The following is a 57,671-nucleotide window of genomic DNA, read 5'->3' on the forward strand; positions in this document are numbered from 1 at the left end:
TTTTCTTCTGCCTCAGCAGCTAAACGTGCCGCTTGCTCTGCTTGGCGTTTTTCTTCTGCCTCAGCTGCTAAGCGTGCAGCTTGCTCAGCTTGGCGTTTTTCTTCCGCCTCAGCAGCTAAACGTTCTGCTTCTTCCGCTTGGCGTTTTTCTTCAGCCTCAGCTTCTAAACGTGCCTTTTCTTCCGCTTCTAATCGCGCTTGTTCTTCTGCCGCTAGGCGTGCTTCTTCTTGTTGCTGTTGCTCGTCTTTTTTGCCGAAACCAAGCCAAGATAAAAATTTATTTTTTGCCATTTAAGTTAAATACCAATCACAAAATTCTGATAAACTACAATTCCCAATATGGTATCACTTTCACCGGTGAATGAAAAAAATCATATTGGTTTTTTAGTCTAATTCTGTAAGTAAATTTGTAATGCGATCACACAAGCAAAAAAACAAGCCAACAAACAATTCTGGTCAAATTAGAATTATTGGCGGCAAGTTCCGTTCGAGAAAGTTAAAAGTGCATGATGTTGAAGGCTTGAGACCTACAACAGATAGAGTGAAGGAAACCGTATTTAACTGGTTGATGCCATACACCAGCAATGCCAATGTGTTAGATTGTTTTGCAGGTTCAGGTGGTTTAGGATTCGAAGCTCTGTCTCGCTACGCCGACAAAGTAACGTTTATTGAACTGGATGCAACAGCACATCGACAGATCGCTGAAAATATCAATGTACTTAAAGCAGAAAATACCACATTAAAACATGGGAACAGTTTAGAGGTTCTGCCCAAACTAGCTGATAAATTCGACTTAGTATTTATTGATCCCCCCTTTCGCAAAAATTTAGCAGAAAAAACCTGTCACTTATTAGCTGACAATAATTTGCTAAATAACGATGCGGTTGTGTATTTGGAAGTCGAAAAAGAATTAGTAAACTTGAATTTCCCAGACGGCTGGCAAATTTTAAAGGAAAAGAATTTTGGTCAGGTTACGAGCTACTTGTTAGCGACCAAGTAGCCCATAAAAGCGTTAAATTTCAATACCGATATTGCTTTGACCATCAGCAATTGCTAATTGTTTTAACGCTTTCACTGCATCTTTATCGATACGTTCAAATGACTCAACTTTATCAATCAACTCTGCTAGCACTTCCATTTCGTATGCCATTAGAGGGTGAGCACGAAGCGCTGCGTTATCGGCTATTTCACCTTCAGATGTTAATTGGTATTCGATAAACTTCGCCACACTTGCTTGCGATATTTTGCACACATCAACAAAATTAGCTTCTTCTTTTTGCTGCATACCGTTAATTAAGGTAATTAACGCAGTACACGTATCAATTGCAGGGTATACGCCAAACATATCAAAGTCGTTGAGATCAGGCGTATTTTGTTCAACCTTTTCGTTTAATTTTTCTAAGCTAATTTTAGCTTTTGGCAATAATAGTTTTTCCCATAATGAGTTAAGAGCATTACGCAACTCTGTACCATTACCAAACTCTAACGCTTCACTAAATAACAAATAATTAGGCAGCATTCGTTCAATCATTGCCGCTGCTAAAGATGCCTGCTGTACATAGTTAAGTTCGCGAATACGCTGAAAGTTATTAGGTTTTTTCATTATTGTTCAGTCTAAAATTTAATTAGGCGAATTGTAGCAAGATTCAGCTTAAAACACATAAAAAAAGGCGTGCTAATTAGCACGCCTTTTTTCTATTCTAACTATTATTCTTGGTTAAGCTGTTTCTGTGCGTATTCAAACTTAAGCTTAAATTCGGTTACTTTTGCTTCAAGCTCTTCCACGCGGTCCGTTAAACCAATGTTTTCGCTACGTATTGACTCATAAGCACCACGTGCTTGTTGAGTATCTTTTTCAATACGGCTTAACAAGCTTGAGTTACGACCTTGTTCTCGGTTAAGCGCAGTGTCTTGCGCTTCTAACTGACGGCGTAACTGCGAAATCAAATCTTGGTCATCTTGCTTCGCGTTTTCAAGCAGTGTGAGTTTTTCCATTAACTCTTGGTTTTTAGATGTTTCTTCAGAAAGAGCATCTGCTTGCGCTTTCACTTTTTCTTTAAGCGCGCTTGCTTCTTGGCTCAAGTCTTTCTTCAAATCGTTGAAGCGACCTTCACTTTCTTGACTGATTTGCGTTAACTTCTCAGACAGTTCGCTAACTTGCTCTTTGTGCTGTTCAATATCAGATGAAAGCAGTTTGTTTTGCTCTTCAAGTTTACCAACAACCTCTGATTGCTCTTTCACTTGGCTTTCAAGTTCTGCTTTATCTTTCTCGTATTGTTGCAGTGATTTCTCTTTGTCTTCTAACATCGAGCGCAATGTTTCACTGTCTTTATTCGCTTCTTGCGACAGTGATTGGTGCTTCTCATGTACTGAGTCTAGCTCGCCGCTTACATCATCAAGCTGTTGCTTTAATTTCTCGATAACTTCGTCTTTACTGGTTGATTCTTGCTTTAACAGCTCAATTTCATCAGTAAATACTTTTTTCACTTCAACCAGCTTTTGATCTTGGCTTTGATGCTCTGTTCTGCGCTCTTCAATCAACTGTTTAAGCTTGTTCGACTGCGCTTCGTTCTGTTCTTTTTGTTTGTGAAGCTGCGACTCTGCAAGTTCAAGGCTTTCTGTAAGCTCGGCAATTTTGCCACTTAGTTCGCCTTGTTGCTGCTCTGATTGAGAGCTTAATTCGTCACTTACCTTTTCAAGCTCAGCTTCTTTCGCTGCAATCGCCTCTTCTAGCGATTCGTTATCCAGCTCTAATTGATTTGCTTTCTTTTTAAATTCGGCAAGTTGCGCTTCAAGCTGCTGAATGTGCTCATCTTCATCATTTTGATGTTGAACCATTGCCGCTTGATGGCCTTTTTCTAGCGCCTGTTGACTCGCGCTCAGTAAAAGAGTTTGCAATATCGGCGCGATATTCGTCGTAAAGGTTTGACTTAATTCAGAAATATACGGATGTTCGAACTCAATTGCGTCAGCAACCTGTTGCTCGATACTTTCTTGACTTGCATTCACTTTTTCTGCTGCAAGATTAAACACATCACTAGGCGATAAACTGTTTAAAGCACTCAGCACTTCATTTAACTGCTTGCTCTTATTTTCACCCATGTATCCCCCTTTGAGCTTTTTATTATTATTGCTCTAATGTAATCCAATTTACGTATAAAGTTTCTTTGTTATCATTCGTTGTTATGAATAATAAAAATCAAAGATAAGTGTAGACAATAAAATCTGGCACTGCTTACTATAGCGATGAGATTTAATCGTGTTATTTTTGCGCTTTAGTCTAGCCTACAATATAGTCGGATGGAATAACCTAGTTGTAAAATAAAGAAAATAAGTATTTATTACTAAAAAAGAAATTATTAAAACGGTATGACAATTGAACTAAACTTAACCACCCCAGCGCTGCTTTTTCCAGCAATATCATTGCTTTTACTAGCATATACCAACCGTTTTTTGGTACTTGCACAGCTTATTAGGCAACTAAATTCACGTGAAAATGGCAATGAAATTCGCGCTATGGTGAAGGCGCAAATTTCCAACCTTCGCGACCGCCTAAATTTGATTCGCCGCATGCAGTTTTTTGGTGTGCTTTCCTTTTTGCTTTGCACCGCAGCAATGTTCGCAGTATTTCTCACACAAAACTTGCTGGGTACAGGCTTATTTGGTTTAAGCTTAGCGTGCTTGCTGTACTCTTTGGTGTTGTCACTTTACGAAATTCATATCTCTTGTCAGGCTATCGAAATCGAACTCAATAATATCGAAAGTAAACCCGTTATTGATAATGACGACAGCGCCATATAACAGCCCTAGCCTCACAACGCGACGCAATATTTGTGACATTTAATATTTCACTACTCTAGTTTTTTGCTTCTATACTTTTAAACAAGGTTCATAAATTAGAGCAGCGACTGTGACGGACTTTCTATTTGCCGACGAGCAAATTGATGACATTGCAAAAGCGTCAAACGACGAGAGTTGGAATATTTTGGTAGTTGATGATGAAGAAGATATTCATCAGGTCACCAAGCTAGTTCTAAACGGCTTTACGTTTGAAGATAAGCGGCTGATTTTTCACCACGCATACACTGCCGCTGAGGCAATGCAAATGCTTAAAGGGTTGCCCGAGGTTGCCGTAGCATTAGTAGATGTAGTGATGGAAACCAGCCACGCTGGTTTAGATCTCATTCGTTATATTCGCGAAGACGCCGATAATCACGATATTCGTCTGATTTTACGTACCGGACAACCCGGTGAAGCCCCCGAAGAGTCAGTGATTCGTGATTACGATATTAACGATTACAAAAACAAAACCGAACTCACTGCAATAAAACTCAAAACATTGCTGTACTCTGCCCTTCGCTCTTATCGCGATATTTGCATTATTGAGCAGCATAAATTGGGACTTGAAAACATTATTAATGCTTCTGCTAAATTCTTAGAGTGTGAAACGGTTAACGAATTTGCATCTTCAATCCTAGAGCATGTTTCAGGTGTAATTGGCCACAGCAATAAAGAGATTTACTGTGCCGCAGCAATCAACTCGCAGACCGATAATGCAACAGATTTTAAACTACTAGCTTGCTCTGGTGCTGATAACACAAAGCAAGACGTACCAAGCGAAATTGGCAATTTATTCGAGCAAGCACACAATACGAAGTCATCGTTTAAAACACCGCAGGAGTATGTTGGCTATTTCCCAACAAAAGGCGGCTTAGAGACTATGTTGTACGTCAGTAAATCGTCAGACTTAAACGCTTCAGACCATCAACTGTTAGAGTTTTTTGCCCATAACATTGCCCTTGCATACGACAACTTACGGCTGCGTGAACTCATTAGAGAATCACAAAAAGAGCTCTCTTATATTCTTGGGGAAGCCGTTGAAAAACGCAGTAAAGAAACGGGCAGCCACGTAAAACGTGTGGCCCATTATAGTTATTTGCTTGCAATTAAATATGGGTTAACCCCGTATCAGGCGGAAATTATCAAACTGGCTTCACCGCTACACGATATTGGTAAAATCTCCATCCCAGATCATATTCTCAATAAACCCGGAAAGCATGACGCCCAAGAATGGGAAATTATGCAATCACACGCTGAGATTGGCTATGACATACTTAAAAACTCAACTAATGAAATTTTAAAACAAGGTGCGACGATTGCGTACGAACATCATGAACGCTGGGACGGCAAGGGTTACCCGCAGCAACTTGCAGGTGAAGATATTGATATATCAGGGCGTATTACCGCACTTGCAGATGTGTTTGATGCACTTGGCAGCGAGCGCTGCTACAAACCCGCTTGGCCGCTCGATAAAATACTTACACTGTTAAAAGATGAAAAAGGTAAGCAGTTTGATCCCAAACTAATTGAGATTTTTATTGATAACCTCGATGAATTTTTAGCAATAAGAGATCAATTTCCCGACTGAGAAAAACAGTTAGCCGTTTTATTTACTTTTTCGTTCTAACTTTACGGTTGCGACTATTCCTAATGACGCATTAACCAATATTAAAAATACGTCGGTAAACTGAATAAAAAACACAACAAACTAAAGTAGTGTTTTACTAAGTCCAAAGTCTTGCTCTAATGTGTAACTTTTAACTTCGTTATCATTCATTTACGTAGAATGATAACTCTAATAATTAATTACACTTTAGCAATGGTATTTGTACCCTAATTATGTTCTCATTAGCAACAATCACGGATTTTAGTTTACAGGAGTAATCATGCGTATAGAGCAATTTGAACAATTTATTGCACTTGCCCATCATCAACATTTTCGCAAAGCTGCAGAGGTGTGTAACTTAAGCACATCAGCCCTTACCCGCAGCATTCAAACGCTTGAATTAGATCTCGCTTGCAATTTATTAACACGTTCGACGCGCTCGGTTAAGCTAACCGCTGCGGGCGAAGTATTTTTACAGTACTGCCAACAAGCGCTCGATAATCATGCATTACTTAAACAAAAATTAAGTAAATTTACCGAAGCCAAAAACGAAAAAATTGTTATTGGGTATAGCCCAGAAGCCATTGGCCTAGTGCCACAAGCGTGTGGCAAGTTTATGCAACAATTTCCGAACATTTCAATTGAAATGCAACTACAAGATACCGACACGTTATTGCAGAATATTCGAAATGGTCAACTTGATTTAGCAATTAATGCGCCTATCACAACAAGCTCAGGTGAAATGTTTTGCTTGCCAGAACAAGTGGTAATGTTCTGCCATAAAGACCACCCTATTTTACAAAGTTCACCAGTTCAGTTATCACAAATAACCAAACTACCTATGTTAGCGACAGTAAGTACTAATCAAGCACTTGGTAAATTAATTAATCAGGCAGCAACTAATCTTAACAAACAAGATTCATTGCGATTAGGTACGTTTGAGCAAGTGGTTAATAAATTAAGCGACCGTAATCACATAGCACTCACTACGCTCGATTTAATGCAGCAAGTGACCAACAATGAAGAACTTGTAAATTTAAGCGAAATGATTGAGCAATCTGAAAAACTCAACTTAGAGCTGCAAATTGCAAAAGCGAATCTAACGGCACCTAATATTTCTGAGCTTTTAAACTTTATTACTTTAGAAGCAGGTGCTCGCCCTGAAATTGAACTTGCAAAAGCAACTTTCTAACTGACTCGATGTTCTTTAAAATAACGCCAATTTTTACATTTGGCGTTATTTATGAACTGCTCACCCGAGACCTTTTTACACCTCGACAACCTGCTCGATAACATAGCGGAAAACGGCTATTGCATTATCGAAAATGCGATTTCTGCAGAGTTAATAGCTCAATTACAGCAGCAATGTGAAGCGCAAGAAACACAATTTCAACACGCTAAAATTGGACGCCATCAGGATTTACAGCAAGCAAGCGCTATTCGTAGCGATAAAACAAAATGGTTCAATGGTGACACAGCTGCCGAAACGAGTTACCTAACCCTTATGGAGCAAATTAGAGTAGCAATCAATCAAAGCTTCTACCTTGGCCTATTTGATTATGAATGCCATTTTGCGATTTATCAGCAAGGTGATTTTTACAAAAAACATTTAGATGCGTTTAAAGGTAAATCAAATCGTGTATTTACCACAGTTTGCTATTTAAATACCCCAAACCAAGGCGGCGAGTTATTAATTTACCCTGATAAAGGCAAAGAACCACTCGCTAAAGTAGCACCTAAGGCTGGTACGTTAATTTGTTTTGAAAGTGAACGCTTTCCGCACGAAGTATTAGCAGCTGGTAGCACACGCTACTCTATTGCTGGTTGGTTTAGAAAGAATAATTCAAGTGCGAACTTTGTTGACCCTAACCAATAAAGCTTGCAGCTATGCCCACAAAGACAAATAGCCCAACGTAGTTATTGTTTAAGAACGCCCAAAAACAAGCATCGCGGTCGCGGTGCTTAATTTTTACTTGCTGATGCGCCAACAAAAATGCTGATAGCAGCACGCCAACGTCAAATGGCCATGGCAAATTGCGGTTGAAACCAATAAATACTAAGGTCAGTAAAAAAGCGATTTGCAGTATAAATACCGCGGTTTTATCGAAACGACCAAACAAAATAGCGGTAGATTTAACCCCAATTTTCACGTCATCGTCCCTGTCTACCATGCCATACATGGTATCGTATGCTACAGTCCAAACGAGGTTAGCAAAATACAGCCACCACGCTTCTTCAGGTACTTCACCAAGCACAGCCATATACGCCATTGGAATCGACCAACTAAATGCGGCGCCGAGCACGACTTGAGGCAAATGGGTATAGCGTTTCATAAAGGGATAACAAAATGCTAATGCTAACGCCCCAAACGACAGTAACACGGTTTGCCAATTTAAAAATAGCACCAAGATAAATGCTATTAAAATCAGTAGAGTAAAAAGCTGTATCGCCTCTACTGGTGTTGCTTTACCGGATGCCAATGGGCGCATATGAGTGCGTTTAACTAAACCATCCACTTTACGATCAGCAAAGTCATTAATTACACAGCCAGCGCTGCGCATAACAAATACACCAGCGCTAAAAATAAGCAAAATCGTTAAATCTGGCACACCAGAACTCGCTAGCCATAGTGCCAGTATGTTGGCCATAGCAAAAGCAAGGTACCAATTGGTTTATCAGTGCGCATTAGCGCTTTATAGGCATCACGATTTTGCCATGTTAGCTGGTTCATGGTTATTCAAATGCTCCTGGTAAAAAGGCTTCACACACCATCAGTTTCAGGTCTGCTAAATGAAACACACTGCGACGAGCTGAAACATCAGCGATTTCAAGCGACAAATCTTGTAATAACGAGTGAAGTTGTGCACTGCCCGAAAACTGGGTGATCATTAAATCTTCCCGCACTAAATTAGGGTGCTGAAAAATAAACTCACCGAGTGGGCGCTCCCCCAAATTTAAAAACAGACTATTGTCAGTTAATTGCTCTAGCGGGATCCAGCTTTGCGCATACACCCGTGGTTTTTCATCACCATATAAAATAACTTCGCGGCATAGCGCAGTTTGCTGCTCAGTACCTAACACATTAGCTTGCTGCGCGCTGAGCGTAATGTGCTTTTCGCTTAGCACGCGCACACTAAATTGCGAGAACCTTTGCTTCAACTTTGCAGTAAGCGAACCGGTTTCTAACAACCACTCACTCTGCACACTATTTAGCTGGGTAAAATTTTGATGCCACTGCGCCGAAATATCTAAAGGGAAAGTTACCACAATAACCTGCTGCGAAAAAAAATCGCACCATTTTAGCACTGGATAACAGTGAGCTAAATGGTAAATTAAATTTTCAATTAAATTACGTTTAAGTGACTAGTAAAAAGCCCATAATCAAGTATTATTATTGTTAAGTTACTATGGGAAAAACAAGGTGTTAGTCACGCAATGCGTAGCCTATCGATATTTCTAATTACACTTTTTTTATCACTATCAACGCCTAAGGCCGAGGCTGCGTCTAACTTTGGTTATTTTGGCTTTGAGCCAGATATCATTACAAACTACATTGCGACTTCAAATAAAAAATTAGGTTACGTTAGAGTAACGGTTGAACTAATGATTAAAGATATGGGCAATTTAGAAGTAGTTGAACACCACTCACCTTTACTACGTGACGCGATTGTTGAAATTATTAGCAAAGAGCAAGAAGAGCACGTTAAATCGCTAACTGGCCGCGAGGAAATTCGTAAGCGTTGCAGCGAGCGAGTTAAAGAGTTATTGAAAGAGGAAACGGGGCAAGAAATTGTACACGACGTACTATTTACTAAGTACCTGTATTACTAAATAAAAGAAAAGCAAAGTTAATTAACTTTGCTTTTTTTATGGCTATTCGCAACGAAAACACCCAATACAGCACCCGCAACAAGCCCGCCTAAATGTGCCCAATTAGCCATATTGATAAACAACACATCGGCAAAACCAAGTACCAGCCACACCAACATAAAGCCAACAATGGATGGACTAACGGCTAATTTGCTATTGCCTGTAATATGACCATACAACCAACAAAAGCCTAATAAACCATAAACCACACCAGACAGGCCGCCAAAGTTAGCATTCATCAACCCAAACTGAAGCCAGTTACTGGCAAGTGCTGTAACAATAAATACCAATACTAAAAAGCGTTTACCTAATTGTTCAGCTATTTTATCGCCAAGGTACATCCACCACATCAAGTTAAAGATCAAGTGCATTGCTGAAAAATGCATAATAGTAGGCGCAAGCCAAGTATGTGGTGCATTAGGGGCAAACTGAAGATATGGAAACAACCACTCAAATCCGCCTAAAACAAACGCCCCATATACCAAAATCGATAACAATGACACGCTTTGGATAAGTAGTGAAAGCTTTAAAAATCGCGGTATCAAATTAAGCGAACTGCCGCCGTAACTTAGTCCACTATTGGTTGAACCAACTTGCCAAGATGCCTCAAGATACTTTGCTTGATGAGGGTTGGCTTGGAATTGCGCCAATTCTTTTTCAGCAACTTCAAACTGACTTTCTGACACCAGCAATACAACGGTTTCACTGTTAATTGGCTTTAATTGACAGTGAATATTAATGCTATTAAGGTAATCACAAAAACCTTGTGCAGCCCTTACATTACTTAGCGTAGTAAGTTGCTTCACAATGATTACGCACCTGACTCAACATTGTCTGCTTGTTCAGTACCCCACGCGGCAAAGCCACCGTCCATGCTGTAAACATCTTCAAAACCCTGCTCAACCAGATAGTTCGCAGCACTTTGTGAACTAATACCGTGATAACACACAACAACTATTGGTTGCTCATAATCTTTTTCATTTAAAAATTGTGCCAAATTCTCATTCGACAGACGCTCAGATCCAGGAATACGTGCGGAGCTGAAACTATTTGGATCACGAATATCGGCAATAACAACATTGTCATTTGTAAGAAGTTCTGCTGTTTGCGACACTGAAATATGTTTGTATGACATATATACCTCAATAAAAAAGGGAGCAAATGCTCCCTTTATAATATCATCAAGCGATAGCTTAATCCCAATTTAAAATAACTTTGCCTGACTGGCCTGAAATCATGGTATCAAAGCCTTGTTGGAAGTCATCAATGTGGAATTCGTGAGTAATAATTGGTGATAAATCTAAGCCAGATTGAATCAAGCTTGCCATTTTGTACCAAGTTTCAAACATTTCACGGCCATAAATACCTTTAATAATTAACCCTTTAAAAATAACCTGATTCCAGTCAACCGCCATATCTGATGGTGGAATACCTAGCATGGCAATTTTACCGCCATGGTTCATGTTATTTAGCATGCTGTTAAACGCGCTCGGTACACCTGACATTTCAAGGCCAATATCAAAGCCTTCTGTCATGCCAAGCTCATTCATCACATCTTCTAATTTCTCATTCGCCACGTTTACGGCGCGTGTTGCACCCATTTTACGTGCAAGGTCTAAACGGTATTCGTTTACATCCGTAATTACCACATGACGGGCACCAACATGTTTAGCTACCGCTGCAGCCATAATACCAATCGGGCCAGCACCTGTGATCAGTACATCTTCACCGACTAAATCAAAAGACAATGCCGTGTGAACCGCGTTGCCAAATGGGTCAAAAATTGATGCTAATTCATCAGGGATGTTGTCAGGAATTTTAAACGCATTGTATGCAGGAATAACTAAGTACTCTGCAAATGCACCTTCGCGGTTTACACCTACACCAGTCGTGTTACGACATAAATGAACACGGCCTGCACGACAGTTACGACAGTGGCCACAGGTAATATGGCCTTCACCCGATACGCGATCACCCACTTTAAAACCACGTACTTCTTGGCCCATATCCACTACTTCGCCAACGTATTCGTGACCCACAACCATAGGTACAGGAATGGTATTTTGTGACCATTCGTCCCATTTGTAGATATGTACATCGGTACCACAGATCGCTGTTTTACGGATTTTGATTAATAAGTCATTGTGGCCAACTTCCGGTTTAGCCGTTTCTGTCATCCAGATCCCTGGTTCAGCTTTAAGTTTTGATAATGCTTTCATCTTTTTACTCACAAAAAAGGCCTGTTATCTAACAGGCCAATATCAAATTAAATGATACCTAATTCTTTACCAATACGGGTAAATGCAGCAATTGCTTTATCTAGTTGCTCACGGGTATGCGCAGCGGAAATCTGTGTACGAATACGCGCTTGCCCTTTTGGTACTACAGGGAATGAGAAACCTGTTACGTAAATGCCTTCAGCCAGTAACTTATCAGCCATTTCAGCTGCTAATTTAGCATCGCCTAACATTACTGGAATAATTGCGTGGTCTTTACCTGCACAAGTAAAGCCAACCGCTTCCATTTGCTCACGGAAGTACGCCGCATTTTGCCAAAGTGTATCGCGCAGCTCTTTACCATCAGCAAGCATATCAAGTACTTTGATTGATGCTGTAACGATTGAAGGCGCGAGAGAATTTGAGAATAAGTAAGGACGAGAACGCTGACGTAACCATTCTACAATTTCAGCTTTACCTGACGTATAACCACCCGATGCACCACCTAGCGCTTTACCTAATGTACCCGTGATAATATCTACGCGGTCCATTACATTGCAGTATTCAGGCGTACCACGTCCATTTTCGCCGACAAAACCCACAGCGTGAGAATCATCAACCATTACCAGTGCATCGTATTTGTCAGCCAAATCACATAACGCTTCTAAGTTACAAATAACGCCGTCCATTGAGAACACACCATCTGTAGCAATTAGTTTGGTTTTAACTCCCGCTTCATCAGCAGCAATTAATTGCTGCTCTAAATCAGCCATGTCGTTATTGGCATAACGGAAACGTTTTGCTTTACATAAGCGCACACCATCAATAATTGATGCATGGTTTAACGAGTCTGAAATAATCGCATCTTCTGGGCCTAAAATTGTTTCAAAAAGGCCTGCGTTAGCATCGAAGCAAGATGAATAAAGAATGGTATCTTCAGTTTGTAAAAAATTACTGATTTTTGCTTCTAACGTTTTATGAATGTCTTGCGTACCACAAATAAAACGCACTGATGCCACACCAAAACCGTGGTCATCTAATCCAGCTTTTGCTGCATTAATTAACTCTGGGTGATTTGCTAAACCTAAGTAGTTATTTGCACAAAAGTTGATTACCGAGTCGCCAGATGCAACTTCAATTTCAGCTTGTTGTTGTGACGTGATTACACGTTCACTTTTGTATAATCCATCTTCTTTTACTTGTTCAATCTGTTGTTTAAGCTGATCAAAAAATGCAGATGCTCTCATCCAAAGTCTCCAATGCCTAATAGAACGGGTTGCTCGCACGTTTTCCACAAATACGTTAAAAACGGCGAATGCTAAGCCTTAAAATTGTAGCTTATATTTAAAGGGGTAATTGTAAAAGGTTAGGTTGATAAATGCACTTAATACTAGTAAATGCGATTAGAAAAGTAGATAAAACTACAACTAAACAAAAATACAGTTTAATAAACTGCATTTTAAATAGTTCACTAATTAATCCTAGGTGTTTTCACTAAACTTTTCACTGGCGCAATTCAGCGATTGCCATACGTCATCAGCTAACGTGATAGTTTGCTCGTCAAACGATTGTCCTGACTGAACAAGAATCTTCTTACTAAACCCTGCCGCCTTTGCTGCTAACATGTCTGAGCCTTTATCGCCAAACATAATGCATTTTGATGGGTCCAGCCCGAGCTCTTTCACACCTTGCAATAGCATGCCTGGCTTTGGTTTTCTGCAATCACATTGCTGTTTATATTGTGCAACACCTTTAGTTGGGTGATGCGGGCAAAAGTAGACTTTACTGATTTCCACATTATGTTGTTTAAACTGTGCCACCATCCAATCGGTAAGCGTATGAAAATCTTGTTCGGTATAGTAACCGCGCCCAATACCTGACTGATTCGTTACAATCACAATTTTGTAACCCGCGGCCTGAAATAACTGACACGCTTCAAATACACCAGCAATAAATTCAAAATCATCAATTTTATAAACATAGGCGTGATCAACGTTAACAACACCATCTCTATCGAGAAAAACAGCTTTATCACTCATTACAATGCCTTTTCGTTCACAACACGGTCAAACATCTCTTTAACGCTGTCTACGCTAATTTGTTGCATTAGATCTTTGCCTTTTACACGTGTACCCCATGGCAATTGGGTTGCTGTTTTGCCAGTTTGCTTTTTTAAGTTTTGATGATAAACCTCAACCACATAATCTTGGTATAAGTAAGGGCCGGTACGTGCCGGATTCGAATGTGCATATAGCCCAATCACCGGCGTGCCCATAGTCACCGCCATATGTGCAGGGCCAGTATCTGGCGCAATGACAAGAGAGGCGTTTTCTAACACACATAACAATTGTTTTAAGTTTGTTTTGCCAACAAGGTTAAGTGCTGTTGATTTCATCGCATGTTCAATTTTCTTTGCAAGTGTGACCTCGAGCTCTGTAGGGCCACCCGTTATAACAACACTAAATCCTTGCTGCACCGCATAATCCGCTATTTCGGCATAGCGCTCCGGTAACCAATTGCGCTCAGCCTTGCTTGCAGCAGGCGAAAGCACCAATACTTTATCGCCAAGTGGCGATAATGTTTCTTCAGCAAAGTCTCTGTCTTCTTGGGTTACTGGCATCTGCCACGATGGTTCATAATGAGGCACACCAATAGCTTTTGCGAAACCACGAAACCCCTCAAGTACATGGGCTTCTTTTTCAGATGCAATACAGTGGTTAGTAAATAAAAAATGCCCTTCTTTAGCGCGCTGCCAATCAAATCCAACTTTTACTTTTGCAGGAATAACACGCGCCGCTAAATTGGCACGCAGCGCAACTTGCATGTGTAATAACACATCAAACTTACGCCCTTTAAAATGTTCTTTAAGTGAGTGATAAGCCGCTTTGCCTTGTTTTTTATCAAAAACAACCAGCTCAACTCCCGGTAAGTCAGCTAATAACATCGCCTCTATTTTTCCAACAACCCATGTAATTTTAGCGTTTGGATAATGACGCTGAATTGCCTGCACCGTGGAAACGGCATGACATACATCACCGATTGCTGAAAGACGTAAAATACAAATATCGTTGAACGGCCCTTGTAAGCTCACAATTTACCTAAAAACATATAAATAGATGCGTGCAGTTTAACGTAAATTAAAACTTGGTATAATCCCTTTTTGCACGCAATTAGTATTTAGTTTAAATCGCCATGCTGTCATTTCAAAAACACGGTTCAGCCACCATCATTACTCCAAGCAATTTGGAGGGCGCGTTCGATCCTAATTTATTTGATGTTGAATATTTGAGCCGTAATGATTTGATTAGCGCCAAAAAACGTGGCCGTGCAACAACTTACTTTTTTGATTGTGGTAATACAACGGGTGTACTTCGCCATTACTGGCGTGGAGGCTTAATTGGTAAACTATTATCCGATCAATACCTGTATTTAGGCTTTGAAAACACAAGAACATACCAAGAGTTCAAGTTGTTAGTGGAGCTTGAAGGTATTGGCCTCCCCGTACCTAAACCCATTGCGGCTAAGGTTGAAACATCGGGGTTAATCTATCGTGGAGATATCATTACCGAGGCACTACCCCACTCACAAAGTCTACTCGATATCCTAAAAATCCGATCATTAAGTCAAAAAGAACTTACTGACTGTGCCAAAACAATTGCCGATTTTCATAATCACGGCGTTAATCATGCCGACCTTAATATCAATAATATTTTAATTAGTGATGGACGCGTTTTCTTAATTGATTTTGACCGTGGCACTCGCGCCGCATTCAATCAACAAGAAGCGCAAAGTAATATTACACGCCTAAAGCGCTCATTTGATAAAGAAGCTAATCGCAACGCACAATTTTATTGGTTAGAAAAGGATTGGCAGGTATTTATTGAAGTGTATAACAGCGCACTAAAAACTGCTTAGTGCGCCTATAAATAAGTGGTTACTAGCTATCGCTTTGAATTTTATGAATAACGTTCGATGTTGAGCAGCCATTTACAAATTCCAGCACCTCAACTTGACCACCGTTTGCAAGTACAAAATCAGCGCCTGCAATTTCCGACACTTTATAATCGCCGCCTTTCACCAGAACATCTGGCTTTACAAGTTCAATCAGCTTAGCTGGGGTATCATTTTCAGCTTCAGAACCAAACGGGATCACCCAATCAACTGATGCTAACGCACTGATCACAGTGGCACGCTCATCAAGAGGATTAATAGGTCGCGTTGGCCCTTTTAAACGGCTAATCGACTCGTCATTGTTTAAGCCCACTACTAACTTATCACCACGCGCTTTAGCTTGCGCCAAGTAGCGCACATGCCCTGCGTGTAAAATATCAAAGCAGCCATTGGTAAAGACAATTTTTTCGCCGCGCTGACGAGCAAGCTCAATATGATGCAATACCTCTTGTGCTGGCGCTTGGTACTGCTCGCCGGTGTCACGTAAATATTGCGTTAGTTTAGCGCTTAACTCTTCTGGTGACACAGTGGCAGCACCCAATTTTGCAACTACTAAACCAGCTGCAATGTTTGCGATTTCAACAGCTTGCGCTGCTGGCATGCCTGTACTTAACATTACCGCCAATGTTGCGATTACCGTATCACCGGCACCAGTTACATCTGACACTTCTAATACTTGCGCTGCAAAATCGTGTTTATCATTCGGCGTAATTAGCGACATACCTTGCTCTGAACGCGTTAGCAGCATGCTACCTAAACCACACTCAGCAATAATATCGCGCGCACTTTGCGTGATGGTTGCTTCATCACCGACAACACCACCAGCCGCTTTAAACTCTGTAAGATTTGGCGTAATAAAATCCGCGCCGCGGTAATCTGCCAGTTGTTTTGATTTCGGGTCAACTAATACCGTTTTGCCCGCACCTTTTGCAACGGCAATCATATCCGCAATTAAATGTAGTGAGCCTTTGTTGTAGTCAGAAAACACCACCAAATCAAAATCGTTAATCAGGGTTTTAAGCTGCTCAAGCAATAGCTGTGAATGGGTTTCACTAAAACGCTCTTCAAGATCTAAGCGCACGACTTGTTGGTGACGGCTAATCACACGCATTTTTGCGATTGTTGGCGCCTCTGACTGACGAATAAGCTGAGAATCAATGTTCTCTGACTTTAGTAACGCCTCAAGACTTTGTCCGTTATCGTCATCGCCGATAATGCCAAGCAAACTAACCTTGCCATCAAGGTGTGCGATATTTTTTGCAACGTTTGCCGCGCCACCAGCTTTGTCTTCAAGACCACTGACTTTTACCACTGGCACCGGCGCCTCAGGTGAAATACGCCCAGTATCTCCATGCCAGTAACGGTCTAGCATAACGTCGCCAACAACTAAAATTTTGCTGTTTGATAACTGATTAAAATACGATAAATCCATAATCAACACTTAGCTCTTTTGGGCAACTAGCATATCAACTGCTTCACACAACCAATGGCCAATAAACATATGCGCTTCTTGAATACGTGCAGTTTCATCGTTCGCAATAATAATTGGTAAGCGTGCGATGTCTTTTACCTTACCGCCATCACGACCGGTTAATGCCACCGTGTAGGCACCAATTTTGTTTGCTGCTTTTAGTGCGAGATTAATATTGGCACTGGTGCCTGAAGTCGTTAAACCAATCACTAAATCTTCTGGTTTGCAAAGTGCCTGAACTTGGCGTTCAAATACCGTATCAAAGTGATAGTCATTAGCATGCGCGGTTAAAATTGACGTGTCCGTTGTAAGTGCAATGGATGCTAAAGGACCTCGTTCATTCTTATAACGCACTACAAACTCAGCGGCTAAATGTTGCGAGTCAGCTGCACTGCCGCCATTACCAAACCAAATTACTTTGCCGCCTTTATCTAAGGTTTCTTGGCAAGCTTGTAACAGTAATAGTGATTGTTGTTGGTATTGCTCCATAATAGCAAACACTTTACGGTGACGTTCTAAGCTTGCTAAGTATGAGTTTGTAATCGCTTCCATAGGTCTTTGTTTATTGCATCTATAAATAGTTAACTTCATTTTATAACGAATCGTCTTAAAATGGCGAGGCTTGTTAACCAATCTTAACAAATGGCTTTGTTAAACTTTTAAGAATCTTTAAATTTACTACCCTTGCAGCAGGGTTGTTTGTTACAATTCCCGTTCATGCGCAGGGAGATTTAAGTGCATCAAAGCAAGCATTCAACCACAACTCAAATACAAGTTCCTGAACTGACTCTCAAAAAAGGCAGTAAAGTACTGTACATGACTCACCTTGCACTAGGTGATTATGTCTATCAGGGCGCGTTTCTAAAAGCCTTATCAAAGCAGTACCCCGATGTGCAAATTGACGTGTGGATTGATGATTGTCGCAACAAGAAAAAGTCTTGGCATTCAGGCAGAAATTCTACTTTGCAGCAGTGGCTAGCAAAAGAAAACCACCTAAATACCATATATCCCATTGCCAGTAGTAACGAGCACAGAGAGCAATTAATCGCTGAGGCAAAAAGTCAGCAGTATGACTTTATTGTATTTGTTGCCACTACACGCGCACCGGCCTATTTAAAAGTGGCACAGGCAATCAACGCAAACGCCACCATAGTTGGCACTGAGCCTAAAAACCTTTTATCGCGTTTATTTTATCGCAACCAATACAAATCATTAAGTACTACGATTGCGCTGTCTGAATTAGCTACCAGCCAGCACATTAGTGATTTTTATAACCATATTTTTTCTCGCCTATTTGCTGTGTCACTTGATGAACAACAGCGTTCTCGCGAAATTTTGGTCACAAACTCACTGGGTGAACAAGGCAAACAACAAATTAACGCATGGCGTAACGCTAAGAACTTAAGTAATGGGCCGACTATTTTCATTAATCATATTTCGACCAATGAAAAACGTGACTGGCAACTATCGCAATTAGCTGAATTAACAGCAAAATTAACTGAAAAGTCACCTAATACCCTATTTGTGTTAAACGCGCCGCCGCATAAATTTGATGAAGTTTCTAACTGGTGTGCACAGCAAACAAACATTGCTGTGGAAGCATTTTCAGCAACTAAGGATTTCTTTGAGCTACCGAGTGTTATGCAAGCCTGTGACTTAGTGATTTCTGTTGAAACTGCGATTATGCATATCGCAAGCAGCTTATCACTGCCACAAATCGCATTAATTAGAGAGTCGGCATCAAGCTGGCGCCCACTTAAGGCTAATTCAGTGCTTGAGGGGAAAAAGCGAGTTGATAATATTGCCGCTTCGGAAGTCGTTGTCGCTGCTGAGAATATTCTGAAGTTGGCCTAGGGTCTGCCCACCTTTACTGTTCTATTTTTGTTCTCTTTGAGCGTGCTTTTATCGCGGTGCTTGATGTGTGGCCTAGCAATCTAAGCGAATATCGAGCAAAGCTTCCGCGTCCTGCTCACGCCCCTTGCCCACATCCATGTAGGCAACAATAAAAAAAAGAGCGCTCAAAAGAACCGTTCGACAGCGCTTGATTGGGTTTTCTACTGTGTTATCGGCTGACTCACATAGAATGACTATGCCACGCAGCCTCTGCCTTGTATAAAACCCAATCAAACTGCTGCAAAAGCGAACTTGAAAAGTTAACAGACCCTAGGGCCTCTAGGCCATAATCAATGGTTACCAAAACATGGTTACAGATAAATAACCATAACTTTCATCGTAAACGTTTTTTCCACCCATTAAACTAGTTTCAACACGGTATTCACCCACTTTACGACTGTTAAGCACAGATAACGAATAAGCGCGCTGATAATCGTCGCTGTCGTTATTTTGCGTGCTTAGCTTAAACTGCCAAGAGCTCAATACTGATTCAAAATAGTCATAATTAATGGTGTGTACATCAGCCGGTACACCATCGCCTAAATTACGATTATCAGCAGCAAAATGACCAAATGTGAAACCTTCATTAGTATTACCATTTTTATATAAGTGGTGAACGTACCAAAGTGTATTCCACTTGTTATATTCATATCTTAATGAAGAGTTGTTCGTTAATTTTGGTAAGTACGTACCAAATGAAATGGTTTGATTGCCAAATTTAAAATTGCTGCCATGTAAGGTATCTTCAGCACCATATTCTGCGTAAATTTCAATTGGTGTTACCCAGTCAAAATAAACACTCGAGGTAAACGAGATCATTTGGTCACCAAATTCATCGTCTGTGCTCAAGTCATTATCAGCATTATCGTTACCTGATGGGTCAAAAAATGCTTTAAAGATATCACTGATATCCGTCTCACGCGGACCACCACCAAACTGCATCACACGGTTAAAGCCTATTTTCCAGCCGTGTAGCGGTTCAATTGAACCATGCATACCAACAAGTTCAGGGCTACCGTCGTGCCATTCACCTTGATACTGAATACCATTTTTTACTTCATCGAGTTCGGTATAAAACAATTCAAAATCGAGGTTCCACCAGTTATTAAGCGGCTCAACCGAGCCTAGTGAAATACTCATTGGCATTTGTGCGTTATTCGACATAATTTGCGCCGAATTTTTAAATGGTGAATACCAATGATCTCTGTAACCAATATCAAGTTGTAGGTTTGCAGCAGCCATGCTCAGTGTCGAATTATAAGCGACTAAGTCCTGCCCTTTAACGCGGTAATCTACGCCTATTTGTGCCAACATAAAGTCATTAGGGCGCCAAATACCTTCGAAAAAACCTTGCGCATATTCATCGGTTGTTAAACCGCGCTGGTTAGCAATCGGCATCGTATCACCGCTACTTGCTGTAGTTCGTAAACCATAACGGCTGATTTTGTCTTCACCACGATAACGTTTAAGCTCACCCACTAAGTAACGATACAATCTGCTATCTTTTTGTTTTAGTTGTCTTAGTGCAAGGTCGACTTCACTTAACGCATACGGCTTATGCATAGGCGTACCACGGGTAAGTACAAACATGCGATCAAGTTGGCTTTCTAAGTGGGCGTCTATACCCAAAGGCAAATATACAGTAGGTTTTGCAGCACTTTCTGTTGCAACAAATGCCCCTGCAATAATAAGTAAATTACTGAGTTTCATAGGCGAAGTCGTTATAGAATTATCCATTCATGATAACAAAACGCCATCACATAGCGCAGCAAAAATTGTATAAATATGTTATAACTCGCCGCTCTATCTCGTGAGGTCGATATGGCACGCATCATTTACAGTTTTGTTTTATATCTTTTATCGCCGCTGGTGTTTTTGCACTTATGGTTACGCGGAAAAAAAGCGCCTGAATATCGTAAACGTTGGGCTGAACGTCTTGGTTTTTATGATGATAATTTAAAACCAAACAGTCTAGTGATTCACTGCGCGTCTGTCGGTGAGTTAATGGCCGCAAGTAAATTAATTAACACCTTAAAACAAACTCACCTTGTCACTATAACCTGCAATACACCTACGGGCTCTGCGGAAATAAAAAAGCAATTTAAAGACAGCGTGCAACATGTGTATTTGCCACTTGATTTTCCTGGCGCTGTTTCACGTTTTATAAAACAATTAAAACCAAAAGCCGTTGTCATTTTAGAAACTGAGCTTTGGCCAAATTTGATTATTAAAGCAAGTAAACATGGCATACCTGTGTGTGTTATTAATGCGCGTTTATCGGAAAAATCGCAAAAAGGCTATCAGCGCATAAAGCCTTTAAGCAAACAAATCATGCATAACATTGGCTTGCTAGCAGCGCATAATAAAGACGATGCAGCACGTTTTTTAGCACTCGGTTTAAGCCCTCAAAATGCGCATGTGACTGGCTCGATTAAGTTTGATATTACGCTAAATAATGAAATAACAAACAACGTAGCAAAGTTTCAATCTGAGCTTACAACACATGATTTTATTTGGGTTGCAGGTTCAACTCACCCTAACGAACATGAACAGGTTATTGCTGCACATTTATCACTGTTAGAAAAACAACCCAACGCCCTACTGATTATCGCTCCGCGCCATCCTGAGCAATTTGCCAAAGTAGCAGCCTATTTAACACAACAAAATATTAGTTTTAGCCAACGCAGTAAAGCGCCACACAATGGGCAAGCAGTACTACTCGCAGATACCATGGGGGAAATGCTTACACTGTTTGGGGCCGCAAACAGTGCTTTTATTGGCGGTAGTTTAATTGAGCGCGGCGGTCATAATCCGCTTGAGGCTGCGGCATTTGGTATTCCAATTATTACCGGACCAAGCTACACCAACTTTTTACATGTCTACCCGCAATTACTAGACAGTAATGCCTGCTTGTGTGTTGATAGTGCCGATGCGCTTTGTAAAAGCCTGCTTTCAATTGCAAACGACCCTAGCAAGCAAAAAGAATTGGGGGACAATGCGTTAGCTATATTGAATGCTAACAGTGGCGCGGTTAAACGCACAATAACGCTTATCGAAAACGAGATTTCTCATGACATTATCACCGATTGAACAAACTAAAAACTGGGTTAGCCGCGTTATTGTTGGGTATAACTTTTGCCCTTTTGCCAAAAAAGAAGTGGTAAACAATACAATTAACTATGTAGATAGCAAAACAAAGTCGCATGAAGATGCGGTAATTGAAATGCTCTCATTAATACAAGAAATGCGTGAAAACGACGATATTGAAACCTGTTTACATATTTTTAGCGAAGGCTTTCAAAATTTTGACGATTTTTTAGATTTGGTTGATTTAGCCAATGCGATGTTGGTATCGAGCGGTTATGAAGGCTTTATTCAAATCGCCAATTTCCACCCAGACTATGTATTTGCCGATAGTGATGAGCAAGATGCAGCGAACTACACCAACAGGGCACCTTATCCAACATTACATTTAATAAGAGAAGCTTCAATGGCAAGGGTACTTGATATTCACCCTGATCCGGAAGGTATTCCAGAGACGAACATTAATCTCGCGCGAGAAAAAGGTATCGCGTTTTGGCAGCAACTGTTAACGCACTGCCAAAAAGACCGTTAAGCAACCGCCTGCTCAACGTCAAGTTGCTTATTAATGTATTCTTGTTGTAATTCTTTTAGCTGTTCTAAGCCTGCGCCTTTGGCGTAAGGCTTAAACAGTAATATCACTTTAACAATACCACCAAAAATATCCTGTTTTGACAAGCGACCATCTTCACTATGCGCTTTTACATAAGGTGTCCAAAAACTCACGGTTAGTTTTACCATATGTGCAAGTTCAACGATATCGCTGTCATCAATCTCAATAACTTCGGCGTATTTTAGCCCTGCAATAACCGCTGCTACTTGTTCTAACAGTTGTGCTTGCTGCTCTAAATATTGCGCTTTAAGCTCATTATCGCGGCTTAAAATATCGGTTAAGTTGTTATAAAAGAAGTTAAAACGCCACATTAATTCAACCAGTGAATCAAGATAGCCGGCGAGCTGTGCCATCACATCTTGGTTTTTATCCATTGGGATAAAATTATCTTTAAGGTGATTTTTATAAAGGCTAAAGATATTGCGTAAAATGTCTTCTTTATTTTTAAAGTGATAATACAAGTTACCTGGGCTAATGCCCATTTCTGATGCGATATGGTTGGTTGTTATCGCACGCTCTCCATGCTGGTTAAACAATGCAATGCTTGTTTGAATTATCTTATCCTTGGTACTCATAAATATCCTATTATGCCTAACGTTAATACCGCGCAGTATAAACAATCTAGTGTTGAATACCAATTGGCAAAATGTCTCGCTTGGCGATTGGTATTCCAATTAAAGCTTGATAAAATGCCAGCATCATCACTAAGTTACCAATACCATGAAAGTAAAAGCGATTTATCCTGGAACGTTTGATCCAATCACAAATGGCCACACAGATTTAGTAGCGCGTGCCGCTAAAATGTTCGACGAAGTAATTTTAGCCGTTGCACATAACCCAAATAAAAAGCCATTTTTTGAATTAGAACAACGTGTTGAAATCGCAAAATCTATTTTGTCACACCTAGATAACGTAACGGTAATTGGTTTTTCTGGCTTACTTGCTGATTTAGCGAGAGAACAAAATTCACACGTATTAGTGCGCGGTTTACGTGCTGTATCAGATTTTGAATTTGAATTTCAATTAGCCAATATGAACCGCCGACTTAATAAAGAGCTTGAAACAGTGTTTTTAACACCTGCTGAGAAAAACTCATTTATTTCATCAAGCCTAGTAAAAGAAGTGGCAATTCATGGTGGTGATGTTCATGAATTTGTAGACCCTATTGTCGTAAACGCCCTTAAGGAAAAGTTGGCAAAATGAAGTTAAGCCATATTGCTGCATCATGTAGTTTAGTTTTTGCAGCAAATGTTTTTGCTGAGCCTTGGATTGGCACCGATGACCCTTTTTTACGCGCCGCGATTGAGCAATTAGTAAGTGAGGGCGCGATTAAGCGCCCGGTTAATAGCTATCCGCTTATGTGGCAAGGTATTGCGCAAGATTTATCAATGATCAATCGCAATAAGCTATCTGATGATGGTATTTTCGCACTTCGTAAAGTACAACATGCACTTAAAGCCGCAAAATCAGGCTCTTATTCATCAGTTAAAGTAAGTGGTAACAGTGAGCCAAGCAACTTACAAAGTTTTGGCGAACGCAATAAGCATAAAGGCAACATTCAAAGCACCTCTGTACTAATGGGTGACAGAGTGACTGCAAAAGTATCTATTGGCTATAGCAAAGATGCCACCAACCAAAAGGAACTCAACTACGACGGTTCTTATTTGGCGGTTTTATACGGCAATTGGAGCGTCAGTGTTGAGCAAATTAATAAATGGTTTGGCCCAAGTAACGATAACGCGTTGTTACTCTCAAACAACGCCGACCCAATTCCGGGGCTGCGCCTTAGCCGTTTCAATACCGATTACTATGGACCGAGTTTTCTCTCATTTATTGGTCCGTGGAATTTTTCAGCCTTTGTAGGTCAAGATAAGTACCTCAAAAACGATGACAAAGACACCCTATTTTGGGCTATGCGCTTTTCATCAACCCCGATTACGGGTTTAGAGGTAGGCGTAAACCAAACTGCGCAATTTGATAGTCCAGATACAGATCATGGCTTTGGTGCGCTATCAGATGTCATACTGACCAAGAATAAGCTCGATAACAATGGGGTTAATGAATATAACCAATTAACCAGCATTGATGTTAAATACAGTACACGACTGTTTAATCAGTCTATTGCACTTTACGGTGAATATGCTGGTACCAACGAGCTAAGCTTTTTACCTGAAGATACCATGTACACCTTAGGCGCCGAACACTTTTTTGGTGGTCAAGATTTCTTAGTTAAAAGCTATATTGAATACTCAGATACGATTTCAAACTGTCGTTATATTGCGACCTTGAGTCATTGCCAATATCAGCACCCGTATTATGAGCAAGGGTACGCGCACTTAGGTGAAAATATCGCGGCAAGTATCGGTCAGAATGTTAAAGGCGTGAGTTTATCAAGCAGCTACCAAACTACAAATGGCTATGCTGGATTTGTAAAACTACGTCATATGGATTTTGAAAAACTTGATACAAAGCGCTTGCAACTAGAGGTGGGTTTTCAGCAAGGGTTATTTGACGGTTTGCTAAAGCTAAAAGCGACAACTTGGCGCGATAAGTTTGCTAATGATTCGGATACAGAATTCGCACTAAGTGGCAGTTGGGAATATCGTTTTTAATTAAGCGTGTAATACAATATGTGCGCACTGTTCAGTGCGTGCCTCATGTTTAGCTTCTGATTTAAGAGCTCTTGAGTACGCATAACGTGCCAATCTGATTAGGCCTAACCAATCACGTCCTACAATTAACGTAATAATCATTGCATAATCAACCACATTCACCGTAAAGCTATAAATAGACCACAGCATCCAAGGCTCTTTATTATCAAGCACATTGATATCGACATACATAGCTAAGAACAAAATAGCGTTAACTATTAAGCCAATGAATATATATACAGAGGCGGGCTTTATCACTAAACCTAAGCGGCTTCTTAACAACAATGGAATTAAAACAACAGCGAGCGTAAGTAAGTCGTATAAAAACCAAATCAAATAGATCTCGGAACCTGTTCCCAAATCAAATGACAAATCGCTAAAGTAATAGGACAGACCCATCGCACCACTAATCCAGACTAAGTAGTTATCTGTTTTAGCCGAAACGACACGCATAAAAACATTAAACAAAAATGCCATTAGGAACCCCCAAACAACAAGTGTTCCCATAGTTATTGCAAGATTATCTGTCCAAGTCATTTATTCTCAACGTTATATAATACCGCCTTCACGGTCTAAGTCGCGCTAGGCATCTGTTCTGATGATGCCCCCACCACGATTCAAGTCCGCCTGCGAGTCTGTTCTGATGATACCGCCACCACGATTTAAATCTGCATATGAATCAGTTCGAATGATACCACCGCCACGATTTAAATCCGCATATGAATCAGTTCGGATTATACCACCACCACGATTTAAGTCAGCCTGTGAATCAGTTCTAATAATACCGCCACCGCGATTTAAATTTTCTTGCGAGTCAGTTCTGATAATACCGCCGCCACGATTCAAATCTGCCTGTGAATCAGTTCGAATAATACCGCCGCCACGATTTAAATTCGCATAAGAATCAGTACGAATTATACCGCCACCGCGTTGCAAATCAGTAGATAAAGTCACCTTATCATTTTGCAGGGTGTTTTGTGAACCCTCTGATTTAACTGCAGTTGACTGACTGTTTTGCGTTTGAGCATATTGTGTAGCATTTAAGCTATTGGTACCGTTAATTTGCATTTTTCAATTCCTTATAAACTAATTTTTAAAGATACCCCTAAGCATTATTTTTTAATTATTTATACTGCGATATACCTAGGGCCTTTAATTGTCATTTTTCTGACAACTAAACATCAGGTGCACAAATTTAGCAATTAGCGATCCATAAATGCGAATTACTCGCAATATACGAATAAAGGGTTAAGTTTAATTTACTGTTTTATATAACAATAAAATCAAATTGAATAACAACTGCAATTTAAATAGCACCATCTCTATTGAGTAAAGTACAAAAAGTGTTAAACGTAAAAAAGCACAACAGCATAGCTGTTGTGCTTTTAATGGCGATTAAATTTGAAATGGATTTAGGCTACATTGCGACAATCGATACGCAACGAATTTGGCCGTGCAATCAAATAGTCCATAGCAACCTCATCACAATTATCTTTTCTGAGGCACAACTCACAATCTTTCATCACCTTTTCAGGTAATTGAGATTTATGGCTGTCAGCAAAACCTAACTTACTAAAAAAACCAGGCACACGAGTCAGCACGATAATGCGCCCTAGCGCCAACTTACCACCTTTTTCAATTAGGTGATTTACCAACGCTCGTCCCTGCCCTTTCACATTCGATTCAGGGTTAACACCCAACGAACGAATTTCAGCAAGGCCTGTATCGTAAATATATAGTGATGCACAACCTGTCACTTTGCCATTCACTTCTGTAACAGCAAATTCATTGATGCTGTGGATCATATCGCTTTTTGCACGCGGTAAGTTTTCGCCTTCACGCGCCCAATATTGGATCAGCTCAGCAATTGCTTCCACATCGTTTAGCGTGGCATCTCTTACCGTAAATTCAGCGTTTTTTTTTGCGTTGCTAATAGCAAATTGAACTTGCGTTGGCGATGTACCACCAAGCGCTAAACGCGCATCTAAACACGCTTGTAGTTCAAGCACTGGATACACATCTTCTGCGATTACATCACAAACGGCTTTAAACTGCGCTAGTGATAAATCTTCAAGGTTTTTACCCTCTGAAATTGCCACTTGTACCAGTTCACCAACAATGTGATGACCTTCACGGAATGGAATACCTTTGGCAACTAAGTAATCTGCAAGCTCTGTCGCATTAGCATGACCGCCTTGTGCTGCAGCTTTGGTTTTATCCGCATTAACCTTAACACCTTTAATGCAGGCTTCAGCCATATGAATACAAGCAAGCCAAGTTGGCATTGCATCAAAAAGCCCTTCTTTGTCCTCTTGCATATCTTTATTATACGCAAGCGGCAGTGCTTTTAAGGTCATCATCATGGCACTAAAAGCGCCAAATACACGGCCAGTTTTACCGCGAATAAGTTCTAGCGCATCTGGGTTTTTCTTTTGCGGCATCAGACTTGAGCCAGACGTCACACTGTCTGCCAGTTCAATAAAGCCTGCTTCACCCGAATTGTAGAAGATCATATCTTCTGCAAGGCGTGATAAGTGCATCATTGAAATTGACGCACAGCTTAAAAGCTCTACCACAAAATCACGATCCGACACGGCATCAAGGCTATTACGGCTTGCTCTATCAAAACCTAAATTAGCAGCCAGTTGTTCGCGGTCGATGGCATAGGCAGTACCGGCCAGCGCACCGGAACCTAGCGGACATACATTAATGCGGCTAAGCGCACTTTCTAAACGCGCTTCATCGCGCTCTAGCATTTCAAAATATGCCATACACCAATGACTAAACAACACAGGTTGCGCACGTTGTAGATGAGTATATCCAGGTAGCACGGTACCAAATTCTTTTTCCGCAAGGGTGACTAAGGCATTTTTTAATGACGCTATGGCCGCAAGTAATTGCTTCGCAGTTTTTCGGCTCCACAAGCGAAAATCAGTGGCTACTTGGTCATTTCGGCTACGACCTGTGTGCAGCTTTTTACCAAGATCGCCCACTTTTTCAATTAGCTTTGCCTCTACATACGAGTGAATATCCTCATCCCCAGCCGTTGCAATTGCATTTGGGTTTTGCTGAACTTCATGTAAAAGTTCGTTTAAACCTGCTACTAATTTTTGATGTTCGTCCGCTGTTAACACATCAACTTGTTGTAACGCACCAGCCCAAGCCACAGAACCAATAATATCTTCTTCTGCCATTTGATAATCAAATGGCAGTGAGTCATTAAATTGCTTAAATGCGTGATCTGGTCCCGAAGAAAAACGTCCGCCCCACAGTGCCATAACTCTATCCTCTCACTAATTCTCGGCAAGATTACTTGTTATTCATTGCAGAAATTCTACTGCTTAATGAAAATAGACGAATAAAGCCTTCTGCATGTGATTGGTCATACACATCATCTTCACCAAACGTTGCAAAGTCTTCACTATATAATGAGTTTTCAGATTGCTTTTGAACTGCAGTAACTTGACCTTTATAAAGCTTTAATACCACTTCGCCGGTTGCAAGAGTCGAAAACGCTTCTGCTGCAGCTAAAATTGAATCTTTTAGTGGCGTAAACCAACGACCGTCATAAACAAGGTGCGAGAACTCATTCGCTAAAGTGTCTTTCCATTTACGGCTGGTTTTATCAAGCACTAACTCATCAATCGCTTGAAGTGCCGCCATAATTACAGTGCCTCCAGGTGTTTCATAACAACCACGCGATTTCATACCTACCAAACGGTTTTCAACGATATCAACACGCCCAATACCATGAGGTGCTGCAACTTCGTTTAGCGTAGTAAGCACTTGCAGCGGTGACATTTGCTCACCATTGACCGCAACTACTTCACCATTTTTAACACTAAGCTGAACAAGTTGTGACTCATTTGGCGCTTGCTCTGGCGAATTTGTCCATGTCCATACTTGATCGCTCGGTTGGCACCACGGATCTTCAAGCTCACCACCTTCGTGTGAGATGTGCCACGCGTTTGCATCACGACTGTAAATTTTAGTCGCCGACGCCGAACATGGAATATTGCGCTCAGCAAGGTAATCAAGTAATGATTCACGGCTTGATAAATCCCATTCACGCCAAGGCGCTATTACTTTTAAATCAGGGGCAAGGGCTGCGAAACAACTCTCAAAACGCACTTGGTCATTACCTTTACCGGTACAGCCATGAGAAAGTGCATCAGCGCCTACTTTGCGCGCAACTTCAACTTGTGCTTTAGCAATAATAGGACGCGCCATTGACGTACCTAGTAAGTAAGTACCTTCGTAAATTGCGCCAGTTTTAAGCGTTGGATAAATATAATCGGCAACTAACTCGTCTTTTAAATCAACGATATGACACTCAGATGCGCCCGATGCAATTGCTTTTGCTTCTACGCCTTCTAACTCTTCAGCGCCTTGGCCTACATCGGCAACGAATGCCACTACTTCACAGTTATAGTTTTCTTTTAACCATGGCACGATAGCTGATGTATCAAGACCACCTGAGTATGCTAGTACAACTTTTTTAATAGAACTCATGTTACCGATTCCTTACACAAAATTTGGGTTTAATAAACTTACAAGCAGAGCATTTTGCGCATGCATACGATTTTCAGCTTGTTGTATTATGAATGATTTTTCACCGTCCATTACCTCAGAGGTAATCTCAAATTCACGGTGCGCTGGTTGACAATGAAGCACACTTGATGCGCCTGTCGTATCAAGCAGTTTTTGATTAATTTGGTACGGCATGTACTTTTCTTTTACCAGCTCTAATGGTGTGTTATCGCCCATTGATACCCAAGTATCGGCATAGAGTGCATTCGACCCAACTGCCGCTTCAATGCGGTCACTTACCGAGACCGATGCACCATTTTGTGCTGCGATTGCTTCAGCTTGTTTTACAATTTGTGCATCAGGTGATGCGCCTTTAGGGCATACCGCAACAAAGTCAGTACCCAAGCTTGCTGCTAACAGCATCAGTGAGTGCGTAACATTGTTACCTTCACCTAAATAGGCCAATTTTAGTTGGCTTACGTCGCCGTAAATTTCAGTCAATGTCAAAAAGTCAGCGAGTGCTTGGCATGGGTGATATAAATCACACAAACTATTTACAACCGGCACAGACGAAAATTCGCTAAGCGTAGTTAATGTGCTATGCGCCATTACACGCGCCACAATGCCATCCGCCCACGTGGAAATATTCAAGGCAAAATCTTTTACCGATTCACGTTGCCCCATAGCACCGTTTTGCTGGTCAAGATAAACCGCATGACCACCGAGTTTGTTAATGCCGATATCAAACGACAGGCGAGTACGTAAACTTGGTTTTTCAAATAGCGTAACAACCGATTTCCCTTTAAGAGCATCGGCAAAATCCATTGGGTTATTTTTAATTTGTAATGCTAAGTTAAGTAATTTTAAGTTGGCTTCTTTGTTGAGCTCTAAGCCCGTAATAAATTGTTGAGTCATTGTTTTTCCTATGGCGTAATCTTGGTTCCCACATGCTCACCATTGAGCAGTGCGATTAAGTTATCTGGCTTTTGCCAGCTCGAGATATACACGCCACGTCGTAAATGTTGAGCAGCTTGCAAGCTGGTATTTACTTTTACCTGCATGCCGCCTTTAATGACTCCCTCTTCGATTAATGTGCTGATATCAGCACTTGATAACTGATGTAATGGATTAAGCTTGTGATCTAATACTGCTTCTACATCTGTCATAAAAACAAGTTCCGCATCAAGCAATTGAGCGATACTAGCAGCTGCTTCATCGGCGTTGACGTTGTACCAATTGCCTTCTAAGTCAAAACCAATTGAGCTCACGATCGGAAAACATCCCGCATTTAGCAGCGATTTAAGAATACTGGCATCGTTTTCAATGCAGGTACCGACTTGGCCAAGGGCTTTTAGCTTTTGTTCACTAACAAGACCTGCTTCATAAAGACTTAAACCAACAGGCTTAAAACCATTACTAATTGCCGCGCCCATTAATTGCTTATTTGCACAGCCCGCAAGCGCACCAACAATGTAAGGCATTTGTTCACGCGGACTAATACGCAGGCCAAGGTGCTTTGACGTAACAAAGCCCGCATCGCTTAACCAGCTATCTACTAATGAGCCACCGCCATGAACTAGAATAAATTTGTCTTCAGGCTTTTGATGCAGCACATCAATTAACGCTTTTGCAGCGTCAATATTATTTAATACCGCGCCACCTAGCTTAATTACCCAATTAGCCATGATTCACTCCTTGAAAGCCACTATGAGCAGGCAGTCCTAAAGTTAAATTAATACATTGCAATGCTTGGCCTGACGCGCCTTTAAGTAAATTATCAATCGCAGAAATAACTATGAGTTGTTCACCCTGTAACTGCCAACCAATATCAACAAACGGCGTGTTCTCAACACCTTTAATTGATGGAATAACATCGCCAAGTAAGCGAATTAAAGGCTCATCAGCAAGCACCTGATATGACTCAGCTATTTGCTTTGCAGTCGTGCCTGGTTTTACTTTGACATAGATAGTTTCAAGAATACCGCGCTTAAAATTACCTAAATGCGGTGTGAACAACACCTTGTGGTCAAGGTATTTTTCAATTTCAGGGCCATGTCTATGATTAAACAAACCGTAAGGTTTTAGGCTCACTTCGCAAAAATGCGTTGCCACATTGGCTTTACGCCCAGCGCCAGTAACACCAGAAACCGCATTGATAATCACAGTATCATCAGTAAGTAAGCCAGCTTGTTTTAATGGTTTGAGGGCATTTAGCGCAGCGGTTGGGTAACAACCAGGTACTGCTACTAGCTGTGCACTTTTGATTTGATCTTTTTGCCATTCAACAAGACCATAAACGGCTTGTTCTAATAGCTCAGGGCTAGTGTGTTTAAAGCCATAATAGGTTTCATAGTCATCATTTGATGACAGACGAAAGCCTCCAGATAAATCAAATACTCTTTTGCCCATTGCTAAAAACTGAGGTGCAAGTTCGACACTGACTGAATGTTCAGTGCATAGGCAAATGGCATCGGCATTTTGTTCGATTACTGAAAATGCCTCACTATTTAACGGCGCTAATTCACCTACAACAATGCCATTTAGTTCGGGGTAAAGACTAGCAAGCGATTTACCTTTATCTAGGCTATTTTCAGACACATACATACCCACTAACTTTAGCGAGTTATGTAGAGAGATTAATTTGGCAAGCTCAGCACCTGAGTAACCGCTTGCACCAACGATAACGATATTCATATTTTTTCCAAAAAACTATTAAGGGTATAAAGACAAGTTTTCAAAAAGTGTTATCGTCGTAAAATTGAGTTCTGCATGCTGTTAGTCTCGGTACTAATTATTTCAAAATAATGAATTGAAATGCAGAATAAACCAATGTAAATTTATATTCAACTTTTTTGCATAATTATTTATTAAATATTTTGAGGTAATCATGTCGCAATTACACTTTCTTGATATGTATGGTGCACTTATTGCCGCACCGTCGATTAGCGCAACGGTGCCATCACTCGACATGAGTAACCGCGAAGTCATCAATTTATTGGCAAGTTGGTGTGAGTCACTAGGCTTTGCAGTCGAAATTACGGAACTTGATAATAATCCCGGAAAATACAATTTAGCGGCAAAGCTAGGTACAGGTGAAGGCGGTTTAATGCTGGCAGGACATACAGACACAGTGCCATTTGACGATAGTCGTTGGCAGTTCGACCCGTTCAAATTAAGCGAACAAGACAATAAGTTTTATGGCTTAGGCAGTATCGATATGAAAGGCTTTTTTGCTTTTGTTTTAAATGCATTACAAGAAATAGATAACGATACTGGACTCACTAATCTAAAACAGCCTATTACAATTTTAGCGACCGCAGATGAAGAAACTACAATGGCTGGCGCAATTGAAATCGCCAAACAGAATAAACTAAAGCCAGCTCGTTGTATTATAGGTGAACCTACCGACATGGTGCCTGTTTATACTCATAAAGGACATATGTCGACAGCTATTCGTGTAACAGGTAAAGCAGGTCATAGCTCTGATCCTGATGCGGGTTTAAACGCGATAGAAGTCATGCAGCTTGTGATTAGCCAGCTATTAAAACTAAAAGAAGACATAAAGAATAAATATTCATTATCAGATTTTAAAATACCCTACCCAACTTTAAACCTTGGACACATCCATGGTGGTGACAATGCCAACCGCATTTGTGGATGTTGTGAGCTACATATTGATATGCGCCCAATTCCCGGTATTAGTATTCCAGAACTTCAAGCAATGCTGTTGCAGGCGGTAGCACCGATAAATGACCAATATCCAAACGCGGTGGCGGTACATGATTTGCACGAACCTATTCCCGCGTTTTCAGGCAGCACCGATAGCAGTTTAGTAAAACTTGCTGAAAAACTGTCAGGTGAAAAAGCACAAGCAGTAAACTATTGCACCGAAGCGCCTTTTTTACAACAACTCGGTTGTGAAACAATCGTAATGGGCCCAGGCTCAATACAACAAGCCCATCAACCCGATGAATTTTTAGCGATGGAAAAAATAAAACCAAGCCAAGAGATGATTAAGCAGCTTATTGTCGCATCCTGTTTCTAAAGCCCCTCGCCTTGCTCATGTAGCTTAATAAAGGCGTTAAAGATCAGCTCATCAATATCACAAAATGGTGAGCTGTCGATGACACCCGTTATCAACTCAATAGGGCTATCATGGTGCACTTCAAAATCAACGTCATTCATTTGCGTAATCAAACAATCAAGTAGCTCTTGCGTATTATGTTTGTCCGCATTGCTTACTAGCGCAACAAACCCATTTTCATCGTAATGCGCAATTATATCAGTCGCTCTAAATGTGGTTTTATAAAGTTCAGCTGTCGTATTTAAAATAGTTCTATACTTCTGGCGATCATGACGATAACTAAGCAGCCCTTTCATAAACAAATACACTACCGAAACTTTAAGATTTAACTTTTGGCACACCTTTAAACTAATCGGCGCTAATAACTTAAAACCGGCTTTGTTTGATAACCCTGTTACAGGGTCAGTGGTATTTGGTAATTTATTTACTAATTCAAGTTCTACAAGCACCGCAAGCTCTTTTAACAAGGTAATATCGTCGGTATTAAAACTACGTGGTTTGCTATCAATAATGCACAAGGTACCCAAACGGCATCCATTTTCATGTTCAAGAGGGATCCCCGCATAAAAGCGAATATTTGGTTCGCCCTGTACCAACGGGTTATCTGCAAAACGCTCATCCGCTAAAGTATCTGTTACAACCAATGCTTGCTTACTTAAAATCGCATGACCGCAAAAGGAAATATCACGCGCTGTTTCACTTGCCGTTAAACCAACACAAGACTTAAACCACTGTCGCTCTTTATCAACTAATGATACCAACGCAATAGGCACGTTAAACATTTTAGCGGCAATTTGCGTAACTCTATCAAGCCTTTGCTCTGGAGCTGTATCGAGCACATTTAAGTTTTGCAGGGTTTTAATTCTTGTATTTTCATTGGCTGGTAAATCGGGGGTTAGCATAGTGAACTCTCACATTACATTACACACAGTATAGGCAACATTGAGTTAAATGCGGTGTTCGTGAACAGCTAATTGAAACATTTACTTTTAGCACGCTCGTGCTATTATCACACCAATAATAGCACGAGCGTACTTTTATGAGTAAAGGTCAAGAAACAAAACAGCAGATCCTCGCAACCGCGTTAAAAATTGCTACCCAGTCAAGCTTAGACAACCTCACTATTGGCGGCCTTGCAGTTGCCACAGGCATGTCCAAATCGGGCTTGTTTTCGCATTTTAAATCAAAAGAAACGCTGCAATTGAATGTACTAACATTCGCTAATGAACTTTTTCAAAGCACGGTTATTCAGCCAATCAACCGCGAGCTTGATCCTCTTGGGCAATTACTTTGCTTGTGTGATAACTGGCTAGATTGGTATGAAAACCAAGCAAAGACCTGCATTTTTATCTCCGCGGCAGTGGAATTTGATGACCAACCAGGCGCTATACACGATCAAGTTAAGCAAGATCTTGCAAATTGGCTTGACTATTTAACTCACAAAGTTACGCAAGTGATAAGTGCCGGGCAATTCAAACAAGACGTAAGCGCAGAGCAATTTGTGTTTGAACTCTACGCACTTTATTTGGGCAGCCAAAGCATGTCGTGGCTAGGTGTTGAAGACGCTGAGCATAGCCGCTTTAAAACAGCCCTAAACCAATTAATTGAGCGCCATCGCGCAGAGGAATCTGTATGAGCAGTAAAATCTATTTTTCATCATCGGCAAAAAGAAAGCCGCTTGCCTATTATTTGATTAAAGCGGCATCGACTACCGCGCTTAAAATTGCTCCAAAGTTTGCCTTTAATCAAACAAGAAAATTACTGTTAACACCAGTAAAAAATCGCAAAAGAACAACTTTGTCAGCCCAGTTTACGCAACAAAAACTATCAACCGAGCACGGTGACTTACACCTCACCTCAATCGGTGAAGGTCCAGCTGTTGTTTTTACCCATGGCTGGTCTGGTAGCAGCCGTCAATTTCTACCACTTATGGAGAAAGTAGCAGCAAGTGGTTTTAAAGCGATGGCATTTGATCATTACGGTCATGGTGAAAGCGATGGTAAGTTTGCCAATTTACCGCTTTTTATCAAAGGGCTAAAATCAGTAATGGCAAGCATTGAGCAGCCCAAAGCAATAGTCAGTCATTCTATGGGAACAATTGCAGCGCTTAATGTGAGTAAAGATGTACCACACTTTTTAATTGCGCCTACCTTTGGCTTTTACGATTCTTTTGAAGAACGTATTTTGAATACGGGCATTCACCAACACTTATTTAGTGGCGTGCTAAAAAGTGTTGAAGATGAACACGATATGCGTTTTGGTGAGATTTTGCCTGAATTACACGTTGCAGATCACGTCCACCCCATTCATATTATTCACGACCAAAAAGACCGATTTGCTAAGTTTGAACTAACCAACCAGCAAGCAAGTCAGCACAGCCATATCAACTTAAAAGCTGTTAATAAGCTTGGTCACGGTCGCATTATAAATTCTGAAGAAACTTGGCAGTTTATGAAGCAAAGCTTATTCGCTTAGCGCAATGAGCGTACCTTCAATAGAACGTACATACGCCAAGTTTTTACCTTCCATTTCATGCGGTGCAGAAAGTGGTTCTGCGCCTGCATCTACCGCTTTTGCAAATGCTAAATTAATGTCATCAACCTTTAAGACTAACTCAAAACCAAGTGCCGGTTGTTTTGGTTGTGCGCGAATATAACTCTGCTTAAAGTGAGATTGCGCTAAGGGATGCGCCGCGAAGGCAATACACGCACCTTGGAAGTCCAGCTCGCCGTATTGCCCGTCTTCATCGAGCTGAGCCGTGCTGACGGCAAATGCTTGGAAGTAGAAATCTAACGTTTCTTCAACATTATCAACGTAGATAACTGTTTTTAAGTAATCCATTTATGACATGATGGTTAATTATTCTTATTGTCTAATTATTAGCACATAACTGCTGGTAATTGCAGCTATTTCCATCATCACATACGAAAAAAGCACCTATTCGGTGCTTTTTTCAACAAATCTAAAATTAAGGCTTTTTGCTATACATTTTAGAAATACGTTTGCGCTGTCGCTGCTGCGACAAGGTCATCTTATTAGTGCGACCTGCATACGGGTTATCACCTTCTCTAAATTCAATCTTGATTGGCGTACCCATAACCTTAAGCGCTTTACGATAATAGTTCATCATATAACGCTTGTACGAATCAGGTAAGTCTTTAACTTGGTTACCGTGAATAACGATAATTGGCGGGTTGTATCCCCCTGCGTGCGCGTATTTTAACTTAACACGACGACCACGCACTAACGGTGGCTGGTGATCAGCTTGTGCCATATCCATAATACGGCGTAACATCGCTGTACTGATACGTTTTGTTGCCGATTCATAGGCTTCATCTACTGACTCAAATAAATGACCAACACCAGTACCGTGCAGCGCCGAGATAAAGTGAATACGCGCAAAATCAATAAAACCTAAACGACGATCGAGCTCTGATTTAATGCGATCTTTTACATCCGTATCCAAGCCATCCCACTTGTTTACCGCAATCACTAATGAACGACCCGCGTTAAGCGTATAGCCTAATAAGCTTAAGTCTTGATCACTAATACCTTCACGTGCATCAATTACCAGTAATACAACGTTTGCATCTTCAATCGCTTTCAGTGTTTTAATTACTGAGAACTTTTCTACAACGTCAGATACTTTTTTACGTTTACGCACACCTGCGGTGTCAATCAGTACGTACTCTTTTTCATTGCGTGTCATTGGAATATACACGGAGTCACGAGTGGTACCTGGCATATCGTAAACAATAACGCGCTCTTCACCTAAAATACGGTTTGTAAGAGTCGATTTACCCACATTTGGACGACCAATGATCGCAAGCTTAACCGGTTTATCTGGACGCTCACCATCAACTTCTTCACCTTCGTTTTCATCATCGTAAAGTGAATCAACTAGGTCATCTTCAAACTCTTCCGGATTTGCTTCACGATACGCCTCAGCATATTCCGCAATTACCGGCTGTAGTGCCGTATCAAGTAATGATGTAATACCACGGCCATGAGCTGCAGCGATTTGATATACTTCGCCAAGTGCTAATTGGTAAAACTCAGCACAGTTTGAATCCGCATCAATACCATCAATCTTGTTGGCAACAACAAATACTTTCTTTTGCTGTTTACGTAAGTGATCTGCAATGCCAATATCAGATGCGGTTAAGCCCGCTCTGGCATCTACTAAAAACATTACAATATCGGCCTCTTCAATCGCTAACAGCGATTGCTCAGCCATTTCAGATTCAATGCCCTGCTCAGACCCGTCGATACCGCCAGTATCCACTAAAATGAACTCGTAATCTTCATAACTCGCCTGACCATATTTACGATCGCGTGTCAGACCTGGAAAGTCTGCCACAAGTGCATCACGCGTTCGCGTCAAGCGATTAAACAATGTTGATTTCCCAACATTAGGACGGCCCACAAGGGCAATCACAGGAAGCATATTCAACCTCTTAAATAAACAACAAAAGGCTTCGTCCAGAGCAAGCCGTAACGAAGCCTTTAATTTACCAAGTCACACTTGGCAATAAATATTAATTCGCTAGTGGTAAGTTAACTAAACTCACTTCACCATCACGTGTGATAACAATTAGTTTATCACCCGCTGTAATTGGCTCGACGTAGAAACCTGAACTATCGAATTCACTGCGCGATACAAGATCGCCGGTTTCTTTATCTAACCAGTGTAGGTTACCTTCTTGGTCACCCGTTACTAGATAGTTGCCAAATACTGTTGGACCCGTCAAAAACCAACCATTTAAAGCTGGTTGACTCCAACGTTCAATACCTGAGCTTGCATCTAAAGCATAGATAGAACCTTGGCTATCTACCAAATAGATATTGCGACCATCAACGGTAAAATCGCGGTAGCCACTGTATTCACGCTTCCAAAGCACATTACCTGAACGAATATCAACAGCCACTAAGTTGCCGTTATACGCCAGTGAATAAACAGTTGAGCCCTGTACAACTGGCTGCGTATCTACATCCGCCAAACGTTCAAACTCTGATGCACCTTGTGGAATTGCAACGTCAGCTTGCCACGCTAAAAAGCCGTTTTCTGCGATAACTACTGACAGCTTACCGTTCTCTTCACCAAAGATAACGCCGCCGTTTGCTGATTGCGGAGAGCTAATGCCACGTAATGTAAGTGCTGGCACTTCATGCTCATACACCCAACGCTGTTCACCTTCATCTGGATGCAGTGCAACTAACTTACCTGAACCTAAATTCACATAAATTAAGCCATCGCCTGCAGCAGGTGCTGAAAGTGCTTCGCCTGGCACTTGTTTGCGCCAAGCAAGTTCACCGGTTTCACGATCAAGTGCAATCACTTCACCGCGTTCTGTACCAACAAAAATTTTGCCGTACGCTTCGCTTAAGCCACCCGATAGCTTAGCGCTATCGTCATCTTCCCATGGCCAAAACGCAGGGTTTTTACGTACATCACTGCGCCAAAGTTCTTTGCCGCTGTTAATATCAATTGCTTTGATTTCACCACGACGTGACGCTACAAATACTGTGTCTTTGTAAACCACCGGCGAAAGACGCGAAAAATAATGTTCAACACCAGAACCGACACTAGTTTGCCATACGCTATCAGCTTCAAACTGATTAACGATTTCAGGCAGTGTTAACTCGTCTTCTTCATCATCACTTGATGAACAGCCAGTTAAGCCAAGTGTTAACAGCAACAAGGTTGCTAAGGTAATTTTTTTCATAAATCACCTACAGCGTCTGAGCAACAGCTAGATTATCCAATTTAACTTGAAGAAGCTGATTTTGCGTTTCACCTGCCGCATCAAGTGCTGCTTGGTATGCTAAACGTGCATTGTCTTTATCGTCTTTAGCAAGGTAGATGTCGCCTTTAAGCTCTTCTACTTGTGCTTTGAACGCTTCTGGCAACGTTGTGTTTAGTTTTGCAAGTGCCGCGTCAAAGTTTCCTTCAGCAAGTTCAATACGTGCAATACGTGTTGTAGCAATAGCTTTCAACTCAGCTTTTGGTGCATTTGTTACAATCCACTCTAGCTTTTCTTTTGCTGCACTATAGTCTTTTGCATCAACTGCTTCACGCGCGCTTACAAACGCCGCTAATACTGAATAGCTAGAATCTTTATACTCAGTTAAAAATGCGTCTGACTTTGCAAGTACGTCAGAGTTCTCTTGACCTGCCGTCGAGATTAATTGCGTGTAGGCATCCGACGCTGCTTCAGCGCTATCAATTTGTGATTGGTTATATGCTTTCCAGCCATATAAACCACCTAAACCTAGCACTACACCGGCAATCAGAGATGTGCCATTTTCACGGAAAAATCGTTTTATTGCTTCTGCTTGTTGTTCTTCTGTTGAATAAACTTCCATTCTAACCTCTTATACCAAGCCTGTTAGCAACTCGGCTGCTTGATCTAAATTTAGTGTTTGTTGTTCTTGATGCTCGCGTAAGTGTTTTACAGTCACTTGATTATTTTCAAGTTCACTGTCACCGATAATCAGTGCGTATACAGCATCGCTTTTATCTGCGCGTTTTAATTGTTTCTTGAAGTTACCGCCACCGGCATGCACTGTAATGCGTATTCCTGGCACTTTTTCACGTAACTTCTCGGCAATAACAGGGGCTTGAATGCTTGCTGCATCACCCATTGCCGCAATATAAACATCACTGGTGCGACGAATTTCGCCAACACAGTTAAGCTCTTGCAACATCAGCACTAAACGTTCCATGCCCATTGCAAAACCCACTGCAGGTGTCGCTTTACCGCCTAGTTGTTCAACTAAGCCATCGTAACGACCGCCAGCGCACACTGTACCCTGTGCACCTAAACTTTCAGTAACCCATTCAAATACAGTGCGGTTGTAGTAATCTAAACCACGTACCAGTTTTTCATTAACCTGATATTCGATGCCAGCAGCATCTAAACGTTCACATAAATTTGCAAAATGCTGTTGTGACTCTGGGTCTAAGTGTTCAGATAGCTTTGGTGCATCAACTAAAACTGCTTGCACGTCTGGGTTTTTACTGTCGAGTAACGTAATGGATTTGAGTGCATACGACGTTTTGAATCTTCGTCTAATGCATCAATATTTTGCTCAAGGTAAGCAACAAGTGCATCACGATATTGCGCGCGCGCTTCATTTGAGCCAAGTGAGTTAAGCTCTAATCGAACGTAGTCACTAATACCAAATGCCTTCCATAAACGTGCAGTCAAAATAATTACTTCTGCATCGATGTCCGCAGTTTCAAAGCCAAAAACTTCTAAGCCAAACTGATGAAACTGACGGTAGCGACCTTTTTGAGGTCTTTCGTGGCGGAACATTGGGCCCATATACCAAAGGCGCTGTTCTTGATTATACAGTAAACCATTTTGGTTACCTGCACGCACACATACCGCAGTACCTTCAGGGCGTAATGTTAGGCTGTCACCATTGCGATCTTCAAAGGTGTACATTTCCTTTTCAACGATATCGGTAACTTCGCCAATTGAGCGTTTAAACAAATCAGTTGATTCAACAATTGGAAAACGAATTTCCTGATAACCATACGATGCAACTGTTTCGCGTAAAATGCTTTCAACTTTTTGCCATACCTGAGTATCACCCGGTACACAATCATTCATGCCGCGAACTGCTTGGATTTGTTTTGTCACGCTGCTTTTACCCTATTGCTAATTAAATGCATGGGGCGAATATCGCCCCAGAAAAAAGAAGATTGTCAATTATACTCAACGAGACTACTTACTCAACTAACTTAACGTCTATTTGTTGTTCAGTGTCTTTTTTTGCGATGTAATCGCGAATTTGCGTTTCTAGTTGGTCAACAATTTGAGTATTATCAATACGCGTTTTTTGACGCTCACCATTGATGTACAAACCAGAGCGCTTATTAGCGCCCGCTAAACCTAAATCGCTCACCAGTGCTTCGCCCGGACCATTTACCACACAGCCAATAACCGAAACTGTCACAGGTTCAATAACGTCTTCTAAACGCTCTTCGAGCTGATTCATCGTGCTTACTACATCAAATTCTTGACGTGAACAGCTTGGGCAGGCAATAAAATTAATGCCGCGAGAGCGAATACGCAAAGATTTTAAGATATCAAAACCCACTTTGATTTCTTGTACTGGGTCGGCTGCAAGTGAGACTCGTAACGTATCACCAATGCCCTCGGCTAGTAACATGCCTAGTCCAACCGCAGATTTAACTGAGCCTGCTCTAAAACCACCGGCCTCGGTAATCCCCAAATGCAGCGGCTGTTCAATTTCTTTCGCAAGCAATCGATACGCACCAACCGCCAAAAATACATCTGACGCTTTTACGGATACTTTAAAGTTTTCAAAGTTTAAGCGTTTTAGAATATTGACATGGCGCATCGCTGATTCAAGCAATGCTTCAGGTGTTGGCTCACCGTATTTTTCTTGGATATCGCGCTCTAACGACCCACCATTCACGCCAATGCGAATAGGAATGTTCTTTTCGCGTGCAGCATCAACAACCGCTTGAATACGCTCTTCACTGCCGATATTACCTGGGTTAATACGCAAACAATCGGCACCATATTCAGCAACTTTTAGCGCAATACGGTAATCGAAGTGAATGTCCGCAACCAGCGGAATATCAACTTGCTGTTTAATTTCTTTAAATGCTTCAGCCGCGTCCATTGTTGGCACAGAAACACGTACAATATCCGCGCCTGCAGCTTGAATTGCATTGATTTGCGCAACCGTAGCCGCGACATCGGTAGTTTCGGTATTGGTCATTGACTGCACGGCAATCGGTGCGCCATCGCCAATTGGCACATTACCTACATAAATGCGTTTTGATTTGCGGCGTTTTATCGGAGATTCTGAAAACATACTTATTACTCACTCAACGGCAGGCTAAATTTGGCGAGTCGATTAGTAGGGAAATGTGACATATCAACTAACTCACCATTAAACTCAACATCAACAATATAGTGCTTGCCCAGCACCACATTAAATGGCGCTTTACCATCTAATGTCATGACATAGCCTTTTTTCTTAACACCAAATGCGACACGCTCGCCATCGGCATCAAAAATCTCGACCCAGCTATCATCTTTAAACGTCATGACAATAGTACTGACGTTTTTCTTAGTATCTCTTTTCTTTTCAACCACCGCCGGTTTAGTTACTTCTGGCTGCTCAACTGACGTTATTTCAGGTTCTTGACTGCTTATTTGCTGAGGTTCGTCATTGCTTAACTGAGACACTTCAGCAAGATTTATTTGGTTTACAGCTTTACGCTCAGTTACAACCGGTACAGTACTGTTTTCTTGACTTGGCGTTTCAACTACCGTCTTACTTGTCTCAGCTTCCGTTGGTGCTGGTTCGCGATTTTGCCACCAGATAAACAACGATGAACCAAGAATAAGTGCAATAATTGCGTAACTAAAAAGCATTAATCGGTTATCTTTTGCTTCGCGTTCCGTACGTCTTGAAAAGCTTTGCATTCGCTTTTCGGTTTCTTCCCTTTGGTGTCTAAACTGCGACATTAATTGCGCTTCGTTTAGGTTAAATTCGCGACAGTAACTGCGAATGTGGCCTTTTACAAAAGTGACAGGCCCTAACTGGCTGTAATCGTCACATTCAATGGCTGAAATTTGTTTTGCTGTTAATTTTAACTTATGTGCCATTTCATCAATTGAAACAGCGTGTTGCTCGCGAGCAGTTGCTAACTGCTCACCTAAACCTGTTGTTGGTTCTTGAGCTAATACTTCTTCGGTCATAGTGCGTAAGTTTTAGGATTTACTAACAAGATTTTTTTACCTGGGCTTAATGTTGCCGACTCTTGAATCTCGTTCCACTCAGCAAGCGACTTCATGCGTAAATTGTACTTCACAGAAATACTAAATAAGGTATCGCCATCTTTAACCAAGTGGTAAATATTCGGATTATTAAGATAAATTTTTGTGCCAGCAAAAACCGGATCATTTTCGGTTAAGCCATTCCATTCAAGTAACTTCGCTAATTTAACATTGTATTTAACCGATACCGAGAACAGATTCTCACCGCCTTTCATAATGTGATACGGCGTTTCAACCAGCTTAAGTGGAATACGTTGTGTAACCGGCGCTTGCTGCTGTGCTTTGGCTTGCGCTACAACCACTTCATTTTTTGCAACTTGTGTAGTTGGCTTAGCAACTTCCACTTTTACTTGTGGTTCAATCTCGGCTTTGCTTGGTGTTACTTCCGCTTGCTCTGGTTGTGCTTTACGTTTAACCACTTTTACTTTTGGCTTAGCAACAACCGATTTACCATCTGGGTTAAGCTCTTTTTTAAGCTTGCTTAACTCATTTTTGCGGTATTTTTCACGTAGACGCTCAAATTCACTGTCAGATGTTTTCTTAAGTTTGATCTGTTGCGCTTCAATTGAATTACTGTAGGTTTGCTGTAGCGTTAATGCCAATGTGTTGGCTTTTTCGATATGCCCCATACGGTTTTCAATTAAGTACGACAACATTAACGAACGTGAAGAAATACGGCCTGATTTTTCATAACGATTCATAAATGTTTGTGCGCGATGTAAATCGCTTTTGGCATAATAAATCGCAGATAAGTTAACCAGTGACGAACCGCGTGATGGACTGTGCTTTACTGAAGCTTCAAGGTATTCTTCCGCCTCATCAAACTCGTTATTCTCAATCGCACATAACGCTAAGTTTTCATAACTTTGCGAAACGCGCAGATAGCTTGGAATTTCGATTGCACGCAAAATGTATTCTGACGCTTCATCGTACTCACCTAAACCACATAAAAATACACCATAGTTATTTAGTGTATTTGGATCGTCTGGCGCAATATCAATTGCGCGTAAGTAAGATTCTTTAGCAAGTTCATTTTCACCCACTTGCTGATAATAATACGCAGTGGTGTAATGAACTTCAGGTAATTTAGGCGCAAATTTAGCGGCGCGCTCTAAGTTATATTTTGCTTGTGTGCTATCGCCAGAAGCTAAGTATTTTAATGCTAATGAAATGCGTGTTCTTGCCGCTTCATCGTTATCAATTCGATTTTCGACAACTGGCTTATCACTACCAACATAAACACTTTCGGTTACACATCCTGTTGTTGCTAATAGCGCAACACCTACTAATATTGAACGACGCATAGTTATACTCATTTTCTGACAATTATCTCAATTCTACCCGAATTAGCTTCGGGATCATCTTATTTTTTCTAGATCCTTTACGGGTTTACCGTATTGACACTAATTTTGTTATCGTCGAGTTGCTTTTTCTTCATTACACGCTTAGTACGATCAACAACATCACCCACTAACTGACCACATGCTGCATCGATATCATCACCACGTGTACGACGTACAATACAAGTTAAACCAGCGGCTTGTAACACTTTAGAGAAACGGTCAATACGACTGTTACTTGAACGGCCGTATTCATTGCCCGGGAATGGGTTAAATGGAATCAAGTTAATTTTTGATGGCGTGCCTTTTAACACTTTAACTAGCTCATGTGCATGATCTGTGCTGTCATTCACACCTTGTAGCATAACGTACTCAATAGTGATGTCTTTGTTTGCTTTAGAGCCGTCAATATAGCGACGACACGCAGCTAAGAACTCTTCAATTGGGTACTTCTTGTTGATTGGTACAAGTACGTCACGCAATTCGTTATTCGGCGCGTGAAGTGAAATAGCTAATGCAACGTCGATTTTTTCTTTTAAGATATCCAGTGCAGGTACAACGCCTGAGGTACTTAAAGTAACACGACGCTTAGATAAACCAAATGCCCAATCATCCATCATCAGTTCCATTGCTGGAACAACATTGTTGAGGTTAAGCAATGGCTCACCCATGCCCATCATTACCACGTTGGTAACTGGTCGCTTAGTTGAATCGCCATGTAAACCAATATCTTTCGCGACACGCCAAACTTGGCCAATGATTTCAGATACTTTTAGATTACGGTTAAAGCCCTGTTGCGCTGTTGAACAGAAAGTACACTCAAGTGCACAACCAACCTGTGATGAAACACATAATGTTGCACGGTCTTTTTCAGGGATCCATACTGTTTCAACTTCTTGACCACCTTCAAGCACTAATGCGTACTTAATAGTGCCATCTGAAGCCACTTGCTTAACTGAAATTTCAGGCGCTTTAATTTCGCATTCTGCGTGTAGTTTGGCTTTTAGCTTTTTGTTGATATTCGACATTTCATCAAAGTTATCAATGCCGAAATGGTACATCCATTTCATTACCTGATCGCCACGGAACGGCTTTTCACCCCATGAAACAAATAACTCTCGCATTCCTTCACGGGTTAAATCTAATAAATTAATTTTCTTTTCCGCAGCACTCATAACTCAGACCCTAGTACGTAATACAACTTTATATTAGCTGATATATCAACTTTGCTTTACTTTTACATTTGTACAGCCGGCGCATTAAGCCAAGTACCGTAAATTTAAAGCAAAGTTGACACTGTGACTAAAACAGACTGTTTTAGTTCAAAATGACAAGAAAAGGGCTAAAGAGCCCTTTTCTACTGCATTAACCTAAGTCAATGCATGTTTGTCTACGTCGTTAAAATTAACGAGTACGTGGACAGATTTCTTCGTCAGAGAAGAAGTATGCGATTTCGCGAGCAGCTGATTCTACAGCGTCTGAACCGTGTACTGCGTTCTCGTCGATGCTGTCTGCGTAGTCAGCACGTAAAGTACCAGCTAGTGCTTCAGCAGGGTTAGTAGCACCCATGATTTCACGGTTTTTAAGTACTGCGTTCTCACCTTCAAGAACAGTAACCATTACTGGACCAGATGTCATGAACTCAACTAAAGCACCGAAGAAAGGACGCTCGCTGTGCTCAGCGTAGAAACCTTCAGCTTTTTCTTTTGAAAGGTGAACCATTTTAGCTGCAACGATTTTAAGACCAGCAGTTTCGAAACGGTTGTAGATAGCACCGATGTGGTTTTTAGCAACTGCATCAGGTTTTACGATAGAAAAAGTACGCTCTAAAGCCATCTTTTATGCTCCATAAATAATTAATGATTTTAACGGCCGCGAATTATACGCATATTTGTGTGAAAATCCTATTAAAACCGAAAATAATCTGATTACTTTTCCAACAAAGTAAGAAAAATATACAAACATAATCACCTCAACGCTCATTCAATACAGCGAAACAAAACACCTAGGCTAATTTGATCTATATCAAAATTCTCAATTTGTCTGTGCGTTACAATTGCCCGCTTTTTTAATCATGCAACTGGTCAGCACCCAGTTCGATGTATGAGGACACGTCAATGAACACACCTTTTGTACCTGAATTACTGTCGCCTGCAGGTAGCTTAAAGAACATGCGTTATGCCTTTGCCTATGGCTCTGATGCGGTATATGCCGGTCAACCTCGCTATAGTTTACGCGTGCGTAATAATGAATTTGACCTTGATAACTTAGCGCTCGGGATCAATGAAGCACACGATTTAGGTAAAAAGCTTTACGTGGTATCAAATATTGCGCCGCATAATGCCAAAGTTAATACCTATTTGCGCGATATTGAACCAGTTATTGAAATGGGCCCCGATGCATTAATCATGTCAGATCCTGGGTTAATTATGCTGGTACGCGAAAAATGGCCAGATATGCCAATTCACCTTTCTGTTCAAGCTAATGCTGTAAACTTTGCAACGGTAAAATTTTGGGCCCAACAAGGGGTTGAGCGCGTTATTTTATCGCGTGAGTTATCACTTGAAGAAATTGGCCAAATTCGTGAGTTATGCCCTGAAACCGAGTTAGAAGTATTTGTTCACGGTGCATTATGTATGGCGTACTCAGGTCGTTGTTTGCTGTCTGGTTATATTAATAAGCGCGATCCAAATCAAGGTACCTGTACCAATGCATGTCGTTGGGAATACGATGTAAAACCGGGTAAAGAAACCGAAACCGGTGATGTTGTGCATAAAATTGATCCGAGCTCAGTGATCCCAACGCTAGGCCAAGGCGCTCCAACAAGTGAAGTGTTTATGTTGGAAGAACAAGGCCGCCCTGGCGAATACATGCCTGCGTTTGAAGATGAACATGGCACTTACATTATGAACTCGAAAGATTTACGTGCAGTGCAATACGTAGATCAGCTAACCAAAATGGGTGTTCACAGCTTAAAAATTGAAGGTCGTACTAAGTCGTTTTATTACGTTGCGCGTACCGCACAAGTTTACCGTAAAGCTATTGACGATGCTGTTGCCGGCAAGCCATTTGATCCTAACCTAATGCGCACCTTAGAAAACCTTGCGCACCGTGGTTACACCGAGGGCTTTTTAAAGCGCCATGTGCACCAAGAATACCAAAACTATGAATATGGGCACTCAGTGTCAGACAAGCAGCAATTTGTTGGTGAAGTTTTAGGTCGTCATAACAACGGTTTGGTTGAAATTGATGTTAAGAACAAGTTCTGTACTGGCCATTCAATGGAACTTATGACGCCACAAGGCAATATTCAGTTTACCTTAGATCATATGGAAAATAAGAAAGGTGAACGCATTGATGATGCTAAAGGTTCTGGCCATATTGTAAAAATTCCATTACCGGAAGATATTGAACTTGATAAAGCGATTCTATTAAGAAATTTAGATTCAGACCAAGATACGCGTAACCCTTTTAAAAAGGCCTAGTATCATGGCATTGATGATAAATTCGAAGTGTATCAATTGTGATATGTGCGACCCTGAATGCCCTAATCAGGCAATTTACATGGGTGATAAAATTTATCAAATTGATCCTGAAAAATGCACCGAGTGTGTTGGACATTACGACCAACCGACGTGTGTCAGCGTTTGTCCAATTGACTGTATTAAAAAAGACCCACAGCATGTTGAATCTCTAGATGAGTTAGCAGAGAAGTTTATTCGCCTAACATCAAACTAGTGGCAATTACAGATACTTTAGAAAGAAAAAACCGAGCATATTTGCTCGGTTTTTTATTATTTTAATGTGCTAATTAGAGTCAACTGGCTCTAACTGCAGCTTACTGGCAATTAATACCGCTTGCGTGCGGTTGTAAACACCCAGTTTTCTAAATATTGCTGTGATATGTGCTTTCACTGTAGCTTCTGAAATATTCAGTTCGTATGCAATTTGCTTGTTTAACAAGCCTTCGTGTAAATAGCTTAACACTTTGTATTGTTGCGGTGTGAGTGATGCAATTTGCTGCGCAAGCTCTGCGTCTTGTTCAATCACTTCTTCAACTTTATCAGCCATTGATTCTGGCAACCAGGTTTCACCATCTAGAATCTCTTCGATTGCAGCGGCAATTTGTGCTGAAGATGATGATTTTGGAATAAAACCAAGGGCACCATAACTCATTACTTTTGAAACGATTTGAATGTCTTCGGTGCCAGAAACAACGGCAATCGGTAAATCGGGGTAATCTTCACGAATACGAATTAGACCATATAAATCGCCGCTACCGGGCATGTGTAGGTCTAGTAATAATAAATCGAGCTCTTGTTGTTGTTCTAGTACTTGCAGCGTTGTATCAAAGCTCTCCGATTCAAATATCTCTAAATCATCGAAACTGCCATTTAAAGCCCCTTTAAGTGCTTCGCGAAACAAAGGGTGATCATCCGCTATCAAAAACTTGCTCATATATGACTCCTAATAAAAAGGCTGTTATCCCTGATAACAGCCTTAATGTTACTGTGAGTTTAATTGATTCACAAACCTTTTAGCGGTTTAGGCGGTTTTCAATTAGCTCCTCTACAACACTTGGATCGGCAAGTGTTGATGTATCACCTAGCTGTTGGTATTCATTTGCAGCGATCTTACGTAAAATACGGCGCATAATCTTACCTGAGCGTGTTTTTGGTAAACCAGGTGACCATTGGATCATATCTGGTGTTGCTATTGGACTAAGCTCTTTACGAACCCAATTGCGTACTTCTTTGGTTAATTCGTCGCTTACCGCTACGCCATCATTCGGTGTAATGTAAACGTAAATACCTTGGCCTTTAATATCGTGTGGGAAACCAACAACCGCCGCTTCAGCAACCGCTTCGTGCGCTACTAACGCGCTTTCAATCTCAGCGGTACCTAAACGGTGACCTGAAACATTCAGTACATCATCTACGCGGCCTGTGATCCAGTAATAATCATCTTCATCACGACGACAACCATCACCTGTAAAGTAAACGCCTGGGTACGCTGAGAAATAAGTTTGTTCAAAGCGCTCATGGTCACCGTAAACAGTACGTGCTTGTGACGGCCAGCTATCAAGAATAACTAGATTACCTTCTGTTGCACCTTGTAACGTTTCACCCTCGGCATCAAAAAGCGCAGGTAAAATACCAAAGAATGGACGTGATGCTGAGCCTGGTTTTAAATCTGTTGCGCCTGGTAGTGGTGTAATCATCATACCGCCAGTTTCAGTTTGCCACCATGTATCAACGATTGGACAGCTGCTGTTACCGATATTTTCATAATACCAAGCCCATGCTTCTGGGTTAATTGGCTCACCTACTGAACCTAAAATACGCAGTGATTCACGCGTAGAAGAAGCTGTTGGTTCATCGCCTTTCGCCATTAACGCGCGAATAGCTGTTGGTGCAGTATATAGAATGGTAACGTTATGCTTATCAACCACTTCACCCATACGACCTGATGACGGATAAGTTGGTACACCTTCAAATACAACCTGAGTACAACCATTCGCTAGTGGCCCATAGGCAATGTAACTATGACCCGTGATCCAGCCCACATCTGCGCTACACCAGAAAACGTCATCTTCTTGTAAATCGAAAACATATTGATGCGTAAGCGAAGTATAAACTAAGTAACCTGCCGTGCTATGCACAACGCCTTTAGGTTGACCTGTTGAACCTGAGGTATAAAGGATAAATAACGGGTCTTCGGCATCCATTACTTCTGGTTCGCAGTTTGTTGCTTGGTCAGCAACTAAATCATGCCACCAAACGTCTACATCATTCCATGCAACATCGCCACCTGTAAGCTGGTGCACAACAACGTGTTCAACACTTGTAACGCCAGCTTGCGTTAATGCTTCATCAACGTTTGCTTTTAATGGAACGGCATTACCACCGCGACGACCTTGGTCAGATGTGATCACCACTTTCGCACCAGAATCTTGAATACGGTCTGCAATTGCTGAAGGAGAAAAACCACCAAACACAACAGAATGCACTGCACCAATACGAGCACACGCTTGCATTGCATAAATTGCTTGTGGCGTCATAGGCATATAAATCGCAACGCGGTCGCCCTTTTGCACGCCTAGCTTACGTAAACCATTCGCTAGCTTACACACTTCATCATGAAGTTGCTGATAAGTAATGTTTTCTGAATGTTCAGGGTTGTCACCTTCCCAGATAAGCGCAACTTTATCGGCTTTATCTTTTAAGTGACGGTCAATACAGTTATAAGACACATTCAGTTGACCATCTTCATACCAACGGATATCAACATGGCCTTTATCAAATGAGGTGTTTTTAACTTTGGTATACGGCTTAATCCAGTCTAGTCGCTTACCTTGCTCACCCCAAAATGCTTCTGGGTCGTCAATCGACCATTGATATAGTTCGTTATATTTTGCTTCGTCAATTAACGCTGCTTCTTTAACAGACGCTGGTACTGGGTAAATTTCTTGTGACATGAGTGCCCCTTTCTTAACTTTGTTGCTAGTCGCCTAAATGCAACCTAGACCAATACCCTCAAGCATTACTCAGCTAGGTGGTATAAAGAATTAGACCTTAGTAGCATCTTAATTTAAATATAGAGAGTACTTAATCAAGATCATCTTTTTAACAACTTCAATTATTACTGCTATCTCAATTACTTTTATTATTCATAATATTAAATTTTTATTTTGCGATTTACCGCTATCTACGACTATATTTTTTAACGAATTATTCACAAATACAACTAGTTCCATAGGTTTTAATGGAATAAACACACTGCTTAAGCCCGTTTAGCTATACCTTAGTCGTATAGACCAATAGGTAATTGAGCAAAATCTGAACATAGCCAACAGTGAAGATGTTAACTTAATCGGGATACAGTTATGAAAAACAATAAACTAACAACAACAGCGCTCAGCGTTTTAGCAGTATTGTTCGGTACTTCAGCCCAAGCGGGTGTATTAGAGTCTACAGATGTAAAATATGGTGGTTATGTAAAGCTTGATGCAATGTGGAGTGATTGGTCTGCTGGTACGGTAGGTGGCACGAGCATTGGTCGTGATTTTTATGTACCAAGCACCACTCCGGTGGGCGGTGACGCAGATACAGATCCTGTATTTGATATGCATGCACGTCAATCACGTTTTAACTTGGCAACATCAACTAAATTAGACAACGGCGAATCAATTAACACCAAAATTGAGCTCGATTTTATTGCATCGCCAGGTGGTAATGAGCGTGTTTCAAATTCTTATGCGCCACGTATTCGTCAAGCATTTGTAACGTACAATGGCTTCTTATTTGGTCAAGCGTGGTCAAATTTCCAAAACGTTAGCGCATTACCAGAAACACTTGATTTCGTCGGCCCTGCTGAAGGTACTGTGTTCGTGCGTCAAGCAATGATTAAGTACACTTCAGGCGGCTTTTCTGTATCGGCAGAAAACCCTGAAAGTACGATTACCACAGCGGGTGGTGTGCGCAACGAAACCGACGACTCTAGCCTACCAGATATCACAGCTCGTTATACCTTTAAAGGCGATTGGGGTCACTTCACTGTTGCGGGTCTTGCAAGACAACTTACTTATAAAGCAGGCGGTGCAGACGCATCAACATCATCATTTGGTGTGAGCGCGTCAGGTCGCGTTAACTTTGGTAAAAATAATTTAAAGTACATGGTCACAGCAGGTAGTGGCTTAGGGCGTTACGTTGGTTTAAACGTCGCACATGGTGCAGTGCTTGATGGCAATGATTTAGATGCAATTGACTCAGTTTCGGGCTTTGTTGGTTATCAACACCACTGGAATGAAAAGTTACGTTCAACTTTCCTCGCGTCATATTTTAGTGCTGATAATAACCAAAACTTGTTAAATATCACTGGTGACCCAACAAAAACATCAATGAGTTACAGTGCAAACTTGCTTTATTCTCCTGAGAAAAAACTTACTTTTGGTGTTGAATACAAAGTAGGCGAGCGCGAAACCGAAAGTGGTGTTGATGGCGATATCAACCGCTTACAGCTTTCAGCTAAGTATGCTTTCTAAAGCCTACTTGCGAACTTTATAACTTAGATTGCTTCCTAAGTTGTTGTCAGTAATAAGCGACCAATTGGTCGCTTATTTTTTTGCTAATTAACAGTCATTTCCTGCCTGAGAAAAACAACACAGTATTTTTCAATACACTTAATTCAGTGTTTGCTTAGCTAAAAAAACCACCTAATAAGTAAAGTTGATGCTACCTTTGACCTTCACCAAAAAAGTAAATTAGCGAAAAGTTATATGCTGTGTCGTTGTTACTGTATTTACTATTAAAGAAACGTTTAGCGTCTAACTGAAGAGCAAAATTGTTGTTAATTTGGTAATGCATACCTAGGCCTGCATTTAACGCAAATGTACTGTCACCATCATCTTCATTATTCTTTGCATATAACATTTCACCAGCACCTGCGCTAACAAACGGGCGAAAGCTACTATCGCTGTTAAAGTAATAGTTTGCACCCACATTAAATTGTTCAAATGTTTGGTCACCTGAACCAATTTCTCGCGGTAGTTGACCTTTTAAATAATCAAGCTTCATAGAGAATCGCGGTGAAAAATACAGACCTAAATTCCAGCCATTGGCAACATCTTGCTCTAAACCCCAATGCTCACCAGGATTTAAACTGCCGTAATTTAGACCAAGGCCTATTACGCCGATATCAACTGGATCTTTTTTACTAATATAGTTTTTTTGATAAGTAGGTGCTTGCTGTGCTTTACCTGAACCAAGTTGATAGTGCACATTAAGTTGCACTTGGTCTTCATACTCACCCGTTGGTAGTTGCATCTTCGCAAAGTTAATGCCACCGGTACCCGCTTTAACCACTTCCATATCAAACAGGTTGTTAATGCCCTTACCCGCAGCATCAATTGGATCAAGTAAAAATAGCGACACATCACCTAAGGTTTTTGAGCCCCACACTTCTCCGCCGGTGCTACGAATTTCCATTTCTGTTTGGTATGCCCATTCGCCGTAAGCCCAACCTAATACCGGTGTAATCACTAAATCTTGCATTGACGGTATTTCAGCAAACCCTTCAATACCGTATTCCCAATAAAATGTGCTCATAGTGAATGCGTATAAAAACGAATCCCACTGGCGATAGCCTGACTTACGTGCAACTTGGTAATAAACACCACCAAAATACGGGTGGCCAATCCAGTTGAGCCACCAAACGTCGCGATCCCATGTAGGACCTTCTTTTACATTGTCAGTCCACTTAGAAAATACGCCGTTTTCCTTATCCCATTTCGAGATATCTTCTGGCAACATTAAAATCAAACCAGCAACACCAAAACCATATGCCATTACCGATTGGGTTTGCGACCATAAACGTTCGCGATCTTGGCCGTGATTATCTGAGAATAAGTTTATTTGATAAGGTGACTGATAAAAGTCATCGGGAATATCTTTTAGATTCCAATCGCTATTACTCGGTAAATTGTAGGTTTTAACTTCAACCGACGTAATGTCATCTTTAAGCTGGGTATTTAACTGTTTTTGCTCTTCCTAGTTAGCAAAAAGAGGTTGAGTCATCACTGATGAAAACAGTGCTAACTTAATCATACGATTGAGCATTTTCATAGACTGTGTGTGCGTCCGTTCTTGGGTAAGCTGCAAAAAGGCGGCTATTTTAGCTGCTTTTGTAATTTAAGACACTTAATGTTAGCAAAAAATTGTAAACATCAATGCAAAAAGGCCACATTAGTGGCCTTTTTCGTCGTTTAGCTTATTTTATAGTTCAGCGTCATCCGCAGCTAAACTTTGCGTTTCACCTTCTTCAGGTTTAATTGTCGCTTGTAGCAATAACATTTCACGTAGTTTCTGCTCAATTTCATTGGCAATTTCCACATTCTCTTTTAAGAACTTAATAGAGTTTGCTTTACCTTGACCAATTTTGCTGCCTTTGTAGCTAAACCATGCACCCGCTTTATCAACTAGATTATGCTTAACACCTAAGTCAATTAGCTCGCCTTCTTTCGAGATACCTTGGCCATACATGATAATGAATTCAGCTTGTTTAAACGGCGGTGCAACTTTGTTCTTAACAATCTTAACGCGTGTTTCATTACCAACTATTTCATCGCCTTCTTTCACCGAACCCGTACGACGAATATCAATACGTACTGATGAATAGAATTTAAGTGCGTTACCACCCGTTGTAGTTTCTGGGTTACCAAACATAACACCAATTTTCATACGGATTTGGTTAATGAAAATACACAGTGTATTTGAGCGTTTGATATTCGCAGTTAATTTACGTAATGCTTGCGACATTAGACGAGCTTGAAGACCAACGTGAGTATCACCCATATCACCTTCAATTTCCGCCTTCGGTGTTAGTGCAGCTACAGAGTCAACAATCACTACATCAACAGCACCTGAGCGTACTAGCATATCGCAGATTTCTAACGCTTGCTCACCAGTATCTGGCTGAGAAACTAATAACTCGTCAACATTTACACCTAGCTTTTCAGCATAAACTGGGTCTAGTGCGTGTTCAGCATCAACGAAAGCACATGTTTTGCCTTCTTTTTGCGCTGCCGCAATTACCTGTAGTGTTAATGTTGTTTTACCTGAAGATTCTGGACCATAAATCTCAACGATACGACCTGTTGGTAAACCACCTATACCAAGTGCAATATCAATACCCAGTGAACCTGTTGAAATAGCTTCAACATCTAGCGCTTGGCTATCGCCTAATTTCATAATTGAGCCTTTACCAAATTGGCGTTCAATTTGTGATAGCGCAGCTGTTAGGGCTTTTTGTTTATTATCGTCCATTTGACTCTCCGAATCTGTGTTATGCAGCAAAGTATACTGTATAGATTACCAGTATCAAGTGTTTTTTATTAATTAATTAGCTCAATTGCTTTTTTCAATGAATATTCAATAACTTGCAATCTAACCTCGCTACGATTGCCTGTGAACAAACAGTGTTCAACTGATAGTTTATCCAGTACTTTTACCGCAATCCATACAGTACCAACTGGTTTATCTTTTGTACCACCTCCAGGGCCTGCAATGCCAGAAACAGCAATAGCAACGTCAGCGTTAGTTACATTTATTGCCCCATCTGCCATCTGCTCGATAGTTTCTTTACTTACTGCACCAAATTGTTCAAGTATTTCTTGCTTAACCCCAAGTAACTCATGCTTAGCATCATTACTGTAAGTGACAAAACAACGATCAATATAAGCTGAACTTCCCGCAGTATCGGTTAACGCATAACTAATGCCACCACCAGTACACGATTCAGCAGTAGTGATCCAAAGCTTTTTATTCGTTAAACTAGCACCTAACTTTGCCGCTAGCTCAGAAATATGAGCGGGTAATATCATTTTTACACCTTTTACATAACAACTATTAGTCAATTATGCCGTTAGATTTATATTCAGACCATACTATCAGCCAACAAACGCCAATGATGCAGCAATACTTAAAAATTAAGGCTGAACATCGGGATATATTAGTCTTCTATCGCATGGGTGACTTTTACGAACTGTTTTTTGATGATGCCAAACGTGCCGCAGAATTACTCGATATTTCGCAAACTCATCGCGGCAAAGCCGGAGGCGACCCTATTCCAATGGCGGGGGTGCCTTATCATGCAGTTGAAAACTACCTAGCGCGCCTAGTGCAAATGGGCGAATCTGTTGCCATATGTGAGCAAGTTGGCGATCCTGCCACCAGCAAAGGACCTGTAGAGCGCAAAGTAGTACGCATTATTACGCCGGGCACCATTTCTGATGAAGCCTTGTTAAAAGAGCGTCAAGACAACTTGTTATGTGCGGTATCACATAACGATAAAGGTGCATACGGCATTGCTTATTTGGATATCAACTCAGGTCGTTTTCGCATTTTACAAGTCGAAACCGACGAAGCGCTCAATTCAAGCTTGCAACGCATTTCACCCGCTGAACTACTCTACCCTGAAACCTTTGAAAATTTAGCGCTGATTGAACAGTGTAACGGCCTGCGTCGTCGCCCTATTTGGGAGTTCGATTTAGACAGCGCCAAAACAGCGCTTAACAAGCAGTTTGGTACCAAAGATCTTGTTGGTTTTGGCGTTGAAAACGCACATTTAGCATTACAAGCTGCAGGCTGTTTAATGCAATATGTGAAAGACACTCAGCGCACTGCACTGCCGCACCTTAATGCGATTGGTCTTGAGCAAAATGAGCAAAATGTCATTCTGGATGCCGCAACCCGTAAAAATTTAGAACTGACCGTCAATTTATCGGGCGGGTTTGACAATACCTTGGCGCAAGTACTTGATAAAACAGCAACGCCTATGGGCTCTCGCTTGTTAAAGCGTCGCCTGCATAGCCCTATTCGCGACCAGCAAGAACTTAACAACCGCCTTGATGCACTTGGTGAAATCCACGACTTAGCAATTAATTTTGAACTACACGATACACTCAAACAAGTCGGTGACTTAGAGCGTATTATTGCGCGCTTGGCATTGCGTTCAGCAAGACCTCGTGATTTATCGCGTTTACGTTTAGCGCTGCAAACACTGCACCCTATTCACGATTTATTAAATGATGCGAATAGCACGCGCTTAAAACAAATCAAGCATGCCACACCGATTTTAACTGAACTTCAAGAGCTACTTGAACACGCTATTATCGACAACCCGCCGGTACTAATTCGCGAT

Annotated in this window: 54 protein-coding genes and 3 pseudogenes (1 of these 57 running past the window's edge); 19 read left to right on the forward strand and 38 right to left on the reverse strand. The window is 41.1% G+C overall.

The features are described 5' to 3' along the window. Positions 1-290: pseudogene (locus C2M30_RS04640) on the reverse strand (signal recognition particle-docking protein FtsY); the annotation flags it as partial. A 121-nt stretch (positions 291-411) separates the two neighbouring features. Here C2M30_RS04640 and rsmD point away from each other — a divergent pair. Next, entirely contained in the window at positions 412-999 is a 588-nt protein-coding gene (gene rsmD / locus C2M30_RS04645) for a 16S rRNA (guanine(966)-N(2))-methyltransferase RsmD (RefSeq protein WP_105170831.1), read from the forward strand. A 12-nt stretch (positions 1,000-1,011) separates the two neighbouring features. On the opposite strand, the gene C2M30_RS04650 is transcribed toward rsmD, so the two are convergent. After that, positions 1,012-1,602: a YjaG family protein gene (locus tag C2M30_RS04650; RefSeq protein WP_010560838.1), complete on the reverse strand. Its 591-nt coding sequence runs from the start codon at positions 1,600-1,602 to the stop codon at positions 1,012-1,014. A gap of 104 nt (positions 1,603-1,706) precedes the next feature. Beyond that, positions 1,707-3,101: a hypothetical protein gene (locus C2M30_RS04655; protein WP_010560839.1), complete on the reverse strand. Its 1,395-nt coding sequence runs from the start codon at positions 3,099-3,101 to the stop codon at positions 1,707-1,709. 267 nt (positions 3,102-3,368) lie between these two features. Here C2M30_RS04655 and C2M30_RS04660 point away from each other — a divergent pair, with 267 nt between their 5' ends. The 4 genes from C2M30_RS04660 (at position 3,369) to C2M30_RS04675 (ending at position 7,321) form a co-directional block, all read left to right on the forward strand. After that, positions 3,369-3,800 carry a DUF2721 domain-containing protein gene (locus C2M30_RS04660; protein ID WP_010560840.1) on the forward strand — a complete coding sequence of 144 codons (432 nt, stop codon included), beginning with the start codon at positions 3,369-3,371 and terminating at the stop codon, positions 3,798-3,800. A gap of 109 nt (positions 3,801-3,909) precedes the next feature. Continuing rightward, complete coding sequence (locus C2M30_RS04665; RefSeq protein ID WP_105170832.1) at positions 3,910-5,427, forward strand: DUF3369 domain-containing protein; 1,518 nt, start codon at positions 3,910-3,912, stop codon at positions 5,425-5,427. 298 nt (positions 5,428-5,725) lie between these two features. Next, complete coding sequence (locus C2M30_RS04670) at positions 5,726-6,637, forward strand: LysR family transcriptional regulator (RefSeq protein WP_105170833.1); 912 nt, start codon at positions 5,726-5,728, stop codon at positions 6,635-6,637. A 51-nt stretch (positions 6,638-6,688) separates the two neighbouring features. Continuing rightward, entirely contained in the window at positions 6,689-7,321 is a 633-nt protein-coding gene (locus C2M30_RS04675; RefSeq protein ID WP_105170834.1) for a 2OG-Fe(II) oxygenase, read from the forward strand. On the opposite strand, the pseudogene ubiA reads toward C2M30_RS04675, so the two are convergent. Together ubiA and C2M30_RS04685 are read right to left on the reverse strand one after the other, a co-directional pair. Beyond that, a pseudogene (gene ubiA, locus C2M30_RS04680) lies at positions 7,311-8,176 on the reverse strand (4-hydroxybenzoate octaprenyltransferase). The gene C2M30_RS04675 and the pseudogene ubiA overlap by 11 nt on opposite strands. Positions 8,177-8,178: 2 nt before the next feature. Continuing rightward, the gene (locus C2M30_RS04685; protein ID WP_105171149.1) at positions 8,179-8,712 is read right to left on the reverse strand and encodes a chorismate--pyruvate lyase family protein; all 534 of its coding nucleotides are present in this window, start codon (positions 8,710-8,712) and stop codon (positions 8,179-8,181) included. Positions 8,713-8,880: 168 nt separating this feature from the next. Here C2M30_RS04685 and C2M30_RS04690 point away from each other — a divergent pair, with 168 nt between their 5' ends. Beyond that, positions 8,881-9,276, forward strand: a complete 396-nt coding sequence (locus C2M30_RS04690; protein WP_100912842.1) for a flagellar basal body-associated protein FliL — start codon at positions 8,881-8,883, stop codon at positions 9,274-9,276. Between the two features lie 17 nt (positions 9,277-9,293). Here C2M30_RS04690 and glpG read toward each other — a convergent pair whose 3' ends face one another. The 6 genes from glpG to C2M30_RS04720 form a co-directional block, all read right to left on the reverse strand. Continuing rightward, positions 9,294-10,121: a rhomboid family intramembrane serine protease GlpG gene (gene glpG / locus C2M30_RS04695; protein ID WP_105170835.1), complete on the reverse strand. Its 828-nt coding sequence runs from the start codon at positions 10,119-10,121 to the stop codon at positions 9,294-9,296. A 5-nt stretch (positions 10,122-10,126) separates the two neighbouring features. Then, positions 10,127-10,450, reverse strand: a complete 324-nt coding sequence (gene glpE / locus C2M30_RS04700) for a thiosulfate sulfurtransferase GlpE (protein WP_105170836.1) — start codon at positions 10,448-10,450, stop codon at positions 10,127-10,129. 58 nt (positions 10,451-10,508) lie between these two features. Next, positions 10,509-11,534 (reverse strand): L-threonine 3-dehydrogenase, encoded by a 1,026-nt coding sequence (tdh, locus tag C2M30_RS04705; protein WP_054978625.1) that lies wholly within the window; start codon positions 11,532-11,534, stop codon positions 10,509-10,511. Positions 11,535-11,581: 47 nt separating this feature from the next. Continuing rightward, positions 11,582-12,778, reverse strand: a complete 1,197-nt coding sequence (locus tag C2M30_RS04710; RefSeq protein ID WP_010560850.1) for a glycine C-acetyltransferase — start codon at positions 12,776-12,778, stop codon at positions 11,582-11,584. Positions 12,779-13,012: 234 nt separating this feature from the next. After that, positions 13,013-13,570 carry a D-glycero-beta-D-manno-heptose 1,7-bisphosphate 7-phosphatase gene (gene gmhB, locus C2M30_RS04715; protein ID WP_105170837.1) on the reverse strand — a complete coding sequence of 186 codons (558 nt, stop codon included), beginning with the start codon at positions 13,568-13,570 and terminating at the stop codon, positions 13,013-13,015. Then, entirely contained in the window at positions 13,570-14,622 is a 1,053-nt protein-coding gene (locus C2M30_RS04720) for a glycosyltransferase family 9 protein (protein ID WP_105170838.1), read from the reverse strand. The genes gmhB and C2M30_RS04720 overlap by 1 nt, the downstream gene beginning before the upstream one ends. Before the next feature lie 101 nt (positions 14,623-14,723). Between C2M30_RS04720 and C2M30_RS04725 the strand changes: the two genes are divergently transcribed. Next, complete coding sequence (locus C2M30_RS04725; protein ID WP_105170839.1) at positions 14,724-15,446, forward strand: 3-deoxy-D-manno-octulosonic acid kinase; 723 nt, start codon at positions 14,724-14,726, stop codon at positions 15,444-15,446. 22 nt (positions 15,447-15,468) lie between these two features. On the opposite strand, the gene hldE is transcribed toward C2M30_RS04725, so the two are convergent. Together hldE and C2M30_RS04735 are read right to left on the reverse strand one after the other, a co-directional pair. After that, on the reverse strand, positions 15,469-16,914 hold the full coding sequence (gene hldE / locus C2M30_RS04730) for a bifunctional D-glycero-beta-D-manno-heptose-7-phosphate kinase/D-glycero-beta-D-manno-heptose 1-phosphate adenylyltransferase HldE (protein WP_105170840.1): 1,446 nt from the start codon (positions 16,912-16,914) through the stop codon (positions 15,469-15,471). 9 nt (positions 16,915-16,923) lie between these two features. After that, positions 16,924-17,505, reverse strand: a complete 582-nt coding sequence (locus tag C2M30_RS04735) for a D-sedoheptulose-7-phosphate isomerase (RefSeq protein WP_105170841.1) — start codon at positions 17,503-17,505, stop codon at positions 16,924-16,926. 183 nt (positions 17,506-17,688) lie between these two features. Between C2M30_RS04735 and C2M30_RS04740 the strand changes: the two genes are divergently transcribed. After that, positions 17,689-18,807, forward strand: a complete 1,119-nt coding sequence (locus tag C2M30_RS04740) for a glycosyltransferase family 9 protein (RefSeq protein WP_105170842.1) — start codon at positions 17,689-17,691, stop codon at positions 18,805-18,807. 336 nt (positions 18,808-19,143) lie between these two features. Here C2M30_RS04740 and C2M30_RS04745 read toward each other — a convergent pair whose 3' ends face one another. Further along, on the reverse strand, positions 19,144-20,556 hold the full coding sequence (locus C2M30_RS04745) for a capsule assembly Wzi family protein (protein ID WP_105170843.1): 1,413 nt from the start codon (positions 20,554-20,556) through the stop codon (positions 19,144-19,146). A 111-nt stretch (positions 20,557-20,667) separates the two neighbouring features. Between C2M30_RS04745 and waaA the strand changes: the two genes are divergently transcribed. Then, complete coding sequence (gene waaA, locus C2M30_RS04750) at positions 20,668-21,936, forward strand: lipid IV(A) 3-deoxy-D-manno-octulosonic acid transferase (RefSeq protein WP_105170844.1); 1,269 nt, start codon at positions 20,668-20,670, stop codon at positions 21,934-21,936. Then, positions 21,917-22,462, forward strand: a complete 546-nt coding sequence (locus C2M30_RS04755) for a DUF1415 domain-containing protein (RefSeq protein WP_054978634.1) — start codon at positions 21,917-21,919, stop codon at positions 22,460-22,462. The genes waaA and C2M30_RS04755 overlap by 20 nt, the downstream gene beginning before the upstream one ends. Here the strand turns inward: C2M30_RS04755 and C2M30_RS04760 are convergent. Further along, positions 22,459-23,115 carry a TetR/AcrR family transcriptional regulator gene (locus C2M30_RS04760; RefSeq protein WP_054978635.1) on the reverse strand — a complete coding sequence of 219 codons (657 nt, stop codon included), beginning with the start codon at positions 23,113-23,115 and terminating at the stop codon, positions 22,459-22,461. The genes C2M30_RS04755 and C2M30_RS04760 overlap by 4 nt on opposite strands. Positions 23,116-23,260: 145 nt before the next feature. On the opposite strand from C2M30_RS04760, the gene coaD reads away from it, so the two are divergent. Together coaD and C2M30_RS04770 are read left to right on the forward strand one after the other, a co-directional pair. Then, complete coding sequence (coaD, locus tag C2M30_RS04765; protein WP_054978636.1) at positions 23,261-23,743, forward strand: pantetheine-phosphate adenylyltransferase; 483 nt, start codon at positions 23,261-23,263, stop codon at positions 23,741-23,743. Further along, positions 23,740-25,152, forward strand: a complete 1,413-nt coding sequence (locus C2M30_RS04770; protein WP_105170845.1) for a capsule assembly Wzi family protein — start codon at positions 23,740-23,742, stop codon at positions 25,150-25,152. Before coaD ends, C2M30_RS04770 begins: the two co-directional genes overlap by 4 nt. On the opposite strand, the gene C2M30_RS04775 is transcribed toward C2M30_RS04770, so the two are convergent. The 7 genes from C2M30_RS04775 to argC form a co-directional block, all read right to left on the reverse strand. Continuing rightward, positions 25,153-25,668 carry a hypothetical protein gene (locus tag C2M30_RS04775; RefSeq protein WP_105170846.1) on the reverse strand — a complete coding sequence of 172 codons (516 nt, stop codon included), beginning with the start codon at positions 25,666-25,668 and terminating at the stop codon, positions 25,153-25,155. Between the two features lie 105 nt (positions 25,669-25,773). After that, complete coding sequence (locus tag C2M30_RS04780; protein WP_105170847.1) at positions 25,774-26,259, reverse strand: hypothetical protein; 486 nt, start codon at positions 26,257-26,259, stop codon at positions 25,774-25,776. 344 nt (positions 26,260-26,603) lie between these two features. After that, positions 26,604-28,469 (reverse strand): argininosuccinate lyase, encoded by a 1,866-nt coding sequence (gene argH, locus C2M30_RS04785; protein WP_105170848.1) that lies wholly within the window; start codon positions 28,467-28,469, stop codon positions 26,604-26,606. A 31-nt stretch (positions 28,470-28,500) separates the two neighbouring features. Next, complete coding sequence (locus tag C2M30_RS04790; RefSeq protein WP_105170849.1) at positions 28,501-29,703, reverse strand: argininosuccinate synthase; 1,203 nt, start codon at positions 29,701-29,703, stop codon at positions 28,501-28,503. Positions 29,704-29,715: 12 nt separating this feature from the next. Further along, positions 29,716-30,636, reverse strand: a complete 921-nt coding sequence (locus tag C2M30_RS04795) for an ornithine carbamoyltransferase (protein WP_105170850.1) — start codon at positions 30,634-30,636, stop codon at positions 29,716-29,718. Between the two features lie 8 nt (positions 30,637-30,644). Beyond that, positions 30,645-31,406: an acetylglutamate kinase gene (gene argB / locus C2M30_RS04800; RefSeq protein WP_105170851.1), complete on the reverse strand. Its 762-nt coding sequence runs from the start codon at positions 31,404-31,406 to the stop codon at positions 30,645-30,647. Then, the gene (argC, locus tag C2M30_RS04805; RefSeq protein WP_105170852.1) at positions 31,399-32,415 is read right to left on the reverse strand and encodes an N-acetyl-gamma-glutamyl-phosphate reductase; all 1,017 of its coding nucleotides are present in this window, start codon (positions 32,413-32,415) and stop codon (positions 31,399-31,401) included. Before argC ends, argB begins: the two co-directional genes overlap by 8 nt. A gap of 193 nt (positions 32,416-32,608) precedes the next feature. On the opposite strand from argC, the gene argE reads away from it, so the two are divergent. Further along, on the forward strand, positions 32,609-33,766 hold the full coding sequence (gene argE / locus C2M30_RS04810; protein ID WP_105170853.1) for an acetylornithine deacetylase: 1,158 nt from the start codon (positions 32,609-32,611) through the stop codon (positions 33,764-33,766). Here argE and C2M30_RS04815 read toward each other — a convergent pair. Further along, the gene (locus tag C2M30_RS04815; protein ID WP_105170854.1) at positions 33,763-34,707 is read right to left on the reverse strand and encodes a GAF domain-containing protein; all 945 of its coding nucleotides are present in this window, start codon (positions 34,705-34,707) and stop codon (positions 33,763-33,765) included. The genes argE and C2M30_RS04815 overlap by 4 nt on opposite strands. Positions 34,708-34,844: 137 nt before the next feature. Here C2M30_RS04815 and C2M30_RS04820 point away from each other — a divergent pair, with 137 nt between their 5' ends. Together C2M30_RS04820 and C2M30_RS04825 are read left to right on the forward strand one after the other, a co-directional pair. Continuing rightward, positions 34,845-35,441, forward strand: a complete 597-nt coding sequence (locus C2M30_RS04820) for a TetR/AcrR family transcriptional regulator (protein ID WP_105170855.1) — start codon at positions 34,845-34,847, stop codon at positions 35,439-35,441. Next, the gene (locus C2M30_RS04825; protein WP_105170856.1) at positions 35,438-36,280 is read left to right on the forward strand and encodes an alpha/beta fold hydrolase; all 843 of its coding nucleotides are present in this window, start codon (positions 35,438-35,440) and stop codon (positions 36,278-36,280) included. The genes C2M30_RS04820 and C2M30_RS04825 overlap by 4 nt, the downstream gene beginning before the upstream one ends. On the opposite strand, the gene C2M30_RS04830 is transcribed toward C2M30_RS04825, so the two are convergent. The 10 genes and pseudogenes from C2M30_RS04830 to ndk all read right to left on the reverse strand — a co-directional run bounded on the left by C2M30_RS04830 (position 36,269) and on the right by ndk (position 46,808). Next, positions 36,269-36,646 (reverse strand): VOC family protein, encoded by a 378-nt coding sequence (locus C2M30_RS04830; RefSeq protein ID WP_010560874.1) that lies wholly within the window; start codon positions 36,644-36,646, stop codon positions 36,269-36,271. The two genes, C2M30_RS04825 and C2M30_RS04830, sit on opposite strands and share 12 nt — an antisense overlap. 127 nt (positions 36,647-36,773) lie before the next feature. Further along, the gene (der, locus tag C2M30_RS04835) at positions 36,774-38,252 is read right to left on the reverse strand and encodes a ribosome biogenesis GTPase Der (RefSeq protein ID WP_100912819.1); all 1,479 of its coding nucleotides are present in this window, start codon (positions 38,250-38,252) and stop codon (positions 36,774-36,776) included. Between the two features lie 91 nt (positions 38,253-38,343). Next, a complete protein-coding gene (gene bamB, locus C2M30_RS04840; RefSeq protein ID WP_100912818.1) occupies positions 38,344-39,531 on the reverse strand; it encodes an outer membrane protein assembly factor BamB in 1,188 nt (395 codons plus the stop codon). Between the two features lie 7 nt (positions 39,532-39,538). Beyond that, a complete protein-coding gene (locus tag C2M30_RS04845; protein ID WP_100912817.1) occupies positions 39,539-40,171 on the reverse strand; it encodes a YfgM family protein in 633 nt (210 codons plus the stop codon). Between the two features lie 9 nt (positions 40,172-40,180). Continuing rightward, positions 40,181-41,454, reverse strand: a pseudogene (gene hisS / locus C2M30_RS04850) (histidine--tRNA ligase). Positions 41,455-41,542: 88 nt separating this feature from the next. After that, positions 41,543-42,661, reverse strand: a complete 1,119-nt coding sequence (gene ispG, locus C2M30_RS04855) for a flavodoxin-dependent (E)-4-hydroxy-3-methylbut-2-enyl-diphosphate synthase (RefSeq protein WP_105170857.1) — start codon at positions 42,659-42,661, stop codon at positions 41,543-41,545. 5 nt (positions 42,662-42,666) lie between these two features. After that, positions 42,667-43,554 (reverse strand): RodZ domain-containing protein, encoded by an 888-nt coding sequence (locus C2M30_RS04860; RefSeq protein ID WP_105170858.1) that lies wholly within the window; start codon positions 43,552-43,554, stop codon positions 42,667-42,669. Beyond that, entirely contained in the window at positions 43,551-44,936 is a 1,386-nt protein-coding gene (gene pilW / locus C2M30_RS04865) for a type IV pilus biogenesis/stability protein PilW (RefSeq protein WP_105171150.1), read from the reverse strand. The genes C2M30_RS04860 and pilW overlap by 4 nt, the downstream gene beginning before the upstream one ends. 77 nt (positions 44,937-45,013) lie before the next feature. Further along, positions 45,014-46,147, reverse strand: coding sequence for a bifunctional tRNA (adenosine(37)-C2)-methyltransferase TrmG/ribosomal RNA large subunit methyltransferase RlmN (locus C2M30_RS04870; protein ID WP_010560882.1), 1,134 nt, complete (start codon positions 46,145-46,147; stop codon positions 45,014-45,016). Positions 46,148-46,376: 229 nt separating this feature from the next. Further along, entirely contained in the window at positions 46,377-46,808 is a 432-nt protein-coding gene (ndk, locus tag C2M30_RS04875; RefSeq protein WP_010560883.1) for a nucleoside-diphosphate kinase, read from the reverse strand. A gap of 281 nt (positions 46,809-47,089) precedes the next feature. Between ndk and trhP the strand changes: the two genes are divergently transcribed. Beyond that, positions 47,090-48,457, forward strand: a complete 1,368-nt coding sequence (gene trhP / locus C2M30_RS04880; RefSeq protein ID WP_010560884.1) for a prephenate-dependent tRNA uridine(34) hydroxylase TrhP — start codon at positions 47,090-47,092, stop codon at positions 48,455-48,457. 4 nt (positions 48,458-48,461) lie between these two features. Then, entirely contained in the window at positions 48,462-48,710 is a 249-nt protein-coding gene (locus C2M30_RS04885; protein ID WP_054979682.1) for a YfhL family 4Fe-4S dicluster ferredoxin, read from the forward strand. 69 nt (positions 48,711-48,779) lie between these two features. Here the strand turns inward: C2M30_RS04885 and C2M30_RS04890 are convergent, their stop codons facing one another. Further along, positions 48,780-49,430 carry a response regulator transcription factor gene (locus C2M30_RS04890; RefSeq protein ID WP_010560886.1) on the reverse strand — a complete coding sequence of 217 codons (651 nt, stop codon included), beginning with the start codon at positions 49,428-49,430 and terminating at the stop codon, positions 48,780-48,782. 79 nt (positions 49,431-49,509) lie between these two features. Beyond that, positions 49,510-51,450: an acetate--CoA ligase gene (acs, locus tag C2M30_RS04895; RefSeq protein WP_105170859.1), complete on the reverse strand. Its 1,941-nt coding sequence runs from the start codon at positions 51,448-51,450 to the stop codon at positions 49,510-49,512. A 408-nt stretch (positions 51,451-51,858) separates the two neighbouring features. Here acs and C2M30_RS04900 point away from each other — a divergent pair, with 408 nt between their 5' ends. Then, entirely contained in the window at positions 51,859-53,016 is a 1,158-nt protein-coding gene (locus C2M30_RS04900; protein WP_010560888.1) for a DcaP family trimeric outer membrane transporter, read from the forward strand. Between the two features lie 190 nt (positions 53,017-53,206). Here C2M30_RS04900 and C2M30_RS04905 read toward each other — a convergent pair whose 3' ends face one another. The 3 genes from C2M30_RS04905 to C2M30_RS04915 form a co-directional block, all read right to left on the reverse strand. Continuing rightward, complete coding sequence (locus C2M30_RS04905) at positions 53,207-54,319, reverse strand: DUF3943 domain-containing protein (protein WP_234004683.1); 1,113 nt, start codon at positions 54,317-54,319, stop codon at positions 53,207-53,209. 426 nt (positions 54,320-54,745) lie between these two features. Further along, the gene (gene recA / locus C2M30_RS04910) at positions 54,746-55,795 is read right to left on the reverse strand and encodes a recombinase RecA (protein ID WP_010560890.1); all 1,050 of its coding nucleotides are present in this window, start codon (positions 55,793-55,795) and stop codon (positions 54,746-54,748) included. 68 nt (positions 55,796-55,863) lie between these two features. After that, positions 55,864-56,352 carry a CinA family protein gene (locus tag C2M30_RS04915; RefSeq protein ID WP_105170860.1) on the reverse strand — a complete coding sequence of 163 codons (489 nt, stop codon included), beginning with the start codon at positions 56,350-56,352 and terminating at the stop codon, positions 55,864-55,866. Positions 56,353-56,387: 35 nt separating this feature from the next. Here C2M30_RS04915 and mutS point away from each other — a divergent pair, with 35 nt between their 5' ends. Continuing rightward, on the forward strand, positions 56,388-57,671 hold the beginning of the coding sequence (gene mutS / locus C2M30_RS04920) for a DNA mismatch repair protein MutS (RefSeq protein WP_105170861.1). 1,317 nt of this gene lie beyond the right edge of the window; the window shows 1,284 of its 2,601 coding nt (coding positions 1-1,284); its start codon is at positions 56,388-56,390; the stop codon falls past the right edge of the window.

The sequence above is a fragment of the Pseudoalteromonas sp. T1lg24 genome (assembly GCF_002964745.1).
Lineage (GTDB): Bacteria > Pseudomonadota > Gammaproteobacteria > Enterobacterales > Alteromonadaceae > Pseudoalteromonas > Pseudoalteromonas spongiae.

Excerpts from the sequence above, each read along its gene's own strand:
- rsmD (WP_105170831.1), top strand. The coding sequence starts at position 412 with ATGCGATCACACAAGCAAAAAAACAAGCCAACAAACAATTCTGGTCAA.
- C2M30_RS04650 (WP_010560838.1), bottom strand. The coding sequence starts at position 1,602 with ATGAAAAAACCTAATAACTTTCAGCGTATTCGCGAACTTAACTATGTA.
- C2M30_RS04655 (WP_010560839.1), bottom strand. The coding sequence starts at position 3,101 with ATGGGTGAAAATAAGAGCAAGCAGTTAAATGAAGTGCTGAGTGCTTTA.
- C2M30_RS04660 (WP_010560840.1), top strand. The coding sequence starts at position 3,369 with ATGACAATTGAACTAAACTTAACCACCCCAGCGCTGCTTTTTCCAGCA.
- C2M30_RS04670 (WP_105170833.1), top strand. The coding sequence starts at position 5,726 with ATGCGTATAGAGCAATTTGAACAATTTATTGCACTTGCCCATCATCAA.
- C2M30_RS04675 (WP_105170834.1), top strand. The coding sequence starts at position 6,689 with ATGAACTGCTCACCCGAGACCTTTTTACACCTCGACAACCTGCTCGAT.
- C2M30_RS04690 (WP_100912842.1), top strand. The coding sequence starts at position 8,881 with ATGCGTAGCCTATCGATATTTCTAATTACACTTTTTTTATCACTATCA.
- glpE (WP_105170836.1), bottom strand. The coding sequence starts at position 10,450 with ATGTCATACAAACATATTTCAGTGTCGCAAACAGCAGAACTTCTTACA.
- tdh (WP_054978625.1), bottom strand. The coding sequence starts at position 11,534 with ATGAAAGCATTATCAAAACTTAAAGCTGAACCAGGGATCTGGATGACA.
- C2M30_RS04710 (WP_010560850.1), bottom strand. The coding sequence starts at position 12,778 with ATGAGAGCATCTGCATTTTTTGATCAGCTTAAACAACAGATTGAACAA.
- gmhB (WP_105170837.1), bottom strand. The coding sequence starts at position 13,570 with ATGAGTGATAAAGCTGTTTTTCTCGATAGAGATGGTGTTGTTAACGTT.
- C2M30_RS04725 (WP_105170839.1), top strand. The coding sequence starts at position 14,724 with ATGCTGTCATTTCAAAAACACGGTTCAGCCACCATCATTACTCCAAGC.
- hldE (WP_105170840.1), bottom strand. The coding sequence starts at position 16,914 with ATGGATTTATCGTATTTTAATCAGTTATCAAACAGCAAAATTTTAGTT.
- C2M30_RS04735 (WP_105170841.1), bottom strand. The coding sequence starts at position 17,505 with ATGGAAGCGATTACAAACTCATACTTAGCAAGCTTAGAACGTCACCGT.
- C2M30_RS04745 (WP_105170843.1), bottom strand. The coding sequence starts at position 20,556 with ATGAAACTCAGTAATTTACTTATTATTGCAGGGGCATTTGTTGCAACA.
- waaA (WP_105170844.1), top strand. The coding sequence starts at position 20,668 with ATGGCACGCATCATTTACAGTTTTGTTTTATATCTTTTATCGCCGCTG.
- C2M30_RS04755 (WP_054978634.1), top strand. The coding sequence starts at position 21,917 with ATGACATTATCACCGATTGAACAAACTAAAAACTGGGTTAGCCGCGTT.
- C2M30_RS04760 (WP_054978635.1), bottom strand. The coding sequence starts at position 23,115 with ATGAGTACCAAGGATAAGATAATTCAAACAAGCATTGCATTGTTTAAC.
- coaD (WP_054978636.1), top strand. The coding sequence starts at position 23,261 with ATGAAAGTAAAAGCGATTTATCCTGGAACGTTTGATCCAATCACAAAT.
- C2M30_RS04770 (WP_105170845.1), top strand. The coding sequence starts at position 23,740 with ATGAAGTTAAGCCATATTGCTGCATCATGTAGTTTAGTTTTTGCAGCA.
- C2M30_RS04775 (WP_105170846.1), bottom strand. The coding sequence starts at position 25,668 with ATGGCATTTTTGTTTAATGTTTTTATGCGTGTCGTTTCGGCTAAAACA.
- C2M30_RS04780 (WP_105170847.1), bottom strand. The coding sequence starts at position 26,259 with ATGCAAATTAACGGTACCAATAGCTTAAATGCTACACAATATGCTCAA.
- argH (WP_105170848.1), bottom strand. The coding sequence starts at position 28,469 with ATGGCACTGTGGGGCGGACGTTTTTCTTCGGGACCAGATCACGCATTT.
- C2M30_RS04790 (WP_105170849.1), bottom strand. The coding sequence starts at position 29,703 with ATGAGTTCTATTAAAAAAGTTGTACTAGCATACTCAGGTGGTCTTGAT.
- C2M30_RS04795 (WP_105170850.1), bottom strand. The coding sequence starts at position 30,636 with ATGACTCAACAATTTATTACGGGCTTAGAGCTCAACAAAGAAGCCAAC.
- argB (WP_105170851.1), bottom strand. The coding sequence starts at position 31,406 with ATGGCTAATTGGGTAATTAAGCTAGGTGGCGCGGTATTAAATAATATT.
- argC (WP_105170852.1), bottom strand. The coding sequence starts at position 32,415 with ATGAATATCGTTATCGTTGGTGCAAGCGGTTACTCAGGTGCTGAGCTT.
- argE (WP_105170853.1), top strand. The coding sequence starts at position 32,609 with ATGTCGCAATTACACTTTCTTGATATGTATGGTGCACTTATTGCCGCA.
- C2M30_RS04815 (WP_105170854.1), bottom strand. The coding sequence starts at position 34,707 with ATGCTAACCCCCGATTTACCAGCCAATGAAAATACAAGAATTAAAACC.
- C2M30_RS04820 (WP_105170855.1), top strand. The coding sequence starts at position 34,845 with ATGAGTAAAGGTCAAGAAACAAAACAGCAGATCCTCGCAACCGCGTTA.
- C2M30_RS04825 (WP_105170856.1), top strand. The coding sequence starts at position 35,438 with ATGAGCAGTAAAATCTATTTTTCATCATCGGCAAAAAGAAAGCCGCTT.
- C2M30_RS04830 (WP_010560874.1), bottom strand. The coding sequence starts at position 36,646 with ATGGATTACTTAAAAACAGTTATCTACGTTGATAATGTTGAAGAAACG.
- der (WP_100912819.1), bottom strand. The coding sequence starts at position 38,252 with ATGCTTCCTGTGATTGCCCTTGTGGGCCGTCCTAATGTTGGGAAATCA.
- bamB (WP_100912818.1), bottom strand. The coding sequence starts at position 39,531 with ATGAAAAAAATTACCTTAGCAACCTTGTTGCTGTTAACACTTGGCTTA.
- C2M30_RS04845 (WP_100912817.1), bottom strand. The coding sequence starts at position 40,171 with ATGGAAGTTTATTCAACAGAAGAACAACAAGCAGAAGCAATAAAACGA.
- ispG (WP_105170857.1), bottom strand. The coding sequence starts at position 42,661 with ATGTTTTCAGAATCTCCGATAAAACGCCGCAAATCAAAACGCATTTAT.
- C2M30_RS04860 (WP_105170858.1), bottom strand. The coding sequence starts at position 43,554 with ATGACCGAAGAAGTATTAGCTCAAGAACCAACAACAGGTTTAGGTGAG.
- pilW (WP_105171150.1), bottom strand. The coding sequence starts at position 44,936 with ATGCGTCGTTCAATATTAGTAGGTGTTGCGCTATTAGCAACAACAGGA.
- C2M30_RS04870 (WP_010560882.1), bottom strand. The coding sequence starts at position 46,147 with ATGAGTGCTGCGGAAAAGAAAATTAATTTATTAGATTTAACCCGTGAA.
- ndk (WP_010560883.1), bottom strand. The coding sequence starts at position 46,808 with ATGGCTTTAGAGCGTACTTTTTCTATCGTAAAACCTGATGCAGTTGCT.
- trhP (WP_010560884.1), top strand. The coding sequence starts at position 47,090 with ATGAACACACCTTTTGTACCTGAATTACTGTCGCCTGCAGGTAGCTTA.
- C2M30_RS04885 (WP_054979682.1), top strand. The coding sequence starts at position 48,462 with ATGGCATTGATGATAAATTCGAAGTGTATCAATTGTGATATGTGCGAC.
- C2M30_RS04890 (WP_010560886.1), bottom strand. The coding sequence starts at position 49,430 with ATGAGCAAGTTTTTGATAGCGGATGATCACCCTTTGTTTCGCGAAGCA.
- acs (WP_105170859.1), bottom strand. The coding sequence starts at position 51,450 with ATGTCACAAGAAATTTACCCAGTACCAGCGTCTGTTAAAGAAGCAGCG.
- C2M30_RS04900 (WP_010560888.1), top strand. The coding sequence starts at position 51,859 with ATGAAAAACAATAAACTAACAACAACAGCGCTCAGCGTTTTAGCAGTA.
- C2M30_RS04905 (WP_234004683.1), bottom strand. The coding sequence starts at position 54,319 with ATGGCATATGGTTTTGGTGTTGCTGGTTTGATTTTAATGTTGCCAGAA.
- recA (WP_010560890.1), bottom strand. The coding sequence starts at position 55,795 with ATGGACGATAATAAACAAAAAGCCCTAACAGCTGCGCTATCACAAATT.
- C2M30_RS04915 (WP_105170860.1), bottom strand. The coding sequence starts at position 56,352 with ATGATATTACCCGCTCATATTTCTGAGCTAGCGGCAAAGTTAGGTGCT.